Source organism: Pseudomonas sp. ERMR1:02 (assembly GCF_002277815.1).
Lineage (GTDB): Bacteria > Pseudomonadota > Gammaproteobacteria > Pseudomonadales > Pseudomonadaceae > Aquipseudomonas.
Window position 1 is genome coordinate 1 of record NZ_NKJI01000006.1, and the last position, 57,671, is coordinate 57,671.

A 57,671-nucleotide genomic window follows, 5' to 3' on the forward strand; every position below is an offset into this window, starting at 1 on the left:
CAACTGGAACATCACCTTGGCCTGGGGCCGGGATTTTTCCGATGTGTCGCCGCTGCGTGGGTGATTCTGGGGGGCGGTAATCATGACCCCGAGGTTCGAGTCACCGTGATGCCATTGGATTAATAGAGATCCGCGTAGGAGCGAGCTTGCTCGCGATGAACCTGAGTGCGCCGGGGGGTATCAGGCTACCAGCGTTATCGTTGACGACCTCGCGAGCAGGCTCGCTCCTACACAGGAGTTTGCAATGTTTTGGATTGGGGTATTTCAGATCGACCTGTGAGGGTCGGCAGCAGCGCTGCCAACCCTGGACACAGATCCGGTGGGCCCGATCAGTTCATCCGGCCCGGAGGGTTCAGGCGTCGGGCGCCTGATCTTTCGGTACATCAACATCATCTTCTGCCGCGACTTCACTTCTGCATCCGGGTTCAGTGCTGCAGCATCTTCTTCAGCCATCGCTTTCTTGCGCTGAAGCTTTTCCTCTTTCTTCTGCTCCTTGGCCAAGTCACGCTGACGTTTGGCGAAGGAATAATTGGGTTTAGCCATGGGCGATCCTCTGGGGTCGAAGGTGAGGTTGAGCGGCGCGTATTCTGCCCTGTATCGGTGCCTAGTCGTTAGTCGGGTTTTTGCTCGACCCACTTTGGCGGTACGGTCGGTTGCCAGCTATCGAGGGCGTCGAGCAGCGTCTGTGGCGATTCGCTCACCTGCAGCATGTCACGGTGCGCCTCGCGAACGAAGCCTTCACCGACGATGTGATCAAGAAAACCGGTGAGTTTGCTGTAGAAACCGTTCACTTCCAGCAAGCCCAGCGGCTTGCCGTGATAGCCCAGTTGGCCCCAGGTCCAGACTTCGAACAGTTCTTCCAGCGTGCCCAGGCCGCCGGGCAGAGCGATGAACGCATCGCTGAGCTCGGCCATCCGTGCCTTGCGCGCATGCATGCCGTCGACTACTTCCAGGCGGGTCAGGCCGCTGTGGCCGATTTCCTTGTCCTTGAGGCTTTGCGGGATGATGCCGATCACTTCACCGCCGGCTGCAAGCGCGGCGTCGGCCACGATACCCATCAGGCCCACGGCACCGCCGCCATACACCAGCGTCAGCTTGCGCTCGGCCAGAGCTCGACCCAAGGCCACAGCCGCTTCACGATAGGCCGTGTTGGTGCCGGTGCTGGCACCACAAAATACACATACAGATGCTAAAGACATGCCTTACTCCATGGTCGATCAGGACCACAGATTAAAGGCAGGCGCGTAGCACTCCAAGGGCTAAACTTCCCGTTTGGGCGTTTCATAAGTGCCGCTGGCGCCACAGGCATAGGCGGCAAGCAAGCTGCACAACAGGCTATTGAGGGACATGTCAGGCGCTCCAGTCAGTAGTGATGGCCTGATCATAGGGCCGGGCCAGACGCCTGGCTGGTAGATTGTTTCGATCGGTGTCATAGCCTGAAAGTTGTATACAATTTTTGATTCAAGTCATATGAACTTGCGAAGTTTTCAGGCAGTCTTCTGTCCATTCGCATTTTTCGTTAACCCTGCCTTGGAGATTCACCATGTTTGCCAAACTTGTTGCGGTATCCCTGTTGACACTGGCCAGCAGCCAATTGATGGCTGCGGAGTGCAAAGTCACCGTTGACTCCACCGATCAAATGTCCTTCAACACCAAGGCCATCGAAATCGACAAGAGCTGCAAGACATTCACTGTCGAACTGACCCACTCCGGCAGCTTGCCGAAAAACGTCATGGGCCATAACTGGGTGCTGAGCAAAGAAGCCGACATGCAGCCGATTGCCACCGATGGCCTGAGTGCTGGCATTGACAAGAACTACCTGAAAGAAGGCGACGCCCGCATTATCGCCCACACCAAGATCATCGGCGCCAACGAAACCGACTCGGTGACTTTCGATGTGTCGAAGCTTGATGCTGCCGAAAAATACGGTTTCTTCTGCTCGTTCCCGGGCCACATCTCGATGATGAAAGGCACCGTTACTCTGAAGTAATCAGATTTCGCATATAGAAAAAGCGTCCGCTCTGGACGCTTTTTTGTGCCTGGCGAAAGACCGAGTCATCGTTCTTCGCGGGCAAGCCTCGCTCCTACAGTTCCATGTCGATCACGGGATCAATGAACGGCACGAACCCTGTAGGAGCGAGGCTTGCCCGCGAAGGCGTCCGCAAGAACGCCACTTGGGTCACGGTGCGAAAGGCATCACCCGCTTGTGATGGGTCTTGTTGTACGTATCGCAAATGATTTTGAACGCTTCCTCACGCACCGGGTTGCCGTGCAGGAAGGCGTCGATCTCGGCGTAGGTCACGCCGTGGGATGCTTCGTCCGGTTTGCCGGGCGACAGGTCTTCGAGGTCGGCGGTCGGGACTTTTTCCACCAGTGATTCCGGCGCGCCGAAGCTGCGGGCAATCGCTCGAACCTGGTTTTTCACCAGGCCGCTGAGCGGTGCCAGGTCGCAGGCACCATCACCGAACTTGGTGAAGAAACCCATCACCGCCTCCGCCGCGTGGTCGGTGCCGATCACCAGGCCGTGGGCCGCGCCGGCGATGGTGTACTGGGCGACCATGCGCATCCGTGCCTTGGTGTTACCGAGCACGAAATCCACCGAGACCGCATGTTTGCCTTCGAACGCCGCGACTTCGTTGGCCAGGGCTTTGACCGCCGGACCGATATTCACGGTATGGCGCTCGTCCGGGGCGATGAAATCCACTGAGGCCTGGGCGTCGTGTTCATCGAACTGGGTCTCGTACGGCAAGCGCACGGCGATGAACTTGTAGTTGCCGTCCCCGGTGCGCTGGCGCAGCTCACGCATTGCACGCTGGGTCAGCAGGCCGGCGGTCAGGGAGTCGACACCGCCGCTGATGCCAAGCACCAAAGTCTTGAGCCCGGAATTTACCAGGCAGTCCTGAATGAAGGTAATGCGCCGCGCAACTTCCGCCTCAAGGGCGGCCTCGTCGGCGAACGGCGGTTGAACCTTGAGCTGCTCAGCAATCTCACGCTGTACGGCTTGCATGAATTCACTCCTTGCTTGATGTGCTGGAAAGGGTGGCAGGTACTTGGAAAACGTGGCGCAAATAGGCGACGAAATTCGGATCTTTGCAGTGAGTCTTGCCAGGCTCGTCGGAGACCTTCGCCACCGGCGCGCCGTTGCAGGCGGTCATTTTAAGCACGATGCTCATGGGTTCGACACCTGCAATATCACACGTCAGGTTGGTACCGATGCCGAAGCTGACATTGATCCGGCCACGCAGCGCCCGGAATATTTCCAGGGACTTGGGCAGCGTCAGGCTGTCGGAGAACACCAGTGTCTTGCTCATCGGGTCGATGCCGAGTTTGTGATAGTGCGCGATGGCTTTTTCCGCCCACACCACCGGATCACCGGAATCGTGGCGCAAACCGTCGAAGAGCTTGGCGAAAAACAGGTCGAAATCGCCGAGGAAAGCATCGGTGGTAATGCAGTCGGTCAGGGCGATCCCCAGAAGACCGCGGTACTCGCGGACCCAACAGTCGAGGGCGGCAATCTGGCTGTCGATCAGTCGTGGGCCGAGTTGCTGGTGGGCCATGATCCATTCGTGGCCATGGTGCCCAGCGGCTTCATGTCCAGTTCGCGGACAGATGCACGTTGCTGGTGCCGACGAAGCGCCCAGGAAAATCGTGCTTGAGCACGTTCACCACTTCTTCCTGAACGCGGTAAGAAAAGCGACGGCGGGTGCCGAAATCGGCTACCTGTAATTCAGACAATTCGTCGCTGCTTGCGTTGGCGGTCAGCCAGTCGAACTTGCGATAGAGCTGCTCCCGGCCTGTTCCAGAACAGTTTCCCGGTAGCGATAGCGGTTACGCACTTCGCTGACGATCGCCAGTATCGGCACTTCGAACAGGATCACGTGCAGCCACGGCCCCGCAGTCGGATAAACAGTTCACCGTTTTCAATGCCGGTGTGGATGTAGCGCAGGTTGAAGCGAAACAGTCCGAGAAAACGCAGAAAATCCGGCTTCAAGAAGGTGATGCGCTCCAGAAAACTCAACTGATCGGCGCTTAGGTTCAACTCCGCCAGGCGCTCGATCTGAAAGCGGATTTCCGCCAGGTACGGACGCAAATCCTCACTGTTACGGCAGCGAAACTCCCATTCGACTTCCACGTTCGGGTAGTTGTGCAGCACCGCCTGCATCATCGTCAGTTTGTAGAAGTCGGTGTCGAGCAGGTTCTGCACGATGCGATCGGCAAACACACTCTCGCTCATAACGGGAATCTCCAGGCGGGTCGCGGCCCAGTGGCAGCGACGTTGCATCTGTTTCAATGATGGGGGCTAGTGGCGCATATCAGCGGCAGGTATTGCCAGCGTTTCTGCATCGCGGAAGTCCCTGTGGGAGTGGGCTTGCCCGCGATGGGGATCTACAAGTTGAAATTGATGTTGGATGTGCCGGCCTCTTCGCGGGCAAGCCCGCTCCCACAGGTTTTGAGTCAGATTTTAAGTCTGCGGTGTGTCCGGGCTGTCGACCTGCTCCAGCATCCACTTCACAAAGTCCGCACTTTCGGTACTTCCGCCGAATGTTCCGGGTACGCCAGGTAATAGGCATCGGTGCTGGGCATCGCGTGGCGCCAAGGAATGACCAGCTTGCCGTCCGCCAATTCCTCTTCCACCAGAAACCGTGGCAGCAACGCCACGCCGCAGCCGACCTGTGCGGCGCGGATGCACATATAGAAAGTTTCGAAGCGCGGGCCGTGGTAGCTGTGTTCGGTGTGGTAGCCCTGGCTGTCGAACCAGTCGTGCCAGGCCTGGGGGCGCGAGGCGTTTTGCAGCAGGACCAGGTCAGTGAGTTGCGTCGGATCGGTGAACGGTTCGGCGGGCAGGCTGCCCGGGGCGCAAACCGGTACCAACTCTTCACCGAATAGCTTCAGGCATTCCGTACCGGGACGTGACCCTTGGCCGAAGTAGAACGCCAGGTCGCTGCGACCCTGCAACAGATCATCGGCTTCTTGCTCGCTGCACAGGTCCAGATGGATCGATGGATGGCGCAGGCGCCAGCCTTTGAGCCGTGGCACCAGCCAGCGCGCACCGAAGGTCGGGGGCGTGGAGACGCGCAGGACTTCTGTTTCGCCGCCGTAGGAGCGCAGGTAATGAGTCGACATCTCGACCTGTGTGAGGATTTTTCGTACCTCGACCAGGTACAAATCGCCTGCCGGAGTCATTTGCAGGCGTCGGCGCACCCGGCGGAATAGTAAGTGCTGCAACAGCTCTTCCAGCTGCGCGACTTGCTTGCTGACGGCGCTCTGGGTCAGATTCAACTCTTCGGCGGCCCGGGTGAAGCTCAGATGCCGGGTCACGGCTTCGAAACACTGCAAGGCAGCGATCGATGGCAAATAGCGTTTGTTCAGCATGGGCGGTCCTTTGTTCTTGTCTCTTTATTGCCAGCAATGCACAGCATGAATAAACGGAATGATATCTCTCTTAAAGGTCGTTTGTTGAGTAACCTGCGGGGAGCTAAAACTACAGGTCTGATCAGCCGTGATCGCGCGGCTGCACACGTACCGTTTTTTGCTTGAGGAGTAACCCATGGTTGCCGCATTGCTTGATCGTCTTGGTGTGAACCCGGCCCTGTACCAGAACGGCAAAGTGCCGGTGCATTCGCCCATCGATGGCAGTCGCATCGCCGCCGTGAACTGGGAAGGTGCCGCTGAAGTCGAGCAGCACATCAGTCGCGCAGATCATGCGTTCGAACTGTGGCGCAAGGTTCCGGCACCGCGCCGTGGCGAGTTGGTGCGCCAACTGGGCGACATCCTGCGTGAATACAAGGCCGATCTCGGCGAGCTGGTGTCCTGGGAAGCCGGCAAGATCACTCAGGAAGGCCTGGGTGAAGTACAGGAAATGATCGACATCTGCGATTTCGCCGTCGGCCTGTCCCGTCAGTTGTATGGTTTGACCATCGCCTCCGAGCGTCCTGGCCACCACATGCGTGAAACCTGGCATCCGCTGGGCGTCGTCGGCGTCATCAGCGCATTCAACTTCCCGGTGGCGGTGTGGGCCTGGAACGCCGCGCTGGCGCTGGTCTGCGGCAACCCGGTGATCTGGAAACCGTCGGAAAAAACCCCGCTGACCGCACTGGCCTGCCAAGCGCTGTTCGATCGCGTGCTGAAGAATTTCAGCGACGCACCTGCGCACCTGAGCCAGGTCATCATCGGCGGTCGCGATGCCGGCGAAGCCTTGGTCGATGACCCGCGTGTCGCGCTGGTCAGCGCCACCGGCAGCACCCGCATGGGCCGCGAAGTGGCACCGAAAATCGCCGCGCGCTTCGCTCGCAGCATTCTGGAACTGGGCGGCAACAACGCGATGATCCTCGGCCCAAGCGCCGATCTGGACATGGCCGTTCGCGCGATCCTGTTCAGCGCCGTCGGTACCGCCGGTCAGCGTTGCACGACATTGCGCCGCTTGATTGCCCACGAATCGGTGAAAGAAGAAATCGTCACCCGCCTGAAAGCCGCCTACTCCAAAGTGCGTATCGGTAATCCGCTGGAAGGCAATCTCGTCGGCCCGCTGATCGACAAGCAAAGCTTCGAGAACATGCAGGACGCGCTGGAGCAGGCTCTGAGCGAAGGCGGCCGGGTGTTCGGCGGAAAGCGTCAGCTGGAAGACAAATTTCCGAATGCCTATTACGTTTCGCCGGCCATCGTCGAAATGCCGGAGCAGAGCGATGTGGTCTGCCACGAAACTTTCGCGCCGATCCTCTACGTGGTCGGTTACACCGATTTCAACGAAGCCCTTCGCCTGAACAACGCCGTGCCGCAAGGCCTGTCGTCCTGCATCTTCACCACCGATGTGCGTGAAGCCGAGCAGTTCATGTCGGCGGTAGGCAGTGATTGCGGCATCGCCAACGTCAACATCGGCCCGAGTGGTGCCGAAATTGGTGGTGCGTTTGGTGGCGAGAAAGAAACCGGTGGCGGTCGTGAGTCCGGCTCTGATGCATGGCGTGGGTACATGCGCCGTCAGACCAACACCGTGAACTACTCGCTGGAATTGCCGTTGGCGCAGGGCATTACGTTCGACTGATCGGTGATCCCCCTGTAGGAGCGAGCTCGCTCGCGAAAAACGTCTGGACAACGGGTTTATGCAGCAAACACGCGTTATCGTTGACGTCCATCGCGAGCAAGCTCGCTCCTACAATTGAACTGTGTGTTGGTTAGGTTTCTGTTGGAGTCTGGCAATGCCGTTACGCGAAGAATGTCTGTGGGAAAAGCTGACGCCGCAAAGGCCTGACAATGCGGCGCTCAAAGGTGAAGTGAAGGTAGATGTCTGCGTCATCGGCGCCGGTTTCACCGGGCTGTCGCGGCGGTACATCTGCTGGAACAGGGCAAGACGGTTTGTGTGCTGGAAGCCCATCGCGCCGGCCATGGTGGATCGGGTCGCAACGTCGGGCTGGTCAACGCCGGGATGTGGATTCCACCGGACGAGATCGAAGCCGGGTTTGGCGAAGCGGTCGGCAGTCAGCTCAACCGCATGTTGGGGCGGCACCTTCCCTGGTATTCAGCCTTGTCGACAAATACAACATCGATTGCCAGTTACGCCGTGAAGGCACGCTGCACATGGCTCACAACGCCCGTGGCGAAGCTGATCTGCGCAGTCGTGAAGAACAATGGAAGCGTCGTGGTGCGCCGGTTGAACTGTTGACCGGGCAAGCTTGCGAGCAGGCGACGGGTACCAAAAAAATTGCCGCCGCGCTGCTCGATCGACGCGCCGGCACTCTCAATCCGATGGCCTACACCACGGGCTGGCCAAAGCGGCCATCGGCCTCGGCGGTCAGCTGTTCGATCATTCGCCGGTGACCCGCCTCGAACGTCAGGGTCAACGTTGGTCGGTGCAGACAGCACAGGGTTCGGTACTGGCCGAGCAAGTGGTGATCGCCTCCAACGCTTATACCGAAGGCGATTGGACCGAGCTGCGGCGTAATTTTTCCCCGGTTATTACTACCAAGTGGCGTCGGTCCCGCTGACCGAAGAAGCCGCACAGCAAATCCTTCCCGGTGGCCAGGGTTCCTGGGATACCCGTCAGGTACTTAGCAGTATTCGTCGGGACAAAGATGGCCGCTTGTTGCTCGGCAGTCTGGGAAACGGCAATCAGAAACCAGCGTGGTTCCTGAAGGCCTGGGCCGATCGCGTGCAGCAGCATTACTTCCCTTACCTGAAACCGGTGGAGTGGGAATGCACCTGGACGGGGCGCATTGCCTTCACTCCGGATCACTTGATGCGCCTGTTCGAACCTGCGCCCGGAATAGTGGCAGTCACGGATACAACGGTCGGGGCGTGACCACGGGGACAGTGGTCGGCAAGGCCTTTGCCGATTATTTGTGTAACGGAAATCCTCAAGCGCTACCTATTCCCTTCGCTCCAATGCAGCCACTGGCCGGGGTGGGATTGCGCAGTTGTCTATACGAGCCGGATTCTCGCTGTATCACGCAGGCCAGTGCTTGCGGATCGTCATTTGATTGTAGAAATTTGTTGCTGGAAGCGGCGCTTTTCGGCGTTGCGGCTAGCCTGTAGTGGTGCGTGTTGTAGCAGTTGCGCACCAGCAGTGTGCAGTTCGGTGACGTGCGTTGTTACAGCTCGGTTGCACGCCGTTTAGTGTTGCGGTTGCAATGATGGCGCAGGAGGGTTGCGCCTCGAAAAAGTTTAGGGTTTCACCTTCCGCGGTTTAGACGGTTGCACGTCCAATGAAAATGGGCTCGAAACAGTCGAAATAACAATAAAGCAGCGACTTTTTTCAGAATAAAAAACCGATGGCACGGCCCTTGCTCTGAGCATTCAGTGAAGTCGCAGTGCCAATTAAAAAAAAACCTTGGAGCACCACCTCATGTCCCAGACGTTTTACAAAAAAGGCTTTTTGGCCCTCGCAGTGGCAACTGCGTTGGGTGTTTCTGCGTTTGCTCAAGCTGATGTCAAAATCGGCGTAGCGGGTCCAATGACGGGCGCCAACGCAGCATTTGGCGAGCAGTACATGAAGGGTGCACAGGCAGCGGCCGATGCGGTCAACGCAGCGGGTGGCGTGAACGGGGAAAAAATCGTACTGGTCAAGGGCGATGACGCCTGCGAACCGAAACAGGCTGTGACGGTCGCCAAGGACCTGACCAACCAGAAAGTAGCCGGCGTGGTCGGTCACTTCTGCTCTTCGTCGACCATCCCGGCCTCCGAGATCTACGACGAAGCGGGCATCATCACGATCACCCCGGGTTCCACCAACCCCAAGGTGACCGAACGCGGCCTAAGCGCCATGTTCCGTATGTGCGGTCGTGACGACCAGCAAGGCATCGTGGCCGGCGACTACATCGTCGACGTGCTCAAGGGCAAGAAGGTGGCCGTGCTGCACGACAAGGACACCTACGGCCAGGGCCTGGCAGATGCCACCAAGGCTCAACTGGTCAAGCGCGGCGTAACGCCGGTGCTGTATGAAGGCCTGACCCGCGGCGAGAAAGACTTCAGCGCCGTGGTGACCAAGATCCGTGCGGCCGGTGCCGACGTGGTCTACTTCGGTGGCTTGCACCCTGAAGCCGGTCCGCTGGTTCGTCAACTTCGAGAGCAAGGTCTCAAAGAAGCCAAGTTCATGTCTGACGACGGTATCGTGACCGACGAACTGGTGACCACCGCTGGCGGCCCGCAATTCGTCGACGGCGTGCTGATGACCTTCGGTGCCGACCCACGCTTGCTGCCAGACAGCAAGACTGTAGTGGACGAGTTCCGCAAAAAAGGCACCGAGCCTGAAGGTTACACCCTGTACGCCTACGCTTCGGTCCAGACCCTGGCGGCTGCCTTCAATGGCGCCAAGTCCAACAAGGGTGAAGACGCTGCAAAATGGCTGAAAGCCAACCCGGTCAAAACCGTCATGGGCGAGAAGACCTGGGACAGCAAGGGCGACCTCAAAGTCTCCGACTACGTGGTCTATCAGTGGGACAAGGACGGCAAATACCACCAACTGGAAAAACAGAAGTGATATGAACGGCTGATTTGCCCGGCGTCTTGCGCGCCGGACAATCCTGAAACATGTCCGTGCAGTACCTGTCTTTTCTCGTAGAGCTGCACACAACCGTTTTGCGTCGGCGGCTGAACCCCGGTCCGTCGCATGCGGTTTCTGTGCAGTCTCTCAAATGCGTGAGATTGCGTTATGGATGGTATTTTCCTGCAGCAACTGGTCAACGGCCTGACCCTCGGGTCGGTCTATGGCCTGATCGCCATCGGCTACACAATGGTCTATGGCATCATCGGCATGATCAACTTCGCCCACGGCGAGGTTTACATGATTTCCGCTTACCTCGCGGCGATCAGTCTGGCTCTGCTGGCATACTTCGGTATTGAATCCTTCCCTCTGCTGATGCTCGGTACACTGGTCTTCACCATCATCGTCACGGCGGTGTATGGTTGGGTCATCGAGCGCGTCGCCTACAAACCGCTGCGCAACTCCACCCGACTGGCACCGCTGATCAGCGCCATCGGTATCTCGCTGATCCTGCAAAACTATGCGCAGATCGCCCAGGGCGCCCGCCAACAGGGTGTACCGACACTGCTCACTGGTGCATGGCGCGTTGACGTAGGCACTGGCTTCGTTCAGCTCACCTACACCAAGATCTTTATTCTGGTCGCAGCGTTTGTCGGCATGGCCCTGCTGACCTACGTCATCAAGTACACCAAGCTCGGCCGCATGTGCCGCGCGACCCAACAAGATCGCAAGATGGCCTCGATCTTGGGGATCAACACTGACCGGGTGATTTCCTATGTGTTTATCATCGGTGCAGCGATGGCGGCCCTGGCCGGCGTACTGATCACCATGAACTATGGCACGTTTGACTTCTACGCAGGCTTCGTCATCGGCATCAAGGCGTTCACTGCCGCGGTGCTTGGCGGGATCGGCTCGCTGCCTGGCGCCATGCTCGGCGGGATCATCCTCGGCATCTCCGAGTCGCTGTTCTCTGGTCTGGTGAACTCGGACTACAAAGACGTTTTCAGCTTCTCGCTGCTGGTTCTCGTTCTGGTCTTTCGGCCTCAAGGCCTGCTCGGCCGTCCTCTTGTGTCGAAGGTGTAAGCGATGTCTTCAACCACTAAAGAAACCATTGATATCAAAAAAAGCCTGGTTGACGCGATTCTTGCCGGCCTCATTGCCCTGATCGTGTTCGGCCCGATTGTCGGTATCGTACTCGATGGCTACGGCTTCAACCTGGAGCCGACCCGAGTTGCGTGGATCGTTGCCATCGTCATGGCCGGTCGCTTTGCCCTGAGCATGTTCCTGCAAACACCCAAGGGCCTGAGAATCCTCGAAGGCTTTGAAACCACCGGCTCAGGGGTTCATGTACTGGCCCCCGATTACAAATCCCGGTTGCGCTGGATCATCCCGCTGATGATCGTCATTGCTGTGGTGTTTCCGTTTTTCTCCAACTCCTACCTGCTGGGCGTGGTCATCCTCGGGCTGATCTACGTGCTGCTGGGCCTCGGGCTGAATATCGTGGTCGGCCTGGCCGGCCTGCTCGACCTGGGTTATGTGGCGTTCTACGCCATCGGCGCCTACGGCCTTGCGCTCGGTTATCAGTACCTGGGGCTGGGTTTCTGGACGGTGCTGCCACTGGCGGCGATCACGGCCGGCCTGGCCGGATGCATCCTCGGTTTCCCGGTGCTGCGCCTGCACGGTGACTACCTGGCGATCGTGACCCTGGGCTTCGGTGAAATCATCCGCTTGATCCTCAACAACTGGCTGTCCCTGACCGGCGGCCCGAACGGCATGCCGGCACCGTTGCCGACCTTCTTTGGCCTGGAATTCGGTAAAAGGGCGAAGGATGGTGGCGTGCCTTTCCATGAGTTCTTCGGCATCGCCTACAACCCGGATATGAAGTATTACTTCATTTATGCGGTGTTGTTCCTGGTGGTTCTGGCTGTGCTGTACATCAAGCACCGCCTGACTCGCATGCCCGTCGGCCGGGCTTGGGAAGCCTTGCGCGAAGACGAAATCGCCTGCCGCTCCATGGGTCTGAACCATGTATTGGTCAAGCTCTCGGCGTTCACTATCGGTGCGTCAACGGCCGGCCTGGCCGGTGTGTTCTTCGCCACCTACCAGGGCTTCGTCAACCCGACTTCTTTCACCTTCTTCGAATCGGCACTGATCCTCGCCATCGTGGTACTCGGCGGCATGGGTTCGACCATCGGCGTGGTGATTGCAGCCTTTGTGCTGACCGTGGCCCCGGAGATGCTGCGTGGCTTCGCCGAATACCGCGTGTTGCTGTTCGGCATTCTGATGGTGTTGATGATGATCTGGCGACCGCGCGGCCTGATTCGGATCAGCCGTACCGGTGTGACCCCGCGTAAAGGAGTAGCGCCATGAGCGAAGTCGTACTCTCGGTAGAGAAGCTGATGATGCACTTCGGCGGCATCAAGGCGCTGAACGATGTCAGCCTGAAGGTCAAACGCAACTCGATCTTCGCCCTGATCGGCCCCAACGGCGCCGGCAAGACCACCGTGTTCAACTGCTTGACCGGGTTCTACAAGGCCTCCGGCGGCAAGATCGAACTCAACGTGCGTGGTGAGAAGACCAACGTCATCAAATTGCTGGGCGAATCGTTCAAACCGACCGATTTCGTCTCGCCGAAATCCTTCGCCAGTCGGCTGTTCTACAAGGCATTCGGCGGCACCCATCTGGTGAACCGCGCCGGGCTGGCGCGGACCTTCCAGAACATTCGCCTGTTCAAGGAAATGTCGGTGCTGGAGAACCTGTTGGTGGCCCAGCACATGTGGGTCAACCGCAACATGCTGGCCGGCATCCTCAACACCAAGGGCTACCGCAAGGCCGAAAGCGATGCGCTGGACCACGCGTTCTACTGGCTGGAAGTGGTGGACCTGGTGGACTGCGCCAACCGTCTGGCCGGTGAGCTTTCCTACGGCCAGCAACGCCGTCTGGAAATCGCCCGTGCCATGTGCACCCGTCCACAGATCATCTGCCTGGACGAACCGGCCGCCGGCCTCAACCCTCAGGAAACCGAAGCGCTGAGCGCGATGATCCGGTTGCTGCGCGACGAGCACGATCTGACTGTGGTGCTGATCGAACACGACATGGGCATGGTAATGAGTATTTCCGATCACATCGTGGTGCTGGACCACGGCATCGTCATCGCCGAGGGCGGCCCCGACGATATCCGGCATGATCCGAAAGTGATTGCAGCCTACCTGGGCGCCGATGAAGAGGAGCTCGTATGACTAACGGTGCCATCCTCGAACTCAAGGAGCTGGACGTGTTTTACGGGCCGATCCAGGCCCTGAAGAAAGTCTCGCTGCACATCAACGAAGGTGAAACTGTCAGCCTTATCGGTTCCAACGGCGCCGGCAAGTCGACGTTGCTGATGTCGATCTTCGGTCAGCCACGGGCGGCAAACGGTCAGATCATCTATCAGGGTGTGGACATCACCCACAAGTCGTCGCACTACATCGCGTCCAACGGCATCGCGCAGTCACCGGAAGGCCGGCGGGTATTCCCTGACATGACCGTCGAGGAAAACCTGCTGATGGGCACCATTCCGATCGGTGACAAATACGCCAAGGAAGACATGCAACGCATGTTCGAGCTGTTCCCGCGGCTCGAAGAGCGGCGCACCCAGCGCGCCATGACCATGTCCGGTGGCGAGCAGCAAATGCTAGCCATCGCACGTGCATTGATGAGCCGGCCGAAGCTGCTGCTGCTCGACGAGCCGAGCCTTGGCCTGGCCCCGATCGTGGTGAAACAGATCTTCGCCACCCTGCGGGAACTGGCCAAAACCGGCATGACCATTTTCCTGGTAGAGCAGAACGCCAACCACGCCCTCAGGTTGTCGGACCGGGCGTACGTGATGGTTAACGGTGAGATCCGCATGAGCGGCACTGGTAAGGAGCTGCTGGTCAACGAGGATGTGCGTAACGCTTATCTTGGCGGGCACTGAGTTTTTGTTGTTATGCACAAGCCCCGGCGCGAAAGCTCCGGGGCTTTTTTTCATCTATCAAACGCCACTGCCCCTGTAGGAGCCGGCTTGCTGGCGAAGACGGTGTCACATTCCACATCATCGGCACAGTTTCACCGCTTTCGCCAGCAAGCCGGCTCCTACAAGAGGGCAGTGGTGTGAGGTAAACGGAAATTGTGGACAACAATATTCGCAAGCTTCCAAAGCGCGACATAAAGCCGCTGCAAATAGTTGTTTTGTCACGGGTTTGACTTGTCCCCGTTTGCTGTGGAGCTGGCTGTGAATAACGTGGGAGTATCTGGCTGAAAGCCTTTAAAACCGTGGCTTGCAGCGCGGTGATTGTTTTTTGATCAGGCGTTTTTACCGGGCTTCAGGTTGGCTTTGTCAACTTTTTTATTGATGACGAAAGCGCGGCGAATTGGTGTGAACAAGCCTGTGGATAAGTCTGTGATTAAACTCTGGAAAGACTCCGCTGAAGGCCGTGGTTACTGGCTTGCGGCCATCGTCTGTTTGACCGGCGGGTCGAGAAAATGGCCATGGGCTACACCGCAGACCGATGAGGGTCAAGCGAAAAAGTTTTCAAACTCCTCGCAAAGCCTTGTGGATAGCGGCTTGCAGCTTTCCACTTGCCCCCGGAATGTGTGGATGGGGCTGTGGATAAGGTGCGGGTACATGGCTGCAAGCCACGGTGCATAAGGGGGAGCGTGATTTGATTGTTTTTTGTACAGCTAGTGCGATGGTTGCCGCTGTGTGCAAGGCCGGGCATGCTGCCTGCAGATTTTCTATTCCAATGGCTGAACATCAGCCGAAGCAAGGAGAACACGATGTCCAACACCCTGTTTATTACCGGCGCGACTTCCGGTTTTGGTGAAGCCTGTGCCCGTCGTTTTGCCGAAGCCGGCTGGAAACTGGTGCTGACCGGTCGTCGTGAAGAACGCCTCAATGCGCTGTGCGCCGAGCTGTCGAAGCATACTGAAGTGCATGGTCTGGTGCTCGATGTACGTGATCGCAAGGCCATGGAAGAAGCCATTGCCAACCTGCCGCCGTCCTTCGCCAAACTGCGCGGGCTGATCAACAACGCAGGCCTGGCACTGGGCGTTGATCCGGCCCCAAAATGCGACCTGGACGATTGGGACACCATGGTCGATACCAACATCAAGGGCCTCATGTACAGCACCCGTTTGCTATTGCCGCGTCTGATCGCCCACGGTCGCGGGGCCGGTATCGTCAACCTGGGTTCCATTGCCGGCAATTACCCGTACCCGGGCAGCCACGTGTATGGCGCCAGCAAGGCATTCGTCAAACAGTTCTCCCTGAACCTGCGCTGCGATCTGCAAGGGACTGGCGTACGGGTCAGCAACATCGAGCCGGGCCTGTGCGAGAGCGAGTTCTCGCTGGTGCGTTTCGCCGGTGATCAGGAGCGTTACAACGCCACCTACGCCGGTGCAGACCCGATCCAGCCGCAAGACATTGCCGACACCATTTTCTGGGTCCTCAATGCCCCGGCGCACATCAATATCAACAGCGTGGAGTTGATGCCGGTGAGCCAGACCTGGGCTGGTTTTTCGATTGATCGCAGTGGTGGCAAAGCGTAAGACCGCATCACGGCTATTCGCGGGCAAGTCGGAACGCCGCCCGCTCGCTCCTACTGGATTTCCGCCGTCTGTAGGAGCGAGGCTTGCCCGCGAAGGCGATTTATCAGTCAGCTAAGATATTCGGCCAACCCGCGATAACAGGTCGCCAGGTGATAAGGCGTGGTCGACGGCATGTCCTGACGGCTTACTTCACCCTGTTCATCCCGACACTCATACCAGCCTCCCGCGTGCAGCGAGCGCTGCTGCAGCGCCTGCAATTGGCGCATTACCGCGGCCTCGCTATCCGGACGCAGGGTCAACGCGCGCAGATACTCGGCTTGAGCCCAGATACGCTGGGTAGCGTCACGAGACCCGCCATTCGGCCCCAGGTCAAGCATGGCCCTCACGGTACCGGTCTGTTGGTCGACGCCCAGTTGTTCGGTGAAAGCGAACGCCCGCTCCAGCGAAGCATGCAGTTTTGAACCGCGCAGCAAATCGGAAGACTCAAGCAGGAAATACCACTCGAACTGATGCCCCGGTTCAAACCAGTTATCCATAGCGCCCAACGGTTTCTCCATCAGCACGCCGTGTTGCGGATCGATAAAACGCTTCTGCATGGCTGTGCATAACTCGACAAGCCCCCGTTGCACAGCGAGGTCTTCGCGTACCGACAGGGTGGCGAGGAAGGCTTCGGCCAGATGCATCAAAGGGTTCTGCAGCGGGCCGGTTTCCAGGGTTTTCCAGTCACGATCAAGGCTGGCTTCGTAGAGGCCATCGCCGGTAGCGAAACGTCGGGCGATCACTTCCAGGGCTGCGTTGAGTACGACTCCACCAACGGCTCGCGGACTTTTCCCCAGTAGTGGGCGCAGGCGAACAGGATGAATGCGTGGGTGTAGAGGTCTTTGCGCTGATCCAGCGGCGCTCCGTGCGGGTCGATACTGTAAAACCAGCCGCCGTGTTCGGCGTCGTGGAAATGCCGTTGCAAGGAACGGAACAGCGCCGCAGCACGCTCTTCGGCGGCTGGCACTTGGCCGATCAGGCTGGCAAACAGATAAAGCTGCCGCGCGCAGGCCATGGCCCGGTAGCGCTGGGGAGGCAGCGGCTGGTGCTCGGCATCCAGCGCCTCAAACGGCAACGCCATGTCGGCATTCCAGCCGGGACCTTGCCACAGTGGCACGATCACGTTCAGGAAGTGCTGTTGCACCGAAGTGAACAGATCGGTCAATTCAGGCTGAGAGGCGGAGCGGGAAACATGCGGCATTGGCTGGCGTCGTCACGGCAGGTTAATTGCGCGACATGTTAGCAGGCCTTAGAGATGTGGTGTCTGTCAGGCCGTCTTCGCGAGCAAGCCCGCTCCCACAGGTTATGTGTCGTCCACAATTGCGATGCAGCACAAATCCTGTAGGAGCGAGGCTTGCCCGCGAAGAGGCCATCACTGGCGCCAAGGAATCAACCCGCCAACAACCAGACCCCAGTCGCCGCCGAAGCCGCACCCGCCAGTCGAACCAGCGGAGCAGCCGCTTGCGGCAGCACTCGCACCATCGCATAACCAGCCGCATGCAACGCCGCCGTCGCCGCGACAAACCCCGCCGCATACGCCCAAGGACTCGACATGTCCGGCAATTCCAGCCCATGCGCCACGCCATGGAACAGCGCAAACAACGCCGTCGCAGCCACCGCCAGGCTCAACGGCGGACGCACCGCCAAAGCCACCGCCAGACCCAGCGCCAGCACAGACGTGGCAATCGCGCTTTCCAGCGCAGGCAGGTTCAAGCCTTCAAAACCCAGCAACCCGCCGAGTAGCATGGTGGCGACAAAGGTGCACGGCAGCGCCCAACGTGCCGCGCCTTTTTGCTGCGCCGCCCACAGGCCGACCGCAAGCATCGCCAGCAAATGGTCAAGGCCGTCGATTGGGTGGCTGATGCCGGCGATCAAACCATTGTCGCCATGTCCCGGGTGGGCGAAGGCGATGGCTGGGGTCAGCAACAGGGCCATGGCGCCCAGAATGCGTTTCAGTGTCATGGGTAAGCTTCCTTGTTGATCAGTCGTGTTCAGGCTGCAGTCAGCAGGCCCTGGCGTTCGATGAAGGCGATGATCTCTTCCAGACCCTGGCCGGTTTTCTGGTTGCTGAAGACGAACGGCTTGCCGTTACGCATGCGCGTTGTGTCGCTGTCCATCAAGGTCAGCGATGCCCCACCAGCGGCGCCAGGTCAATTTTGTTGATCACCAGCAGATCGGATTTGCAGATGCCCGGTCCGCCCTTGCGTGGCAGCTTGTCGCCGGCGGAAACGTCGATCACGTAAATGGTCAGGTCGGACAGTTCAGGGCTGAAGGTCGCCGACAGGTTGTCACCACCCGATTCCACCAGAATCAGATCCAGACCGGGAAAACGGCGGTTCAACTGATCCACGGCTTCGAGATTGATCGAGGCGTCTTCGCGGATCGCCGTGTGCGGGCAGCCGCCGGTTTCCACGCCAATGATGCGTTCCGGCGCCAGAGCCTGGTTACGCACCAGAAAGTCGGCGTCTTCACGGGTGTAGATGTCATTGGTCACGACGGCCAGGTTGTAACGGTCGCGCAGGGCCAGGCACAGGGCCAGGGTCAGGGCGGTTTTACCGGAACCGACCGGGCCGCCGATGCCGACGCGCAGAGGTTGTGTGTTCATGTGCTTCTCCTAAACAAGGGGGCCAAATTAGGGGCCCTAGGAACGGAACAGTCGGCTGTATTGGCGCTCGTGGGCCATACACGCCAGGGACAGGCCGAAAGCGGCGCTGCCATAATGTTCAGGGTTGATGTCGGTGGCGTTCTGCTGGGCTTGTTGCAACAGCGGCAGCAGTTCACTGGTCAGGCGTTGGGCTGCTTGCTGGCCCAGCGGCAGGGTTTTCATCAACACCGCCAACTGGTTTTCCAGCCAGCTCCAGAACCACGCGGCCAATGCATCCTGCGGGCTGATCTGCCAGGCGCGAGCGGCCAGCGCCCAACCCAAAGCCAGGTGCGGTTCGCAGCGTTGTTCGAGGAAGCCACGGGCCGTTGCATCCAGCTCGGGCAAACCGTTGAGCAATTGTTGCAAGGAGTAGCCCATCTGCCGGCTCTCCTGATACAGCTCGCGGGTTTCCCGGCTGGCGCGGTGTTCTTCGCAGCGTTGCAGCAGTTCGCACCAGTTCTCTTCCCAAGCGGCCACGCAATGGGCGAGCAGCAGCGGGGCTTCGAAGCGGGCGAGATTAAGCAGCAGTTGATCACTGATCCAGCGTCGCGCGCTGGCGAGATCGTTCACTCGGCCGTTCTCTACCGCCATTTCCAGGCCCTGGGAATAGCTGTAGCCGCCAATCGGCAATTGCGGACTGGCCAGGCGCAGCAGCGCCCAGGCGGGGTTCATGAGCGCAGACCGAACTGGTGCAGTTTGGGCGGGTAGTTGAAGTCTTCATCGCCATGGCGCGAATGATGATGGCCGCCACCATATGCGCCGTGCTCAGGCTGGAACGGCGCTTCGATGTTCTCGGTGGTGGCGCCCAGTTGTTCGAGCATCGCCTTGAGCACGTAATCGTCAAGCAGGCGCAACCAGCCGTCGCCAACCTGCAGGGCGACGTGGCGGTTGCCCAGGTGATAAGCGGCGCGGGTCAATTCGAAAGCGTTGGCGCAGGTGACGTGCAACAGTTGCTCGGCGCGCGCGCAAACGCGGACGATGCGCCCGTCTTCGGCTTGCAGGCATTCGCCGTCATACAAAGGCGATTGACCGCGCTCCAGAAACAACCCGACGTCTTCACCTTCAGCACTGAAACAGCGCAAACGGCTTTTGCTCCGAGCTTCGAAGGTCAGGTGCAACTCGGCGGCCCAGGCAGGTTGAAGATCGATTCTGCGATGAATAACCAGCATCGGAAAGCTTCCAGCAATGGACAATGCTCCAGGCTAGAGCAAGGGGCTTGCCAAGCGGGGGGTGTGTAGGAAATGGCTGTAAGGAGAGTAGGGCGAAGCTATCGGAGGCGGGGGGCTGGATTAAGTTGGTGCGTGGCATTTGAACGTGCACCAAGTTGAGGCAATCTACGATTCAAGCCCTGATCGTTTCCATGCGCAGCAAAGGAATGCCTCAACGGACGCTCCGCGTTCGGCCTTTTGGGACGCAGAGCGTCCCGAGCTGCATTCCCACGCAGAGCGTGGGAACGATCAGATCAGTGACAAGGGATTATTCGGTGCTACCCAGGCCCTGCCAATGCTTCAACCCGATAAAGATAAACCGCAGCTGCTGGGTGATTTTGGCCTGAGGCGTCAGGTGTTCAGGCAGGGCCTCGACCGGTGGGTCGATGATTTCCGGCAAGGTGGCGAACACGCTTTTTACGATCAGATCCGCCATGACGCTCAGGCCGGCGATGTCCAGGTGTTGCAACTTCGGCATCAACGACAGGTCGGCAGCGAGGTCCGAACTGATATCTTCACGCAAGCGGCCAATGGCCAGGCGCACCGGGAGCGAGCCTCCGTACTGCTCGCGGGCAAGAAACAGAAACTGCGAACGGTTGGCACTGACCACATCAAGAAAGATCCGCACGGACGCATCAATGATGCCGCCCATGACGAATTCGTTGTGCCGCACCAAACGGATGGTTTCACGGAAGGTCTGGCCGACCTCGCTGACCAGAACCAGTCCCAGTTCATCCATATCGGCGAAATGCCGGTAAAAGCCGGTAGGGACGATCCCGGCGGTTTTCGCCACTTCGCGCAAACTCAGGCTGCCGAATCCTCGGCCACCTTCCATCAAGTGGCGGGCAGCGTCCATCAGGGCGTTGCGGGTTTGTTGTTTCTGTTCGGCGCGGGGCAGCATCGCAAGGGCGTTTTCTGGAGAAGGAGAGCGGCGCACTCTAGCAAATCGGCTTTGCCTGCGTCGAACGTCGAACGTTGATAAAGGAGATCAAGCGGGGAGGCGGTGCGTCTATAGAGTGAGGAGCCAGAAAGTCAAAAGCCCAATCCGGTGATTGGGCTATTTTCAGGGCCGCCATGGGCTTAGCTCGTAGCGCTGTTGCGTTCGATTACACGGTCACCACCGCCTTCGGCCAGCGTTTGACCTTGTGGGGTGCGGTCCGAGCCGTCAGCGGCCAGGGTTTGACCTTGTGGAGTGCGGTCCGAGCCGTCAGCGGCCAGGGTTTGACCTTGTGGGGTGCGCTCCGAGCCGTCAGCGGCGAGGGTTTGACCTTGTGGAGTACGGTCAGAGCCATCTTGAGTGATCAGGCCTTTTTCTTTCAGGCGATCGTTACCACCTTCGGCGAGGGTCTGGCCTTGTGGGGTGCGGTCGGAACCATCAGCGGCGACGGTTTGGCTGAACACTGAGTGGTTGTCTTTCACTTGTGGGGTAGCCTGGTCGGCAGCTGGCAGTGCGAATGCAGTGCTGGCCAGCATTGAGAGGGTAAGGCTAAGCAGCAATTGGCGTTTCATGATCGGATGCTCCGTAGGAGGGCGATAAAGTGGGTACGAGTGCAATGCTACTCTCGATAAGTCGATATAAAAGTTCATAAACGCAATGATAATAATCAACGAAATTGATTGTTCTCTGGAGCCCTTCTAAACCGGGCCTTTCCGGCGGATGCATTTGCACCGAGGTGGGTATTTTCGACTCACTTGCGCCACGCAAAAGTGCGGGTCCGGTAACGCTAAATAGGAGAGGAGAGCACTGGTCGACCGGTCAATTGCGCCAAAATCGTTTTTTGATTAAACCTGCGGACGGTTTTCCAGTCGTAGATTCCATAGCGGGCCGGTTCTGGCTCTGCGTTTTTTATGTGCGTCGCAGTCGGGGCGCTCAGTCGTATCAGGAGCCCTGTGCAATGACGCGCACTCGTAAAATTCTCGCCTGGACCATCACCAGCCTCGTTGTCCTGCTGGCCGTGCTGGTGGCGATCATCGTGTTCTTCGATTGGAACCGGATCAAACCACCCCTCAACGCCAAGGTGTCCGAGGAGCTGCACCGACCATTCGCCATCAACGGCAACCTGGCGGTGGTCTGGCGGCGCGAGCTCGAAGAGGGCGGTTGGCGCGCCTGGGTGCCGTGGCCGCATGTGGTGGCCGAGGATCTGAGCCTGGGCAATCCGGACTGGTCGAAGGCACCGCAGATGGTCACCCTCAAACGCGTGGAACTGCGCATCTCGCCTTTGGCCTTGTTGGCGCAACGCGTGGTAATCCCGCGTATCGACCTCACCGAGCCCAATGCCGAGCTGCAACGCCTGGCCGACGGTCGCGCCAACTGGACGTTCAAGTTCGATCCGAAAGACCCGAACGCCAAATCTTCACCGTGGGTGGTGGATATCGGCGCGATCGGCTTCGACAAGGGCCACGTCACCCTCGACGATCAGAGCCTGAAGACGCAGCTCGACGTGCTGATCGATCCGCTGGGCAAACCGATTCCGTTCAGCGAGATCGTCGGTGACAAAGCCGCAAAAACCGCGCAAGAGCAGGGGGCGGCACCGCAGGACTACGCGTTTGCCTTGAAGGTCAAAGGCCAGTACCACGGACAAAAACTGGCGGGCCAGGGCAAGATTGGCGGCCTGTTGTCCTTGCAGGACGCTGCCCGGCCATTTCCGTTGCAGGCTCAAGTGAAGATCGCCGACGCCAGCGTCGAGTTGGCCGGCACCCTGACCGATCCGATGAACCTCGGCGCACTGGACCTGCGCCTGAAACTTGCCGGTACCAGCCTGGGCAATCTCTATCCGTTGACCGGCGTGACGCTGCCAGATACGCCGCCATATGCGACTGACGGTCAGTTGATCGCCAAGCTGCATGAGCCGGGGGCGCAGTGTTTCGCTATGAAGGATTCAACGGCACCATCGGCGCCAGCGATATCCATGGCAACTTGAGTTATGTCGCCAGCCAGCCACGGCCGAAACTCAGCGGTTCGCTACTTTCCAATCAACTGTTGTTTGCCGACCTGGCGCCATTGATCGGCGCCGACTCCAATGCCAAGCAAAAGGCCCGTGGCGGTGAAAGCAAGCAGCCGGCGGACAAAGTGCTGCCGGTCGAAGAGTTCAAGACCGAGCGCTGGCGGGATATGGACGCCGATGTCGAGTTCACCGGAAAACGCATCGTCCACAGCGAAAAAATGCCGTTCAGCGATCTCTACACGCACCTGCTGCTCACCGATGGCGTGCTCAGCCTGGAACCGCTGCGGTTTGGCGTGGCGGGCGGCAAGCTGGATGCGCAGATTCGCCTGAACGGTCAGACCGAGCCCCTGGAGGGCAAGGCTAAACTCACTGCACGCGGCTTTAAGCTCAAGCAGTTGTTCCCGACCTTCGAGCCGATGAAAACCAGTTTTGGTGAACTCAATGGCGATGCTGACATTACCGGACGCGGCAACTCGGTGGCCAAGTTGCTGGGTAGCGCCAACGGCAATCTGAAAATGCTGATCAACGACGGGGCAATCAGTCGCGAGTTGATGGAACTGGCCGGGTTGAACGTCGGCAACTATGTAGTGGGCAGGATCTTTGGCGACAAGGAAGTGAAGATCAACTGTGCGGCCGCCGACTTCAACATCAGAAGCGGTCTGGCGACCACGCGGCTGTTTGTCTTCGATACCGAGAATGCGATCATTTATATCGATGGCACGGCGAACATGGCGACCGAACAACTGGACCTGACCATTACCCCGGAATCCAAAGGCTGGCGTTTGATTTCGTTGCGTTCACCGCTGTATGTGCGGGGCAAGTTCATCAAACCCGATGCTGGAGTGAAAACCGTGCCATTGCTGTTGCGCGGGGCCGGGATGGTTGCGCTGGGTGTGATCGCCGCGCCAGCGGCGGGGTTGCTGGCGTTGGTGGCACCGAGCGGCGGCGAACCGAATCAGTGTGCGCCGTTGCTGGAGCAGATGAAGGCGGGCAAGGCGCCGAAGACGGTGAAGAACTGAGGCGTGTTTGAAAGGATGGTTGATCGCTCTCGCAGCTTAGATCCGAGAGCAATCAAATTATTGTGTCAGCCCAAACGGTTGGGTGTTGGGACATGCAGCAAATCGGTGTTGATGTGATTGCCGATTTTTTTTATCACACTAGCTCTGATCTTGTCGTACTGGCGCGCATCCAGCGAACTATTCAACAACCACATATTGGATTTTCCATCCTTGAGGGAGTTTAGGAGGGGTTGATCCAGGATGTCCATGCTGATTCCACCGCATGTTTTGAATTTAACCTGCAGGGTGATGATGCTTGCATTGTTGCGAACAACGGTCAGCCGGGTTGAAGTGGCCACCGGTTTTTGCGTTGAGAGGACGCAATTGATTTCGTTGACTGGGATAAACGTGTTCGCTTGAAGTTTATCGAGAATTTTTTGGATAATCGGTGACTGGGTTGGCGGCTTCTTCAGTTGCAAAAAAGCGTTAAGTAGAAATTGTTTTTCCTCTTTGGTCAGAGAAGTTCCCATGCCTAGTTCGACGATTTCCAAGAGGCTTTTGTTGGAAAACTCGAATTGCTTAATCGTTCGGGCATTTTCAATCCAACCCAATTTTCCGACAGTGTTTGCATATTCGGAGAACAGTTGTTCTCGGTTGTTTGAGTGTTTTGAAGTCGATGCGAGATCACCGAGAAGACTGGAATTCAAAATGTCCTGTTTATAGTCTTCGCCGTGCGCACCAAAAAAAACGGTGATGGTGCCGTTAATCAGGTAAGTGTCATAAGTGGATGCTTCCATGGTTTGGGTACTCGAAGTGTCGTACGAAAATTGTTTAAATCGGCAGAGGTGTACCGATTTAAACAGTCATTGATTTTAGAAGTCAGGAAGGTCGTCAATGAATTTTTTGCCGGCCTCGCTGTATCTACTCAACAACCTGGCACGTAGCCCCGAGAAAACGTTGTTGTCCAGATAGCAGCGCACAGCTCCGGTTTTTATGGAAGTGGATTGTCGTGTGGACTTCCAGAATAGGATTCCGCGGCTGCTTTCGCGCGCATCGAGAGAGATGCAGTTAAGTATCATGTTCGCTTGCCCGTTGCCATCGACCCAGACGGGGGCGATGTCGAACTTGGCTTGCGTGCCAAGCTTGGAGCCACTGTTAAAGATGTCGATCGCCCGAGGGCTGCTTTGCACGGCTTCTACAGCTTGTTTGCCGACATTTGCCAGAATGCTAGCGCCTGCGGCACCTATGAGTCCCCTGGAAACTTCCAAGGCTACCTGGTCCATCGTCAGCCCGGTTCTCCTGATGGTGACCTCTTGGATGTTCTTGTTTTGAATAGTCCAGCCTAGATTTGACAGGCCATCCACATAATCTTTGTACCATTCAAAGAGCTGTTTCTCTTCGGGGTATTTTATAGTGGCCGCTCGCTGCATTACCAACTTGCAAAGGTTGACGTCGTCAATGGTTTGTTGCGAAACGCCCGGTAGATACGCATTAATCGTGTCGGGCATGACACTGGCGGTTGATTTACTGACGTCGTGCGGCGGCGTGTCTTCCGAGAAGCCACCAAATGCCCGCGGCATCATGATTGGTGGTAACGATGGCAGGGAGTCAATGAAATCGAGACGTTGTTCAAGATGCATAAAAGTATTCCTTTACTTGGTTATGTGAACAACCAGATGGTTGTAATGGCTAGATTAAGTTTATGCTGAGAAAAGTCCATTTGAGGTTTGTAACTTTGAATGGTAAAGCGGTAGATAGCTAAAGTGTCGTCGCGATCAATATAATTTTATCTTCGATGTTTTCTTGATCCGATCACACGTTGGGCACGGTGTTTCTCGGGTTTGCGTTGCTAGGCGAAAGCCTGACGGCGGTCAAGTCGCTGTCGGTAGGGTTGATCGTTGCGGGGGTAGTGGGGCTGAAGTAGCGAATGTCATAGACTGGTCGTCGACTTGTCACGTTCGCTGCAGATGCTTGGCGGATGTCATGCCTCGCGCCTTGCGTCAACGCTCACTCACAACCCTCGATCACAAGCCTCGATCACAAGGAAGTCCGCCCATGTCGCAAGGTTCGGCCACGCGTTATCCGCTGGTGCTGGTCCCGGGAATGCTCGGGTTTGTCCGGCTGCTGCTTTATCCGTACTGGTACGGATCATTTCGGCGCTACGCCGGGGTGGTGCGGTGGTGTTTGCAGTGCAGGTCTCGCCAATCAATTCCAATGAAGTACGCGGTGAACAGTTGCTGGCGCGGATCGAGGAGATTCTGCGTGAGACGGGGGCCGAGAAGGTCAACCTGATCGGCCACAGCCAAGGCTCGCTGACTGCCCGGTACGCTGCCGCCAAGCGCCCTGATCGGGTGGCGTCGGTGACGTCGGTGGCGGGCCCAATCATGGCTCCGAACTGGCGGACTACCTGCACAAACATTATCCCCATGACAGCGCCAAGGGTCGATTGCTGTGCTTTTTGCTACGTCTGGTCGGTTCGCTGATGAGTCTGCTGGAAACCGGTTATCGCGGTCCGAAGCTGCCAATGGATATCCACGGCGCTCACCACTCACTCACCACAGAAGGCGTGACGCTGTTCAATCAGCGTTATCCACAGGGGCTGCCGGAGATCTGGGGCGGGCATGGGCCGCAAGAGGTGAACGGCGTGCGTTACTACTCCTGGTCGGGCACTTTGCAACCGGGCAAGACCGATCGCGGGCGCAACCTGTTCGATGGCACCAACCGCAGTTGCCGGCTGTTCGCCAGGACCTTCGTTCGCGAAGCCGGACATTGCGACGGGATGGTCGGACGCTACAGCTCGCATCTGGGGACGGTGATTGGCGATGAGTATCCGCTGGACCACTTCGACATCGTCAATCAGTCGTTGGGTCTGGTGGGGAAGGGGGCGGAGCCGGTGCGGTTGTTTGTCGAGCATGCTGCACGGCTAAAAGCCGCCGGAGTTTAATGGTCAGACCGTATCATCGTTCTTCGCGAGCAAGCCCGCTCCCACAATTGAAATGCATTCCAAATGTGGGAGCGGGCTTGCTCGCGAAGAGGCCAGATCAGGCGACGCTGACCTTACGGCCCAACACAGTGGTCCAGCGCTCGGAAAGTATCACGCCACCTAGCGTCAACATCCCACCCACCAGGTGATACATCGCCAATTGCTCATGCAGCACCGCCGCCGCAATCAGTGCGGTCATCACCGGCAGCAAATTGAAAAACAGCGTGGTCCGGCTGGGTCCCAAACGGACCACGGCCTGCATCCACGCCAGTGGCGCCAGCATCGAAGCCAGCAGGCAGGCGTACAACACCAGCGGAATGTTCTGCAGGGTCAGGCCGATTTTCGGTGAAGCGAGGAACAACGGAAAAAGCACAACCACCGCCACCAGCACCTGCAAATACAACAACACCAGCGGCGGCAGTTTCAGCTGCCATTTCTTCAGCAGTGTGCTGTAAATCGCATAGGCCAGCGTGGCGACCAGCATCATCGCATCACCCAGGTTCACCCCGTGCTCCAAAAGCACGGCGAGGCTGCCTGACGAGACGACCACCAATACCCCGGCGAACGACAGCACTGCACCGGCCAGTGCGCCGACGGTCAGGCGCTGGCCGAGGCTGATGATCGCCATGGCCAGGGACATCAATGGCATCAGCGACAGGATGATTCCCATGTTAGTGGCCGAGGTCAGGGCCGCGGCGAAATACGCCAGGCTTTGATAGACCGCCATGCCGAGCACACCCAGGATGAAAATCTTGCCCAGATTCGGGCGAATCGCCGGCCAGTGGGCGATCACCGGTTTAAGCATGAAGGGTGTGAACAGCAGTCCGGCGAGCAGCCAGCGGTAGAAACCGATCTCGGCGGGGAAGATCGCCCCGGCTGACATTTTTGTGATCACGGTGTTGCCGGCCCAGATAAAAATGGCCAGCAGGGGATAAGCGTATTGCATCGGGGAAAACCAGAACGTTAATGAGCGGTGATTATCCCCTGTCTGGATACAAGCCTATACTTCGATCCAGACAACCCACCCCTGATTCCGGACAGCATGACCAGTAAACCCATCAATCTGCTGGATTTCAGCGAATTGCCTGCCCGGTGTACTTTCGCTACGCCGATTTTGATGCGCACCGCTTTGCCTCGGCTCATCGGCATCCGTGGGGCACGCTGGAATATTCGGCCCATGGCGTGCTGCACATGGAGATCGGCGGCAGCCGCTTCATGTCACCGCCGCAATACGCGGTCTGGGTGCCGCCCGAGACCGAGCACAGTTTCTACAGCAACCAGCCGATCAATTACCGCGCGGTCTGTCTCGCGCCGCCCCTTTGCCGCGACTTGCCACAGCAAGCCTGCACACTGGCCATCAGCGACATCCTCAAGGCCATACTCAAGGATTTCGCCACCCGTGACGTAAAAATTCCCGAGCAGGACGCGGACCAGCGCCTGGCCCAGGTGTTGGTGGATCAGTTGCAACAGGCGCCGGTGCATGAGTGCTACCTGCCCTACGCCAGCAGCGCCGGGTTGCTTGGCATTCTCGAAGCCCTGCAGAACGTACCTGGGGACAACCGGCCGTTGGCGGACTGGGCGGCGCTCATTCATGTGAGCGAGCGCACCCTGGCGCGGCAGTTTGTCCGCGAGTTGGGCATGAGCTTCGGCGAGTGGCGCCAGCGACTGCGGTTTCTCGCCGCCATCGAAGCGCTGGACAGTAATCGCAGCATTCAGGAAGTCGCCTTCGACATGGGCTACAGCACCGGCTCGGCATTTATTGCGATGTTCCAGCGCCAGGCCGGGTGTACGCCGGAGCAGTATCGACGTAGCCATCTGGAGAGCAGGAAGGCGTAACAGGTGTTGTCTACACTCCACTGCGAGGCCGTTCCTCTCGGTACGGCGAGAAGGAGAAAACTCCATGAAGATGTTGCGTGTCCCTTTGTTGATGATCGGTTTGCTGCTCTGCTCCCAGAGCTTCGCCGCCACTGAACAACAGAACAAGATGACCACCTGCAACGCCGACGCAACTGCAAAAAGCCTCAAGGGCGACGAGCGCAAAGCCTTCATGAGCACCTGCCTCAAGGCGGCACCGGCAGCAAACGATGCCGGCAAAGCCTTGACCCCGCAGCAGGAAAAAATGAAAACCTGTAATGCCGATGCTGCGACCAAAGCCTTGAAAGGCGATGCGCGCAAGGCGTTCATGAGTGATTGTCTGAAGAAAAAATAATCACTGGGCCGGGATGTGTGGAGGTTGTAATGGCCTCTTCGCGGGCAAGCCCGCTCCCACAGGGTCTCTGTGCTGAACAGAGAATGTGCCGTTATCCGAGATCACTGTGGGAGCGGGCTTGCCCGCGAAGGGGGCGGTAAGAACACTGCAAAAAATCGAGCAGCCCCCGACCAAGGTCGCCCCACACAATCCCTAGTGCTGACACCGGATCGCTGGCAGACTGCCAATCCTTTTTACGCCGTTTGTTTTTGAGGCTGTATGCCAACGTTTTCTCAGCGTCATGTATTGCTGTTCATCAGCTGGGTCATCATCTTTGGCGGACTGCTGCTGGTCATCCCGCTGCGATTGTTGCCTAGCCTGCTGGCCGGGTTACTGGTGTTCGAACTGGTCAACATGCTCACCCCGCAATTGCAGCGGTTGATCGAGGGTCGGCGTGCGCGCTGGGTAGCGGTGGCGTTGCTGGGGACATTAGTGGTCAGTGTGTTGACGCTGATCTTCGCCGGCGCCATCAGTTTTCTACTGCACGAGGCAGAAAACCCCGGTGCTTCACTCGACAAATTCATGCACGTGGTCGACCGCGCTCGCGGCCAGTTGCCGCCATTCCTTGACGCTTACTTGCCGGCCAGCGCTGCGGAGTTTCGCGTGGCGATTGGCGAGTGGATGAGCAAGCACCTCAGCGATTTGCAGCTAGTGGGCAAGGACGCGGCGCACATGTTCGTGACCTTGCTGATCGGCATGGTGCTCGGCGCGATCATCGCTTTGCAGCGTGTGCCGGACCTGACCAAGCGCAAGCCTCTGGCCGCGGCGCTGTTCGACCGGTTGCATCTGCTGGTTCAGGCGTTTCGAAACATCGTGTTCGCGCAGATCAAGATTTCCCTGCTCAACACGTTATTCACGGGAATTTTTCTGGTAGTGATCCTGCCGCTGTTCGGCATCAAACTGCCACTGACCAAAACCCTGATCGTGCTGACGTTCCTGCTCGGCCTTTTACCGGTTATCGGTAACTTGATGTCGAACACACTGATCACCATCGTCGGTCTGTCGCTGTCGATCTGGGTCGCCGTGGCGGCGCTGGGTTATCTGATCTTTATCCACAAGCTGGAATACTTCCTCAACGCGCGCATCGTCGGCGGGCAGATCAGTGCCAAGTCGTGGGAGTTGCTGTTGGCGATGCTGGTGTTCGAAGCCGCGTTCGGCCTGCCGGGGGTGGTGGCGGGGCCGATTTATTACGCGTATTTGAAGAGTGAGTTGAGGCAAATCGGGATGGTTTGATCCGAGGGATATGTTGCCTGGTAGGGCCCCTTCGCGAGCAAGCCCGCTCCCACAGGAACCTACACAATACTGTAGGAGCGAGGCTTGCCCGCGAAGGGCGCACCTCGGTTTTGGATCAGTCCATCGAACCGTAGCGCTTGGCGGCTTCGATCGCCAAACCACTACCGATACTGCCAAAGATATTCCCTTCCACATGCCGCGCATTCGGCAGCATGGCCGAGATACTGTTGCGCAGCGCCGGAATCCCGCTCGAACCACCCGTGAAGAACACTGTATCCACCTGGTCGACCCGCACATCGGCGTCTGCCAGCAACTGGCTGACGCTGTTGCGCACCCGCTCCAGCAAATTCTCGATAGCCGATTCGAATAGCGCGCGGCTCAGTTCCACGCTCAAGCCGGGTTCGATGCGATCCAGTGGCACATGGCGAACGTCAGAGTAGGTCAGTTCGATCTTGGTTTCCTCAACGAGCATCGCCAGCCAATGCCCGGCGCGCTGTTCGATCAGCTTAAACAGGCGATCGATGCCGCCAGTGTCTTCGATGTCGTAGCGCATGCTGCCCAGCGCCAGTTGGGACTTCTGCGAATACACCGAGTTGATGGTGTGCCAGGTCGCCAGGTTCATGTGGTGGCTGGTGGGCATGTAGGCGCCGCTCTTCATCCGGCTGCCGTAGCCAAACAGCGGCATCAGGCCTTGCAGGCTCAGTTGCTTGTCGAAATCGGTCCCGCCGATATGTACGCCGCCAGTGGCCAGAATGTCTTCGTGACGGTCATCCACACCCCGACGTTCAGGGGACAGGCGCACCAGTGAGAAGTCCGACGTACCGCCGCCGATATCCACAATCAGGACAAGCTCTTCTTTCTCGATGGTCGATTCATAGTCGAAAGCTGCAGCAATCGGTTCGAACTGAAACGAGACTTCCTTGAAACCGATTTTGCGCGCCACATCCACCAGGGTATCTTCGGCTTCTTTGTCGGCCATCGGATCATCGTCGACAAAGAACACCGGGCGGCCCAGCACCACTTCTTCGAACTCCCGACCGGCGGCGGCTTCGGCGCGGCTCTTGAGCTGGCCGATGAAGAGCCCGAGCAGGTCCTTGAACGGCATCGCCGTGCCGAGAACGCTGGTGTCGTGCTTGATCAGCTTGGAGCCCAGCAGGCTCTTGAGCGAGCGCATCAGGCGGCCTTCGTAGCCTTCCAAATACTCATGCAGCGCCAGTCGGCCGTACACCGGGCGGCGTTCTTCGAAGTTGAAGAAGACCACCGAGGGCAGGGTGATCTTGTCGTCCTCCAGCGCAATCAGCGTTTCCATGCCGGGGCGCAGCCAGCCGACGGTGGAGTTGGACGTGCCAAAGTCGATACCACAGGCACGGGCTGGAGATGCGTTTTTCATGACTTTCGAGTTCCGGTTAAAAAACGGCCGCGCAGTGTATGCCAGTGCGGCACAGAATCGTAGGCCGACTATCCGCTAAATCTTGCCGATCAACGCTTGAAAGAAGTGTCATCACCCCCAAACTACCCTGCATCAACCGGACAGGCGCGTGGCGAGTACAAGTCGCCCCGCCCGCTGCCGATAAACTTCTGATGCGCTGCCCGGTCACAACCTTGAGATCGGTCAACCCCTGCGCTGTAAACGAGCGCATGCTGTGGCAGGTGGCGCGACTTCGATAACGGATGGTGATTCCCGCGATGGACTTCAAAGACTATTACAAAATACTCGGTGTGGAGCCGACGGCCGACGACAAGGCGATCAAGGCTGCCTATCGCAAGCTGGCGCGCAAATACCACCCCGACGTCAGCAAGGAAAAGGACGCCGAATCCAAGTTCAAGGACGCGTCTGAAGCCTATGAAGCGCTGAAAAGCGCCGACAAGCGCGCTGAATACGACGATTTGCGCCGTTATGGTCAGCATGGCCAACCGTTCCAGGGACCACCGGGCTGGCAGAGCCGTGGCGGGTTTGGTGGCGGTGGCCAGGACACTGGCGATTTCTCGGACTTTTTCAGTTCGATCTTCGGCAACCGGGGCCCTGGTTTTGGTGGTGGTGAACAGTCGCGTCGCAGCACCGGGCGTCGAGGGCAAGACGTGGAAATGGAGCTAGGCGTTTTTCTCGAAGAAACCCTATCGAACGAATCGAAGAAGGTCACCTTCCAGGTGCCGCAGTACAACGCGGCAGGCCAGCACGTCAGCAATACCAGCAAAAGCCTGAACGTGAAGATCCCCGCCGGCGTGACCGACGGCGAGCGTATCCGCCTCAAGGGCCAGGGTGCACCGGGAGTCGGTGGCGGCGCCAATGGCGATCTTTACCTGACGATTCGTTTTGCGCCGCATCCCAAATTCGACGTCGAAGGCGAGAACCTGATCATCACGCTGCCACTGGCGCCGTGGGAGCTGGCGCTGGGCGCTGAAGTCGCGGTGCCGACCCTGACCGGCAAGATCAATCTCAAGGTCCCGGCTGGCAGCCAGAACGGCCAGCGCATGCGCGCCAAGGGCCACGGCTTGTCGAACAAGGCCGGCGAGCGCGGTTACCTGTTTGTGCAACTGAAGGCTGTCATGCCGAAAAAATCCGACGATGAAATCAAGGCCCTGTGGCAGGAACTGGCGAAAAAAGCCGCCTTCGACCCGAGAGAGAATTTCTGATTTGGAACCAAGGAGTCACTGACTATGAGCAGTCCCCTGATCGTTCAACTGGACATGGCAGAATTCTGTGAGGCGACCGACCTGTCGGACGTCTACGTGATCGAAATCGTCGAGCACGGCATCCTCGAACCTCAGGGCACCGTGCCCAAGGACTGGCGTTTCAACGATTTCGAGTTGGCGCTGGCCAAACGCGCGGCCAAGTTGCGCCACGATCTGGAACTGGACTGGGAAGGCGTCGCTCTGGCGCTGGACCTGCTTGAAGAGGTCCAGCAGTTGCGGGCGGAGAACCGGATGCTCAAGCAGCGATTGGGGCGGTTAGTAGTGGAGTAGGCGATTTGTGTTTTGCCCCGCCGACCTGCTGATAGTCGGTACGCACTTACCCTGTAGGAGCGAGCCTGCTCGCGAAAAACGTCTGGGCAACGCGATCATTCAGGCAGCACGCGTCATCGTTGACGTCCATCGCGAGCAGGCTCGCTCCTACAGGGGGGCGGCACGATGCGCATTTATCAGGGTGGTAAATAAATATATTTACTCCCCTGTTATTCGAACGATCAGCGTCTTCCTGTCTCTTTAATGAGCAGTTATTCAGGCTTTTGTTTTACTGGCGTGTGAATAGTCTATTGGCTTCACTATTCATATTAAGGTTTGAGCCATGTCTGACTTGCAAGGAAGCAATTCGATAAATAAACACTCGGCAATCAGGGCCAACGAGAGTGTTCACGCACAACGAATGACCGAGGTCATTCCCGCTGCAATAAAAAATGCATCACCAGCATTGCTGGAATCAATGTTGCCGCTGACGGCAACGATGCCGGATTGGTACTTGAGCACGCGGGCAATGGATCGTCTGCATCTGAAAGATCTGCTCAATGAACGCTGGCGCTTGCAAGGCGAACTGGATGAACTGCTAGGGGATCTACAAAGCGATATCGATGCCTTCGGCAAACGCTTGCTGACGCTAATGCTGCAAACAAATTTCAATACTTACGAAGATCCCGAAACACTGTCGCTGCACCTGTATGTCCCGGACACCATTATTTTCGGCATAGATAAGGCGCCAGTCGTATACGGCGCAATTCGTTACTCGCCGCGGCGCTGCACAACTTTGAAGAATCAGAAACCAAGGACGGTGCCTTCAGAGGCGAGTCGGGAGTTTTTCGCCAGGATCCCAAAGGTCAACCACGACAAATCAAGATAATCACACCCGCAAAATTCGCGGCTGTGTGCCGCAGGCTGGACATCGGTGGCCAATATCAAACCCACATCAAAGCCAGGCTTTTGCCGACGAATCCCGAGGCGAAACTCAGGCTGCAAACGCGTTCAATTGCCAGTGAAAAAGCAGCCTTCAAGTCATCGGCCTTTATCGCTCGTCTGAAGGGCGACATCAGTGCGTATGCCTACCATCGCCTGTCGGAAGTGATCGAAGAAAAAAAAGATGTCAGCTTCCATGGCCTGCCCCTGCGCAGCCATCGGTTGTCGTTAATGGGCTTTCGCCTGACATCGATCGTGCTGTTCAGTGCCGTGGGCGAGGCGTCGGTGGTCAAGAAGGCCGTCGATGCCCTGACTCCTGATAGCGTGAAATTCTGGTTGGACTGGTCTCGGCGTATTCCGCTGTTACCCGGCAGCGAGTATGAGAAATACAAACTGATCCAGTCCTTTTTCGCCAATGGCCCTACCGGTGTCGGCGACGAAATGCTGCGCAACGAAGACATTTATCAACAGAGCCGCTTGACCGGCCCCCTGATCGCCTATGTTCCGGATGACCCCGACCATCCGCTAAAAGAATATGCCTCGCTGGCCGAGTTCATGAAGGCATTGATCAGCCAATTGCTTGACTCTGATTACCAGGCGTTTTTCAGCCGGTTCGTGGCACAAAAAGACAAGGGTCATTTTTTCCGCCGGGTCAACGAACGTCTCAAAACCATGACCTGGCAACAGCGAGAGCCCCTCGACATGGGGCCATGGTGGCGCGAAACCGCGATCGAAAATCCCAACGCAGAACCCATCACCAATCTGATCACTAATAACCTGTGGATCACACTGTTCGAGGAGCGGCGGGACAAGGTCATTGGCGATGCGCGATTCATTGCCGTGCCGACCGGTGATGAAGACGCAGCCAGTCGCTGGAAGCGTTTGACCAGCTATCTGGATATCGGCTGGAACGTATTCAGCTTTGCCGCGATGCTGGTGCCCGGCTTGAACGAGGCTGTGCTGGGCATCATGGTCGCGCAGATGCTGGCGCAGGTGGCTGAGGGCGTTGAGGACTGGAGCAAAGGGGACAGAGAGGAAGCTTCGGCCGTTCTCAACGGCGTGTTGATCAACGCCGCGCAATTGGCGCTGATGGGCGCGACGCATGTCTTGCCGAAAACGCCGATCGCGCCGGTTGCGGTTTCTCCCTTCGTCGAGAACCTCAAGGCCGTGCGGATCAATGGCAAAGAGCGCCTCTGGAACCCTGACCTGTCACCTTATGAGCACGCTGTGAACTTGCCGTCAGCCTTGTCCCCCGACGAGTTGGGCCTTTACTCACATGAAGGCAAGGATGTATTGCGACTCGATGACAAGCATTACGTGGTGACGAAGGATCCAGAGACCGGACTGCATCGCCTCAAGCACCCTGAACGGCCAGACGCCTATCAGCCCCTGCTGGAGCATAACGGTGCAGGAAGCTGGAAGACTGAACTCGATCGTCCTCTGGAATGGAACAGGAACCTCTTGTTAAGGCGAGCAAGCGGCGTGACGAATGAGTTGTCCGATGAATCCCTCGAGCAGATCCTGACCATCAGTGGCGTCAAGGAAGACGCGTTGCGCAGGATGCATGTCGAGCACGAGGCACCTGCGGCGATGTTGGTCGACTCTCTTAAGCGCTTCAGGATTTACGCCGACGCCGGTGAGCTCGGAGAGCAAATACTGGCCGACCGGATTCCCGAAAGTCTGGAAAATTCGATACCCGCCTTCCTGATCGAGCTACCGCGCTGGCCTGAGTCTCGAGCAATTGCGCTGTTCGACGGGCCAGGGCTGAAGGGTACTTCTTACGATTTTGGTAACGTCCTGGTCAAGCCTGAACGACAGATCAAGCTGACGCGCGCTGAGCTGCGGGCTGGTCGATTGCCGCAACGGGTGATCGAAAACCTCAGCGAACCGGAAATTCATGAATTGCTTGGTCAGGGTATTTCGAGTGACAGGCAAGTACGGATAGACGAGTTGCGCAAACGCCTGGCCGAACAGGCCGAGAGCAATCGCCAGAGCACATTTGAGACCCTCTACAAACAACACGATGTGAGCGACGATTCCCAGGTGCAGTTACTGCGCAATGCCTATCCACAAATGCCAGTGGTGGTAGCCGAAGAACTGTTGCGTGATGCCAGCCCCGAGGAGCTGCGACACCTTTCGGAAAGACGCCGAGTCCCACTGAGCCTGCGCGAGCGGGCACGAACCGCACAAGCCCAGGTTCGGTCGAGCCGCGCCTTCGAAGGGCTTTATATGGAGTTACTGGAAGGCGGTGATACACGCAAGTTGGAGTTGGCGTCGCTGGCTGCGATGCCGGGTTGGTCGACCGAGGTGCGCATCGAGATTCGCGCCTTTTCATTCACCGGTGAATTGCAGGTCAGTGTTGGCCCCGAAGAAGCTCCAATACGCAAAGTCCTGTTTTTCGATGAGCAAGGTCTTTATCACGCACGGGACGAACAAGGGTTGCAATTGCACGGTGGCGACAACTTTTACGCATCCGTTTTACATGCGTTGCCGGACAGTGAGCGCACAGCCCTCGGGTTTGAAATTCATCAAGGTGACAAGCTCAAGCAGGCACTTCAGCGCTCGCCGCTGAGCCATGAACGTTTCGCCCCGGTGCTGGAACAGCATCCGGTTCGAAAGCCGGCCTACGACCCGCAAACCATGCGCCTGCGTGGCGGCATGCCGGGGTATGCGCGGCAAATGGGCGTCGAGACAATGCGCCAGCGCCTTGGCTGGTTGTATCCGGGATTCTCCGAAACGCAAGTGAGTGAGTTGCTGAGTAGTTTCGGAGTTACAGCGCCCGACCGTCTCAAGGCTCTGGAAACTGAATTCGACCAATTGGTACTGTCGCTCAATCGCTGGGTGAACGCACCGGCGACCATGCCGAGTACCGGTGTGGCGGCCTCGTTGGAAACCAGATCCAGGCAACGACTCAGTGCGACCCTCAGGCAATGCTGGCAACGGACCGGTCCGGCAGGTATCGAAGCCCCCGGTATCGTCCGTCCGCAGGCGCTCATTCTGGATGGGCAATCCATGAACCGGCACATTGCGAGCATGCCAAGGCTGACTGCCAATTTCGACCACGTCACCCGCCTGAGTGTGCGCCAGGCCGATATGCTTGCGAGTCAGGCGCACTTTCTTGAGCCTTTCCGTCAACTGCGCTCCCTTGATGTCACCGGTAATCTGCTGAACCGCTTGCCGCCGGCCATTGGCGAAATGCATTTCCTTGAAGATCTGGGTTTGAGCGACAACCGAATCGAGCTGACCCACCAGGCGGTGGATCGTCTGAAAGGCTTGATCCGTCTACAGGTCTTGGGTTTGCGGGGTAATCCGTTGCGACTGCTGCCTGACATCAGCCGGATGCCGGACCTGCATATGCTGAATCTTGAAAACACAGGTATCGATAGCTGGCCAACAGGGCTGTTCGCCCAGCCTCGCCCGCGCAATATCTATCTGGATCTTCGCAACAACCGGATCAGCCGGATACCGGACGTTGCTCCGGGTTCGTTTCGTGCCGAGTTGCTGTCTCGCACCTTGTTGAGTCGCGGGCCCGAATGGATATCCCCGGAGCATCTGGACACGCTGAGGCTGTACTCCGAGTCCGTCGGACTGGACCCCGAGCGGCCCTATCCACCCAGGGGAACCCTGGACAGCATCGAGTGGGCAGCGGGTATGCCCGATCAATGGCAGATCAGGCAAGCAATCTGGGATGCGGTCGAAGATGAGTTCAATTCCGAGCATTTTTTCAATGAGCTCAGGCGGTTGACTCGATCAGCCGACTTCATGGCCGGTGGCCTTTATCGGCAAGAGCTGACGGCCAAGGTCTGGCGCATGTTGGAGGCCATGGAAGAGGACAGTGAATTGCGCACGACCATTTTTGCCGAAGCCGTGGCGCGTACGCAGTGTGTGGATGGGGCTACGCAGCTGTTCAACGTATTGGGCATGAAAGTGCTTGTTCACGAAGCGTATGCGTTGGCGAATCCTGGCTTGATTGAAGCCGAGCTCGTCAGCCTGGCCAAGGGTAAGTCACGACTGGACGAAATCGAGAGGATTGCCGAGCACCATATCGCGGAGCGCATCGCGCAGGGTGAGCAGATTCAACGGGTGGGTGCCAACGGCAACGTGAGAGGGACCATTGATGTCGTCGAAGTTCATCTGGCGTATACGACCGAACTGGCGAAGCCGGAGTCTCTGAACGGCCTCGACTTGCCCTGGCAGTCCAGGACGATGCAATTTCGCAATATTGCGGGCGTCAGTCTCCAGGAGATCGAAAATGCCCGGCTCAGGGTTTTGGAACTGGAGGAAGGGGATCTGCTGCGTGATTCGATCGCCGAACAGCCCTTCTGGAAATCCTATATGCAAAGGGCTAACCGCGCGCGCTTCAGGCAGCTTGACCGGAAAATGGACGCACTCTATGAGTTCAAGATCGCGCTGGATGAAAGGGCTGACGGTGCTGCCCTGTTGCCAGAGGAAAAAGACCGGTTGAAAACACAAATCAGAACGCTGGCTTTTGAGCTGAAAAAACCTGAAAGCGATTTTGCGCCGGGTCGGGTCATGACCGACGACGAGTTCGCAGAGCAATACAATGTGCTAAGAATCGAGAAGGAAAACCTGCTCAAGGAACTCACCCAACAGGCCATGGATCGGGCGAAGGTGCAAAGGGTCGAAATCCCTTTCACCGTTGAATCGAACGGTTGATCGGATGCCAGGAAGGCGATGGCTCGAGGGCCATCGCTTTTTTGTGGTGCTGCGTAACGTTACCGCCAAGCCGCGACCGTGGACGAATCAACCCTTCACACGTTCTCCACGCGATAACTATGTACCGCAGATGACGCCACTGGAAATGTTGTGCTGACACTTCATTTTCCAGGAGAGTCATTATGTCCGATACCTTTACGTCTGGCCGCGAAATGGCCCGGCATCCCTCAAGTTCAATGAGCAATCCGGCCGCCGATACCAAACCCTCAACCACTCAAAGTCTTCACGGCGAGCTACTTGAGCAGACCATACCCGGCTGGCTGACTGGTGCCACTACGGAGCGTCGCAACGCGCTGAAGGAAGCCAATGTGTCCTTGCCGGTCTGGTATCGGCAAGCCTCCGGGCAGCAGCGCAAGGCCTTGAACGAAAGCGTCACCGCAAGCTTCAATGCACAGACCCGGCTGGATAAGGTCATGTCCGGTCTACAGGACATCGACACCTTCGCCGCGCCGTTGCTGATCAAGGCATTGAAGGATCAGTTCAACGTAGAGCTGGATATCAACAAGACATTCCTGCGGCTAATCAAACCGCTGGAAATCGGTATTCTCGGCATCGATGTCAGCAGCTTCGAAGCTCTGAAGCTGCCATTGCTGCAGGCTGCGCTGCATAACTTCGAGGCCGCTGAATGTGAAAGCGGGGCCTTCCATGCGTCCTCAGGTTTTCAGGTCGAAAGCTCGACGCCCGGTACGCTGGAATCCGCTAAAACTCAGCTGACGGTCGAGCAGTTCACCAGCCTGTGTCGAACGCTGGATATCGGCGCCAAGTATCAGCAATACCTCACGGACTACCTGAAGCCAAAGGATGCGGTGGCGGATCATGTGTTTCGTGAAAAGTTCTGCACGGCGCAGAAGACAGCCTTGCGAGCGGCGGCTGAAGGCGCGTTGCTGCAAAAGGATATCGAGCCGCGGGATTACACCTCGATACTGTCGATTATCGAAGGAGACATTCAGCCTCGCCAGGGCAACAAGCAGATATGGTTTCGCGATCTGGAACTCATGAAGCACCGCATGACCGGCTGCGTGTTGTTCTCGATTTGCGAGAAGTATCGCTACTCAGATGAATTGATTCTCTACATTCCCAATGACCCGCATCATCCGTTGAAGCGCTATACCTGGGCGCAAGTCAAGGCGATGTTCAAGCAGTGTTTCACCGAACGGGGTGGCGCGCCCGCCGATGGTGGCGGCCCGACGGCCTATCAACGGTTTTTCAGTCAGTTCGTGGCCTATGCCGATCGCCCGAATTATTTCAGTCAATTCACCGTCGATACACCGGACAAGACGTTCAGCCAAACGATCGCGCCTTATGCCCCTTTGCTCAATAAGTTGATCAACGGCGTCAGTCCATTCAGTGTTTTTTCCGTCAGAGAGTTGCCCCCACTCCTCAGGTTGCGCAGGTGCCCAACCATGATCCTTATCTTGATCCGAGCGGTATTACCCGGCAGGGCCATGGCCTTTGGGCCGACAACGTCGACCTGTGGAATTATCTGTTCGAACAGCATCGCGACAGGCTTATGGCCGATGCTCGAAGCCACGCCGTGCCCACGGCGGACGTCGACGCCAGGGTACGCTCGGAAAAAATGGCCGAGTTGCTGAACATTGGCGTGCTGGTGTTGACCACGGTCTCGATGTTCGTGCCAGTGATGGGCGAGGTGATGATGGCGGTAATGGCCGGGCAGATGCTCGAGGAAAGCTTTGATGGGGTGATCGAGTGGAGTGAGGGCGACCGCAAGGCAGCCAAAGAGCACTTGACGGACATCGCGGAGAATCTGGCTTTGCTCGCTTTAATGGCCGGTGCAGGCAAGGGCCTGGCCAAACTGACAGCGGTGAAAGTCGAACCGTTGATCGAAAACCTGCGTCCGGTCACATTACCCAACGGCCAGAAAAAGTTATGGAAGCCAGATATTGCTCCATACAAGGCCACTGTCACATTGCCGCCTGAGGCCAGGTCCGACGAGCTTGGCCTGTATGATTACAATGGCCAGACGGTACTGCCCCTGGACGGTGCCGATTATGTAGTCAAGCAGGACGCGGCCAGCGAGCAATACCGTATCCAGCATCCGACCCGTCCCGAGGCCTATGCACCGGAGCTGGTGAATAACGGCGAAGGCGCATGGCACCATGAACTGGAACGCCCGCTCACCTGGAAAGGCCTGACGTTGATGCGCCGATTGGGGCGACTGGTCGATGGTTTCAGCGATGCGCAGCTTGAGCAAGTCCGCACCGTCAGTGGTGTTGACGACGATGTACTGCGACGGTTGCATGTCGAGGGCGAAAAGGTCCCTGCGGTACTGCTCGATACCCTCAAGAAATTCAGCGCTTATGGCGATGCAGCTAAGGTAGAACGCGGCATTCGTGAGGGCTCACTCTCCAGCGAACTGTGCGGTTATGCCGCTTCCCTGGCGGTTGAATTGCCGGGCTGGCCGGCGAGCAAGGCGATTGAGGCTTTCACGGCGGACGGTTTGAGCGGGCCTTCGGTGAAATATGGCAACTCCGATGCATTGCCGAAAAACATCCTCAAAATTACTCGTTCGGACCTGATGAGCGGTCGTTTGCCTGAAAATATCATCGCGTCCTCCAACGAGGAGGAAGTCAAATCGCTCTTGCCCCATTACACACCCAAGACCACGGAGGAGCGCATTACCGCCCTGCAAAAAAAACTGGAAGAGCACGCCGTCAGTGCCAGGGCGCGATTGACGCGCAGCCTCTATACCGAGCAACAACCCACAGCCAACGCGGCGGTTGTTGTTGTGCAGCGGGATTTCACTGGCTTGCCCACGGCGATGGTCGAGGAACTGCTGGCCGACGCCACGCTCGCCGAGCTCGAAACCCTGACCACAGCCAAGCGCGTTCCATTACGTCTGGCCGAGGGCGCGCGGCGTTTACAGCAGCAGATGCGTCTGACCCACGCTTATGAGGGGCTATACCTCGAGGCGCTGGCCGACAGGGACACCGAAATCCTGGCGCTCAATTCACTGAAAGCCTTGCCGGGCTGGTTGGACGATCTGCGCCTGGAAGTGCGCGTGGGGGATATCGAGGGAGAACTGCGTGCCAGCGTCGGTCCCGAGGATGCCACTGAGCGCAAAGTGCTGCTGCGCAAGCACGACGGGCGTTACGAGACGCGAAGCGACCGCGATGAACAACTGCACGGTACCGATGATCTCTATTCTTCTATCCAGCACGCATTGCCAGACCGGCAGCGCCAAGCCATCGGGTTGCCCCATGTTTCGCAGGGCGAGCAGTTGAGGGCAAAGATCATCGAACATCAGTTGCCCCGCGATCAGCTTCGTCCATTGTTGAAGATGCAACCGCGCCAACAACCTCTCTTTAAATCGCCGACGCGCCTGTCCGGTGAACGCATCGGCTACCCGTTGAGCGATCACCCACGAACCACCCAGTGGCAGCGCATTGTCCAGGAGCGGGTCAATACGCTTTATCCCTTGATGACGTTGGAGGAAATCGATGCCTTTATCGCAAGTATGGGCGACAGGCTAGAAACAATCTTGAAGAGCCGGGAAAGCGAGTTCAAGAAACTCAATCAAACCTTGCGACGCTGGCAACGGGCGCAACTGGACGGGGTGTCGGACGAAGAGCGCGGGACGGAGGAGTTTGTCGAGCAGCGGAGCGCACGACTGGCAATCATCAAAGCCCTCCAGCAAGCGTGGCAGCGCACGGGAGAACCAGACCTTGATATCACTGACCGGCCCCAGGGCCAATACCTTGATTTGTCCGACATGGATCTTCTGGGGCAACTCAATGAGTTGCCGCCGCTCACGGCCAATTTCGATCATGTCACTCACCTGAATTTATCGGGTGCCGGCATTGAAGGTAACGTGAACGGGTTTTTGCGTTACTTCCGGCGCCTGCACGGGCTGAACCTGAGTAATAACAAGCTGGTCCAGCTGCCTGAAACCCTGGGCCAGATGAAACGTCTGACGGAGCTTGATCTGTCCGACAACCTGATCGAACTGGACGCGCCGGCTGTTGCCCGATTGCGCGGGCTCGAACGCCTGCAGTTCCTGGGGCTGGAGGGCAATCCATTGGGGCTGTCTCCGGATATCGGGCAGATGCCGGACCTGAATATCGTGATGCTGGCTCACACCGGTCTGACCACTTGGCCTGTGGGTGTGTTCGAACAGTATCGAGGCCGAACGTTTAACCTGGATTTGGGTGCCAATGTGCTGGAGGAAATACCACAAGTGACGCCCGGATCGGCTGAGGCCGAGGTGGTGGCGCGTACGATCATCAGTCATGAGCCTCGCTATATTTCCGACCAGAATCTGCAAATTGTCAGGGGCTATCGAGAGTCGGTGGGGCTGGAGCCGGATCGACCTTATCCTCCGAGGGGAATCCTCGACAGCATTGATTGGAAAGCGGGCCTTTCTGACGAGCTATGGCAGGCTAAACAGGATGTTTGGGACAGCCTCGAACATGAGCACGGCTCTGAGCCGTTCTTCAGGGAACTGAGAAAACTGGCGCAATCGGCAGATGCGCTTGCCACGGAGGAGTCGGCGAGGGCCGACCTGTGCCGAAAGGTCTGGGAAATGATCGAGGCCGCCGCCGAGCACAGCGCGTTGCGGGAAAAACTGTTCCGCATGGCCGCTGCCCCCACCACCTGCGTAGATGCCGGAGCGCAGGTGTTTAACGCCATGGGCACAGAGGTTCTGCTGGCGCAGGCCTATGAGCTGGCTTCGTACGATCTGGTCGAGACCGCGTTGCTGGAATTGGCACGTGGCAAATCGCGTCTGGATGAGCTGGGCAGAATCGCCCGGGAGAGGGTCGGTGCGCTGCTAGAGGAGGGGCACTTGTTTCCCGAATACGACGAGGAAGGACTGGTCATACCTCGTTTTGATGCGCAGGGACGTCCGGTCACGGACATCGACGAGGTGGAGATCCATATGATCTACGCCACTCAATTGGCGGATCGCCTGGATTTACCTTGGCAATCCCGGCAAATGAGGTTTCAAGTGCCCGATGTGTCAACCAAGATGATTGACGACGCTTATAAGCGGGTACTGGAAAAAGAGCAGGGGCCACTGTTGCAGGCCCGGCTGATAGAGCAACCCTTCTGGGTTGATTACCTCAAACGATATCACTCTGAGCCGTTCAAGACTTTGTACGCCAAGGCCGAGCTCCTGCTGGATTTGCAGGACGCGCAACAAGCCTGGGTCGACAGCGATTCGTCGGTGCACAAGATTCATTGGCGTTCGGAGGTGGTCCGGTTGGCGAAACTGCTGGGCAAGCCGGACAGTGAGGTAATGCCCGGCATGGTGATGAGCGATGCGCAGTATTACGCCGAGATGGACACTTTCGAAACGCAAGAAAAGGCGCTGATCGGCAAACTGACCGGCGAAGCGATGCAGCGCGCCAAGCTGCAACGTGATGAAACATCTTTCCGGGTTCAGGGTAATACAGCCCCTCGAACCTAATCGGGTTCCAAATCTCCACCGCTGCGCTGACCGTGCTGCGGTGGGGTCGAACCTGTCCCTCGGACCGGCCTCTCGGACCTGCCCCTCAGAACAAGAAATAACGCTGCGCCATCGGCAGGGTTTCTGCCGGCTCGCACCACAGCAACACCCCGTCAGCCTTGACCTGATAGGTTTGCGGGTCGACATCGATATTCGGCAGGTAGTCGTTGTGGATCAAGTCGGTTTTCTGCACTTCGCGACAGCCTTTGACCACGGCGATTTTCTTCTTCAGGCCCAAGGTTTCCGGCAGGCCTGCTTCCTGCGCGGCCTGGCTGATGAAGGTCAGGCTGGTGGCGTGCAGCGAGCCGCCATAACTGGCGAACATCGGACGGTAATGCACCGGTTGCGGCGTCGGAATAGATGCGTTGGCATCGCCCATCAGGCTGGCCGCGATGGCGCCGCCCTTGAGGATCAGCGTCGGCTTGACCCCGAAAAATGCCGGGCGCCAGAGCACCAGGTCCGCCCATTTACCCACTTCGACCGAACCGACCTCATGGCTGATGCCATGGGTGATCGCCGGGTTGATGGTGTACTTGGCGATGTAACGTTTGGCGCGGAAGTTGTCGTTGCCTGCGCCGTCACCGGGTAGCGGGCCGCGCTGCTTTTTCATCTTGTCGGCGGTCTGCCAGGTGCGCGTGATGACTTCGCCGACCCGGCCCATGGCCTGACTGTCAGAGCTGATCATCGAGAACGCGCCGAGGTCGTGGAGGATGTCTTCGGCGGCAATCGTCTCGCGGCGGATGCGGCTTTCGGCGAAGGCCACGTCTTCGGCAATGCTCGGGTCCAGGTGGTGGCAGACCATCAGCATGTCGAGGTGTTCATCGATGGTATTGCGGGTGAATGGCCGGGTCGGATTCGTCGAACTCGGCAGCACGTTGGCAAAACCGCAGGCCTTGATGATGTCCGGGGCGTGCCCGCCACCCGCGCCTTCGGTGTGGTAGGTGTGGATGGTGCGGCCCTTGAACGCGGCGAGGGTGGTCTCGACGAAACCGGACTCGTTGAGGGTGTCGGTGTGAATCGCCACTTGCACGTCGTACTGATCGGCGACGCTCAGGCAATTGTCGATGCTCGCCGGTGTGGTGCCCCAGTCTTCGTGGAGCTTGAGGCCGATGGCGCCGGCCTTCACCTGTTCGATCAACGGTTCCGGCAGGCTGGCGTTGCCCTTGCCAGTCAGGCCGATGTTCATTGGGAACGCATCGGCGGCCTGGAGCATGCGCGCCAGATGCCATGGCCCGGAAGTGCACGTGGTGGCGTTGGTCCGGTGGCCGGGCCGGTGCCGCCGCCGATCATGGTGGTGACGCCGCTCATCAGGGCTTCTTCGATCTGCTGCGGGCAGATGAAGTGGATGTGCGTGTCGATGCCGCCGGCGGTGAGGATCATGCCTTCACCGGCAATGACTTCGGTGCTGGCGCCGATGGCGATGTTGACGTTGGGCTGAACGTCCGGGTTACCTGCCTTGCCGATGGCTTTGATGCGACCGTCCTTGAGGCCGACGTCGGCCTTGACGATGCCCCAATGATCGATGATCAACGCGTTGGTGATCAGGGTATCGACGACTTCGGCGGCGAGCAGTTGACTCTGGCCCTGGCCGTCGCGGATGACCTTGCCACCGCCGAACTTCACTTCTTCGCCGTAGGTGGTGAAGTCCTTCTCGACTTCGATCCACAATTCGGTGTCGGCCAGGCGGACCTTGTCACCGACGGTAGGGCCGTACATGTCGGCGTAGGCCTGACGGGAAATTTTCATCGTAATTCCTTGCACAAATTGATCGTTCCCACGCTCTGCGTGGGAATGCCGCCATGGACGCTCTGCGTCCGCCGTTATGTGACGCGGAGCGTCACGGGATGCATTCCCACGCAGAGCGTGGGAACGATCAGTCAGTCGAGGTCGCCCATGATCCTGCCGGCAAAGCCGAACACCCGACGATGCCCGGCCAAATCCACCAGCTCCACCTCGCGCCTCTGCCCCGGTTCGAAACGCACCGCGGTGCCGGCGGGGATGTTCAGGCGCATGCCGCGGCTGGCGGCGCGGTCGAACGTCAGGGCGTCGTTGGTTTCGAAAAAGTGATAGTGCGAACCGACCTGGATCGGTCGGTCGCCGCTGTTGGCCACCGTCAGGCTGACGGTGCGGCGGCCAACGTTGAGTTCGATGTCGCCGGGCTGGATCTGGTATTCACCGGGAATCATCAATGGGCTCCTTGGAGAATCTTGTAATAGAGAGCGGTCGGTTTGTAACGGCCCCGGGGGTCGCAGGCGTAGTCGGGGATTTCTCCGGCGCGGATGTAGCCCAATGCCTTGTAGAAATCTTCAGCCGCGGATCCGGCCTCGGTGTCGAGAAAAAGCATGCCGCGCTTGTGTTGCAGGGCGGCCTGTTCCAGAGCCGTCATTAGCTGTTGGCCCAGACCGCGACGCCTTGCCTCTTCGCGCACCAGCAATTTCTGCACCTCGGCGCGGTTCAATCCATTGGCTTTCTGGCACAGGCCGAGCTGCACGCTGGCCTGTACTTGTTCATCCTTGACCACTACCCAAAGCAACACATTGCCCTTGTTCAGGTTCTCCTGAACTTCATCGAAATACGCGCGGGCCTGCGTGGCATCGAGATCGGCCATGAAGCCGACACTGGCGCCATAGCCGACTGCATCGAGCAGCAGGTCAATCAAGCCCTGACGATAGTGCGCAAAGCTTTCAACGTTGACGCGTCGCAGTTGGGCGGGTTCATCGAGTATCACTCCTTGCTGGCAGTTGGAGGTTCGGCGCCAGGATTGAGGGTTAGTTGCATAAAGGTCAGGTCCAGCCAGCGACCGAACTTGGTGCCCACCTGGGGCATCTGTCCGGTGGTCACGAAACCGGCGCGCTCGTGCAGACGGATGGATGCGACGTTGCCGCTTTCGATGGCGGCGACCATCACGTGTTTATCGCAGCCCCTGGCGCGTTCGATCAGGGCATCCATCAGTTTCGGGCCGAGGCCGTTGCCCCGCTGATCGCTGCGCACGTATACCGAGTGCTCGACGGTGTGGCGGAAACCGTCGAACGGCCGCCAGTCACCGAATGAAGCGTAGCCCAGCACGCTGTTGTCGGCGTCGACGATCACCAGAATCGGATACGCCTGGGCCTGCCGGGCGCTGAACCAGACCTGACGGTTGCCGAGGTCGACGGCCTGTTCATTCCAGATCGCCGTAGTGTTGAGCACCGCGTCGTTATAAATGTCACGGATCGCCGGCAGGTCGGCATGCACGGCATCGCGGATGTGATAGGTCATGGCGTGGCCTCAGGCGATGGGTTGATGGACGGTAACCAGTTTGGTGCCGTCGGGGAAAGTCGCTTCGACCTGGATCTCGGGAATCATTTCCGGGATGCCTTCCATCACTTGTTCACGACTCAGAAGAGTGGTGCCGTAGTGCATCAATTGCGCAACGGTCTGGCCATCACGGGCGCCTTCGAGCAGCGCTGCAGAGATGTAGGCCATGGCCTCCGGGTAATTGAGTTTCACGCCGCGGGCCAGACGCCGCTCGGCCACGAGGCCGGCGGTGAAAATCAGCAGCTTGTCTTTTTCACGTGGGTCAGGTCCATCGTTGGAATCCATCAGGGCAGATAAAAAGGTATTCGGATCTGTAAACACCGATCCCTGTAGGAGCGAGGCTTGCCCGCGAAGCTTTTGGCGGCCTCAAGGTCCCCTTCGCGGGCAAGCCTCGCTCCTACACAGGGGATCGGTGTTCAGGTGCTCCAGATTCTGGGTGGGACTGCTTCGCGGCCGAGCAACGCTGGCCTGAGCAATCGCCATAATTCAATCAACCATCCCCGCGCCAATAGCGCTTCACTGGCCAGACACCGGGCAACCAGCAGCCCCGGCAATTGCGTCAGATCCCCGCGCACGTCATTGGGCAGCGAACGGCACTTCTCCAGCAGTTCGCTTTCAATCTCGCCAGTCACCAGCAGGGTGGCAAACACCGGTTGCCCGTCCAGGCCAATCGGCGAATCGAGCAAACCATCGCCCCCGACAATGCGCTGGCGTTCATGCCAGAGCAACTGACCGTCGCGGCGAATATCCAATTGCGCCTGAAAATGCCCGAGGTCGAAGCGCTCGCCACTGGCCGGCCGGCCCAGCGCCAACACATCCCAGTAGAACAACCGGCCATCGCCCTCAAGGTCGATGCAGGTGCTGAGTTCAGCCTGCGCCGCGCTGAAAATGATCGTCTCCTGAGGCAACCATTCCAGTGTCGCACCGGCCGCCACCTTGAATTTCAGCTGCTGATAAGCGGGCCGGCGGCGCGGTACCACTTGGCTGCGCCTGGACTGGTGATCTGCGCCCAGGCATCGCTGCCGACGCTGGCCGAAATGTCCAGGCGATCACCCCCGGCGATCCCGCCCGGCGGGTGGACAATGATGTGCTGGCAAACCTCGGGACCTTCGGCATACAAGTGTTTCTGCACGCGCAAAGGGCCAAGATGCCGGCGCTGTACCGGGCCGTGCTGTCACCAAACCGGGCGTAGCCCAGTTCCAGCTCGGCGTGCCAGCTGGGGGTGAATAGCGTTGTGGGGGCAGGTGAATTCATGGTTTCTAATTATCGTTAGGTTGCTACAGATTAAATCGTACTCTTATATCGTAACCAGGCCACGCACACCTTCGGCTTCCATATTTCACCACGACCTTGCTGCACGATCTCGCCCCGGGACATCACCAGGTATTGGTCAGCCAGTTCGGCGGCGAAGTCGTAGAACTGCTCAACCAACAGAATCGCCATGTCTCCGCGTGCCGCCAGCTTCTTGATCACTGCGCCGATTTCCTTGATCACCGATGGCTGGATGCCTTCGGTGGGCTCATCGAGGATCAGCAGGCGCGGACGGCTGGCCAGTGCTCTGCCGATGGCAAGCTGCTGTTGCTGTCCGCCGGACAAGTCACCGCCGCGCCGTTGCTTCATTTGCAGCAACACCGGGAACAGTTCGTAGATGAAGGCCGGGACTTCCTTTGCCTCGGAGCCTGGGAAACGCGACAGGCCCATCAGCAGGTTTCTTCCACGGTCAGCCGGCCAAAAATTTCGCGCCCCTGTGGCACATAAGCGATCCCGGCGTGCACCCGTTGATGGGGTTTGAACGTGGTGATCGGTTTGCCTTCCCAGTTCACCGTGCCTTCTTTGGCCGGCAACAAACCCATCAGGCACTTGAGCAGGGTGGTCTTGCCCACGCCGTTACGCCCGAGCAGGCAAGTGACTTCGCCGACCTTCACGTCAAACGTCAGGCCGCGCAGGATGTGGCTTCCGCCGTAGTACTGATGCAGCTTGTCGACTTGCAGCATTCCAAATTCTCCCCCAGCGATCGTTCCCACGCTCTGCGTGGGAATGCATCCCGTGACGCTCTGCGTCACACGTGCGCAGGACTTGAGCCCTGCATTGTCAGCGGAACGCGGAGCGTCCCCGGCGGCATTCCCACGCAGAGCGTGGGAATGATCAGCGACCGAGATACACCTCGATTACCCGCTCGTTATCCTGCACCTGCTCCAGCGATCCCTCCGCCAGCACACTGCCCTGGTGCAACACAGTCACGTGGTCGGCAATCGAGCCGACGAAGCCCATGTCGTGTTCCACCACCATCAGCGAATGCTTGCCGGCCAGGCTCTTGAACAGCTCGGCGGTGAATTCGGTTTCGGCGTCGGTCATGCCCGCCACCGGTTCGTCGAGCAGCAGCAATTGCGGGTCCTGCATCAGCAACATGCCGATTTCCAGAAACTGCTTCTGGCCATGGGAAAGCAAGCCCGCCGGACGATTGACCGAGGCGGTCAGGCGGATGGTGTGCAGTACTTCGGCGATGCGGTCCTTTTGTTCACCGTTGAGTCGCGCCCGCAGGCTGGCCCACACCGATTTGTCGGTTTTCTGCGCCAGCTCCAGGTTCTCGAACACGCTCAGGGCTTCGAACACCGTCGGCTTCTGGAACTTGCGGCCGATACCGGCCTGGGCGATCTGCACTTCACTCATCTGCGTCAGGTCCAGGGTTTCACCGAACCAGGCCTTGCCGTGACTCGGGCGGGTCTTGCCGGTGATCACGTCCATCAGCGTGGTCTTGCCCGCACCGTTGGGGCCGATGATGCAGCGCAACTCGCCGACGCCGATGTACAGGTTCAGAGCATTCAAAGCCTTGAAACCGTCGAAGCTGACGCTGATGTCTTCCAGGGTCAAAATGGTGCCGTGGCGGGTATCCAGGCCGGGACCAACGCGCTGGCCGAGGCCGATGGCGTCGCGGCTGGTGCCGGCGTCCTTGTTCGGCTGCGGTGGATAAAATGCCGGTTCGAGCATGAATTCAGCCGTCGCAGTCACTCTCATTGGTTACCCCTTTTCTTCAGCAGGCCGATCACGCCTTTGGGCAGGTACAGGGTCACGACGATGAACAGCGCTCCGAGGAAGAACAGCCAGTACTCGGGGAAGGCCACGGTGAACCAGCTTTTCATGCCGTTGACCACGCCAGCGCCGAGCAGCGGGCCGATCAGCGTGCCGCGACCGCCCAGGGCGACCCACACAGCGGCTTCGATGGAATTGGTCGGCGACATTTCACTCGGGTTGATGATGCCGACTTGCGGCACGTACAACGCACCGGCCAGCCCGCACAACACCGCGCTCAACACCCAGACAAACAGCTTGAAACCCCGTGGGTCATAGCCGCAGAACATCAGGCGATTCTCCGCATCCCGCAGGGCGGTCAACACCCGGCCGAACTTGCTCTGTGCCAAACGCCAACCGATGAACAGGCTCGCCACCAGCAACAACACCGTGGCGAAAAACAGCACCGCACGGGTGCCCGGTTCTGTAATGCCGAAACCGAGGATGCTGCGGAAATTGGTGAAGCCGTTGTTGCCGCCAAACCCGGTCTCGTTGCGGAAAAACAGCAGCATCCCGGCGAAGGTCAGGGCCTGGGTCATGATCGAGAAATACACGCCCTTGATCCGCGAGCGGAAGGCGAAGAAGCCAAACACCAGTGCCAGCAAACCCGGCGCCAGCACCACCAGGCACATGGCCCAGAGGAAGCTGCTGGTGCCGGTCCAATACCAAGGCAATTCGGTCCACGACAGGAAGGTCACGAACGCCGGCAAGCCATCGCCCGAGGCCTGGCGCATCAGGTACATGCCCATCGCATAACCGCCGAGGGCGAAGAACAGTCCGTGACCGAGCGACAGGAGACCTGCGTAACCCCAGACCAGATCCAGTGCCAGGGCGACGATGGCGTAGCAAAGAATCTTGCCGACCAGCGTCAGCGTGTAAGCCGAGACGTGCAACGTGCTGTCCGCCGGCAACAGCGACAGCAGCGGCAATGCCAGCAGCAGAACGAGGATCACCGCACCGAAAGCAATCGTAACTTTGGGGCCGGCTTTTTGTGTCGCGGTAACGAGCAGGGGCTGGTTCATCAGTCGATCACCCGTCCTTTGAGTGCGAAGAGACCTTGCGGACGTTTCTGGATGAACAGAATGATCAGCGCGAGGATGAGGATCTTGCCGAGTACGGCACCGATCTGCGGTTCGAGAATCTTGTTGGCGATGCCCAGGCCGAACGCTGCGAACACGCTACCGGCCAGTTGCCCGACACCGCCGAGTACCACCACCAGGAACGAGTCGATGATGTAGCTCTGGCCGAGGTCCGGGCCGACGTTGCCGATCTGGCTCAGCGCCACGCCACCGAGGCCGGCAATGCCTGAGCCGAGACCGAAGGCGAGCATGTCGACGCGTCCGGTTGGCACGCCACAACAGGCGGCCATGTTGCGGTTTTGAGTGACCGCGCGAACGTTCAAGCCCAGGCGAGTCTTGTTCAGCAGCAGCCAGGTCAGCACCACCACGAACAACGCGAAGGCAATGATGACGATGCGGCTGTACGGCAGCACCAGATTCGGCAGCACCTGAATCCCGCCCGACAACCACGCGGGGTTGGCCACTTCAACGTTCTGCGCACCGAACACCAGACGTACCAACTGGATTAGCATCAGGCTGATGCCCCAGGTGGCGAGCAGGGTTTCCAAAGGACGACCGTAGAGGTGACGAATAACCGTGCGTTCCAGCGCCATGCCGATCCCGGCGGTGACGAAAAACGCCACCGGCAACGCGATCAGCGGATAGAACTCGATGGCCTGCGGCGCGAAGCGCTGGAACATCAACTGCACTACATAGGTCGAGTAGGCGCCGAGCATCAGCATCTCGCCGTGGGCCATGTTGATCACGCCGAGCAGGCCGAAGGTGATCGCCAGGCCCAGCGCCGCGAGCAGCAGGATGGAGCCGAGGGACATGCCGCTGAATGCCTGGCCGAGCAGTTCGCCGACCAGCAGTTTGCGTTTGACTTGAGCGAGACTGGTTTCGGCGGCGGTACGCACATTCGCGTCGGTTTCCACGCCCGGCTCCAGCAGGCTTTCGAGGCGTGTACGGGCCAGCGGATCGCCGGTTTCACCGAGCAGGCGCACGGCGGCGAGGCGTACGGCCGGATCGGCGTCCACCAGTTGCAGATTGGCCAGGGCCAGGCTCAGGGCGGCGTGGACACCTTCATCTTTTTCGCCAGCCAGTTGCCGGTCAAGGAATGCAAGCTGCGAGGGTTTTGCGCTTTTCTGCAGTTGCTGTGCGGCGAGCAGACGAATTTTTTCGTCGGCGGCGAGCAGTTGATGACTGGCCAGCGCGGTGTCGATCAGACCTCGCAGGCGGTTGTTCAGGCGCAAGGTTTTCGGCTGACCATCGACCGTCAATTCACCTTGTTGCAGGGCGTTGACCAGTTCGATGCGCGCCGGATCGGGCTGCGCGGCCCAGGCCTCCAGCAGTTTGGCTTGCTGCACGGGATTGGCGGCGACGAAGTCTTCGGCGTCGCTGGCAAAGGAAGCCATTGGCAACAGAAGTGCGATGGCAAGAAACATACGATAAAGGGACATGGCTACGTCCTGAAGTGCGATGAGGAACCTTGTAGGAGCGAGGCTTGCCCGCGAAGAGGACCGCAAGGCCGCCAAAAGCTTCGCGGGCAAGCCTCGCTCCTACAGGTTTATGTGTCCCTTAGTTACTCTTCACCGCGTACTCAGGCTTTTTGTCGTTGCCCGGGATGAACGGGCTCCACGGCTGGGCGCGGATCGGTCCTTCGGTCTGCCACACGACGTTGAACTGACCATCGCCCTGGATCTCGCCGATCATCACTGGTTTGTGCAGGTGGTGGTTGGTCTTATCCATGGTCAGGGTGTAGCCGGATGGCGCGGCAAACGTCTGGCCGGCGAGGGCCTCGCGGACTTTGTCGACGTCGGTGGACTTGGCTTTTTCAGCGGCCTGCGCCCACATGTGGATGCCGACGTAGGTGGCCTCCATCGGGTCGTTGGTCTCGGCTTTGTCGGCCCCCGGCAGGTTGTGTTTCTTCGCGTAGGCTTTCCAGTCATCCACGAACTTCTTGTTCACCGGGTTCTCCACCGACTCGAAGTAGTTCCACGCCGCGAGGTTGCCCACCAGCGGTTTGGTGTCGATGCCGCGCAGTTCTTCTTCGCCGACCGAGAACGCCACCACCGGAACGTCAGTGGCTTTCAGTCCCTGGTTGGCCAGTTCTTTATAGAACGGCACGTTGGAGTCGCCGTTGACCGTGGAGATCACTGCGGTCTTGCCACCGGCCGAGAATTTTTTGATGTTGGCCACGATGGTCTGGTAATCGCTGTGGCCGAACGGGGTGTAGACCTCTTCGATGTCCTTGTCGGCCACGCCTTTGGAATGCAGGAACGAGCGCAGAATCTTGTTGGTGGTGCGTGGATAGACGTAGTCGGTGCCTAGCAGGAAGTAGCGCTTGGCGCTGCCGCCTTCTTCGCTCATCAGGTATTCAACGGCCGGGATCGCTTGCTGGTTCGGCGCGGCGCCAGTGTAGAACACGTTAGGCGACATTTCTTCGCCTTCGTACTGCACAGGGTAGAACAGCAGGCCGTTGAGTTCTTCGAACACCGGCAACACCGATTTGCGCGACACGGAAGTCCAGCAACCGAACACCACTGCGACCTTGTCCTGGGTCAGCAGCTGCCGGCCTTTTTCCGCGAACAATGGCCAGTTCGACGCCGGGTCCACCACCACCGGCTCCAGCATCTTGCCGTTCACGCCACCCTTGGCGTTGATCTCATCGATGGTCATCAACGCCATGTCCTTGAGCGACGTTTCGGAGATCGCCATGGTGCCGGACAACGAATGCAGAATCCCGACCTTGATGGTCTCGGCGGCCTGGACAGTCCAGGTCATGCCCATCGCGGCAATGCTTGCCGAGAGTGTGAAAGCCTTGATCAAACTGCGACGCTTCATTGTGCGATCTCCATGAACTTATGAATTTTCTTGGTGGCAGATGCGGACTACTGAAGGGTCTTTAGCAAGGGCTGTGCCCGGTCGGGAAAAGGTAGGGAAATGTCGGTTTAGAGCGGTTGCAGGGGTTGGCGGCGCACCATCAAGGACCGCGGCTGGCGCGTTGGTGCGCAGTGCTGCGCCAGATTGGGGCGTAGTATTGCAATCCACGTCCCTGTAGGAGCGAAGCTTGCTCGCGAAGGCGGCCGCACATCCAGAATCAATTTGTCTGAAGGACCGCTTTCGCGGGCAAGCCTCGCTCCTACAGGGAAGCAAAGGCTCAGCGGCGGCGCATCAGGCCGATGAAGAACAGGCCGCCGATGGCAGCGGTGGCGACGCCGATGGGTAAGTCTTCCGGGGCGATCATCGTCCGGGCAGCCACATCCACCCACACCAGAAACACGCTGCCGAGCAACACGCACACGGGGAGCAACCGACGGTGTTCGGCACCCACCAGACGCCGCGCAATGTGCGGCACCATCAGCCCGACAAAACCAATCGAGCCGCTGATCGACACCAGCACCCCAGTCATCAGCGAGGCAATCACAAACACCCACAGCCGCACCGTCCGGGCGTTCAACCCCAGCGTCACAGCCGTCTGCTCACCCGCCATCAAGGCATTCAACGACCGCGCCATGCCCAGCAGCAAAACCAAGCCAAGCAGGACGCTGGCAGCAGGCACCGCGAGCAATTCCCAGCGCGCCAGCCCAAGCCCGCCGAGCATCCAGAACATCACCGCGGAACTGGCGCGGTGATCGCCGAGAAACAGCAGCAGGTTGGCGATTGCCATCATCACGAATGACACAGCCACGCCGCACAGCAGCAGGCGATCACTGTCCAGGCGACCGTGGCGGTTGGCAATCATCAACACCACCAGCATGCTCAACAACGCTCCGATAAATGCGGCAATCGGCAAGGTCAGCAGGCCGACGATTTCACCGACATGCAGCACCACGATCACCGCGCCGAGGGTGGCGCCGGAGGTCACGCCGAGCAGATGCGGATCGGCCAGCGGGTTGCGCGTCACCGCTTGCAACACCGCGCCGATCAGCGCCAGCCCGGCACCCACCAGCGCACCGAGCAACATCCGCGGCACGCGGATCAGCCAGACGATGTGTTCCTGTCCGGCGCTCCAGTCGGGCACGGCGAAACCGAATAGCTTGTGCAGCAAAATCCCCCACACCACGTCCACCGGAACCCGCGCCGGACCAAAACCCAGCGACAGCACACACGACACTAGCAACAGCGCGGCAAGGGCAATCAGCATGAACGCGTAGCGACGGTTTTTCATTCGCCGTGAAAGCCCTTGGCCAGGGTTGCCACTGCCAGCACGTTGTCGATGCCTGGCGTGGCCTGCACGTACGGGATGACGATGAAGCGTTGGTGTTTGATCGCATCGACCGATTGCAGCGCTTTGTTATTCAGCAGGTACTGCACTTTTTGTTCGGCGGTGACTTCACCGTAATCGACGATCACGATCACTTGCGGATTGCGTTCGACCACGCTTTCCCAGTTGACCCGGGTCCAGCTCGCGTCGACGTCGTCAAGAACGTTGCGTCCGCCAGCGGCATCGATCAGGGCTTGCGGCATGCCCAAGCGGCCTGAGGTCATGGCCCGGTCTTCGCCGCTGTCGTACAGAAATACCCGTGGCTTGTCGGCCGGCAGGTCTTTGCGAATCCCGGCGACTTGCGCCTGCATCTCACGGATCACAGAGTTGGCGCGATCCTGAACGTCGAAGATTTTCCCGAGATTGCGCAGGTCGTTGTAAGTGTCCTCCAGTGTGGCCGGTGGACGCTTCATCACGAAAGCGCAGGACTCGGTCAACTCATAGACATTGATGCCCAGTGGCTGCAGGGTCTGCGGCGTGAGGTCACCGCCCACGCGCATGCCGTAATCCCAACCGGCGAAGAAGAAATCGACGTTGGCGTCGAGCAGGGTTTCCACCGATGGATACTTGGCCGCCAGTTCCGGCAATCCATCGAGGATGCTGTGCATTTGTGGCGTCACCGACTTCCAGCCAGACACGCCGCTGTAACCGGCCATCTGCGATTTGAGGCCGAGGGCGAGCATCATCTGGGTCATGTTGATGTCGTGGCTGACCGCGTGCTTCGGCGCCTGCTGGAAGGTCACTTCGCGGTTGCAGCTCTGAATCGTCAACGGGTAGTGCGTGGCCTCGGCAAACGCCTGGGCGCTGGTCAACAACAGGATGAAAGAAAGGCAGGAGAGCGGCGGGAAACGCAAAATCATGGTTGGGTAATCCAGGTAATTCGTGGGTAACCGTGCAAGGGGTGTTCATCAATCAGTGCTTCGACGCCGAATACGTTGCGCAGCAATGCGCTGGTCAGGACCTCTTTTGGCTTGCCGCTGGCGACGATGCGGCCGTGGTTGATCACATACAGCCGATCACAGAATGCGGCGGCCAGATTGAGGTCATGGATGCTTGCCAGGGTGCCGATCTTCAGGCGCCTGACCAGCCGCAATAACTCAAGCTGATAGCGCGGGTCGAGGTGGTTGGTCGGCTCGTCCAGGATCAGCAATTGTGGTTGCTGCGCCAGGGCGCGGGCGAGGATCACGCGCTGCTTTTCACCGCCAGAGAGAGTAGAGAAGGCGTGATCTTCGAAGCCTTTGAGACCGACCGATTCCAGGGCTTGGGTCGCGAGGTTTCGATCCTCGACAGTGTCACCGTCGAACAGCCCCTTGTGCGGCGTGCGGCCCATCGCGACCACCTCGTCGACGGTCAGGCCAAAGGCGTCGGGGAATTCCTGCAACACCACGGCGATGCGCTGCGCGCACCAGCGTGAGGATTGTTTCCATACGTTGTGGTGATCAAGTTTGACCTCGCCACTTTCCGGTTTGCTGAAGCGCCAGGCGCAGCGCAACAGGCTGGTCTTGCCGCTGCCGTTGGGGCCGATCAAACCGACGAATTCACCAGCAGCCACGTGCAACGAAGCATCTCGCAGCTGGAACTGGTGATGACAGTGGCCGTGGCCCAGGGGAGACCAGGTGAGATTTGTGAGGTTCAGCGAGGTCATGCAGTTGCTCTTGGGGTGTTGCTGATGGCCTCTTCGCGGGCAAGCCTCGCTCTGTAGGAGCGAGGCTTGCCCGCGAAGGCGTCATTGGCAGCGCGGAGTTGGCAGGTGATGCGCGGGCAGTTTACAGACCCTTGAGTCCCGCGCATCTCGCCTGATTCATGATGAAGTTGAGGCGCTTTCAGTCTGTCGGGTAAAGCGCGACAGCAGCAGCTTGTCGAGCACCCAGACCACCACCAGGGAGGCACCCACCAACGGAAATGCCACCGCCAGGGCGAACATGATCACCATTGCGGTTTTCCATTTCGGCAGGTCGTGACGCAGCGGCGGCACACCGAGCTTGCCCTGCGGGCGACGCTTCCACCAGATCACCACGCCGCTGACGGCACTGAGCAGGATCATCAGGCAAATCA

At 58.7% G+C, this 57,671-nt stretch carries 41 protein-coding genes and 15 pseudogenes (1 of these 56 running past the window's edge); 24 read left to right on the forward strand and 32 right to left on the reverse strand.

Annotated elements, in window-relative coordinates:
• A pseudogene (locus CES87_RS12845) lies at positions 1 to 123 on the forward strand (transglutaminase family protein); the annotation flags it as partial.
• A gap of 229 nt (positions 124 to 352) precedes the next feature.
• Here CES87_RS12845 and CES87_RS12850 read toward each other — a convergent pair.
• Together CES87_RS12850 and CES87_RS12855 are read right to left on the reverse strand one after the other, a co-directional pair.
• Positions 353 to 543 (reverse strand): annotated as a pseudogene (locus CES87_RS12850) (hypothetical protein).
• Between the two features lie 68 nt (positions 544 to 611).
• Entirely contained in the window at positions 612 to 1,199 is a 588-nt protein-coding gene (locus tag CES87_RS12855) for a TIGR00730 family Rossman fold protein (RefSeq protein ID WP_128606405.1), read from the reverse strand.
• Between the two features lie 344 nt (positions 1,200 to 1,543).
• Here CES87_RS12855 and azu point away from each other — a divergent pair, with 344 nt between their 5' ends.
• A complete protein-coding gene (gene azu, locus CES87_RS12860) occupies positions 1,544 to 1,990 on the forward strand; it encodes an azurin (RefSeq protein ID WP_128606406.1) in 447 nt (148 codons plus the stop codon).
• Between the two features lie 189 nt (positions 1,991 to 2,179).
• Here the strand turns inward: azu and nadE are convergent, their stop codons facing one another.
• From nadE to CES87_RS12875, 4 genes and pseudogenes are all read right to left on the reverse strand, one after another.
• The gene (nadE, locus tag CES87_RS12865; protein WP_128606407.1) at positions 2,180 to 3,007 is read right to left on the reverse strand and encodes an ammonia-dependent NAD(+) synthetase; all 828 of its coding nucleotides are present in this window, start codon (positions 3,005 to 3,007) and stop codon (positions 2,180 to 2,182) included.
• 4 nt (positions 3,008 to 3,011) lie between these two features.
• Positions 3,012 to 3,669 (reverse strand): annotated as a pseudogene (pncB, locus tag CES87_RS33065) (nicotinate phosphoribosyltransferase).
• A 205-nt stretch (positions 3,670 to 3,874) separates the two neighbouring features.
• Positions 3,875 to 4,234 (reverse strand): hypothetical protein, encoded by a 360-nt coding sequence (locus CES87_RS33075; protein ID WP_371858206.1) that lies wholly within the window; start codon positions 4,232 to 4,234, stop codon positions 3,875 to 3,877.
• 228 nt (positions 4,235 to 4,462) lie between these two features.
• Positions 4,463 to 5,373 (reverse strand): annotated as a pseudogene (locus tag CES87_RS12875) (LysR family transcriptional regulator).
• 175 nt (positions 5,374 to 5,548) lie between these two features.
• On the opposite strand from CES87_RS12875, the gene CES87_RS12880 reads away from it, so the two are divergent.
• From CES87_RS12880 to CES87_RS12920, 10 genes and pseudogenes are all read left to right on the forward strand, one after another.
• Positions 5,549 to 7,039: an aldehyde dehydrogenase family protein gene (locus CES87_RS12880; RefSeq protein ID WP_128606408.1), complete on the forward strand. Its 1,491-nt coding sequence runs from the start codon at positions 5,549 to 5,551 to the stop codon at positions 7,037 to 7,039.
• Positions 7,040 to 7,354: 315 nt separating this feature from the next.
• A pseudogene (locus tag CES87_RS34270) lies at positions 7,355 to 7,605 on the forward strand (FAD-dependent oxidoreductase); the annotation flags it as partial.
• Between the two features lie 62 nt (positions 7,606 to 7,667).
• Positions 7,668 to 7,979: an FAD-dependent oxidoreductase gene (locus CES87_RS34275; RefSeq protein ID WP_371858207.1), complete on the forward strand. Its 312-nt coding sequence runs from the start codon at positions 7,668 to 7,670 to the stop codon at positions 7,977 to 7,979.
• Positions 7,961 to 8,293, forward strand: coding sequence for a hypothetical protein (locus tag CES87_RS34280; RefSeq protein WP_371858208.1), 333 nt, complete (start codon positions 7,961 to 7,963; stop codon positions 8,291 to 8,293). The genes CES87_RS34275 and CES87_RS34280 overlap by 19 nt, the downstream gene beginning before the upstream one ends.
• Before the next feature lie 543 nt (positions 8,294 to 8,836).
• Entirely contained in the window at positions 8,837 to 9,970 is a 1,134-nt protein-coding gene (locus CES87_RS12890) for an ABC transporter substrate-binding protein (protein ID WP_128606409.1), read from the forward strand.
• Between the two features lie 171 nt (positions 9,971 to 10,141).
• Positions 10,142 to 11,056: a branched-chain amino acid ABC transporter permease LivH gene (locus CES87_RS12895; RefSeq protein ID WP_128606410.1), complete on the forward strand. Its 915-nt coding sequence runs from the start codon at positions 10,142 to 10,144 to the stop codon at positions 11,054 to 11,056.
• Between the two features lie 3 nt (positions 11,057 to 11,059).
• Positions 11,060 to 12,343: a high-affinity branched-chain amino acid ABC transporter permease LivM gene (gene livM, locus CES87_RS12900; protein ID WP_128606411.1), complete on the forward strand. Its 1,284-nt coding sequence runs from the start codon at positions 11,060 to 11,062 to the stop codon at positions 12,341 to 12,343.
• Positions 12,340 to 13,212 (forward strand): ABC transporter ATP-binding protein, encoded by an 873-nt coding sequence (locus CES87_RS12905; protein WP_128606412.1) that lies wholly within the window; start codon positions 12,340 to 12,342, stop codon positions 13,210 to 13,212. Before livM ends, CES87_RS12905 begins: the two co-directional genes overlap by 4 nt.
• Entirely contained in the window at positions 13,209 to 13,928 is a 720-nt protein-coding gene (locus tag CES87_RS12910; protein ID WP_128606413.1) for an ABC transporter ATP-binding protein, read from the forward strand. The genes CES87_RS12905 and CES87_RS12910 overlap by 4 nt, the downstream gene beginning before the upstream one ends.
• Before the next feature lie 842 nt (positions 13,929 to 14,770).
• Positions 14,771 to 15,541, forward strand: coding sequence for an SDR family oxidoreductase (locus tag CES87_RS12920; RefSeq protein WP_128606414.1), 771 nt, complete (start codon positions 14,771 to 14,773; stop codon positions 15,539 to 15,541).
• Between the two features lie 107 nt (positions 15,542 to 15,648).
• On the opposite strand, the pseudogene CES87_RS12925 reads toward CES87_RS12920, so the two are convergent.
• The 7 genes and pseudogenes from CES87_RS12925 to CES87_RS12955 all read right to left on the reverse strand — a co-directional run bounded on the left by CES87_RS12925 (position 15,649) and on the right by CES87_RS12955 (position 20,941).
• Positions 15,649 to 16,781: pseudogene (locus tag CES87_RS12925) on the reverse strand (AGE family epimerase/isomerase).
• A 188-nt stretch (positions 16,782 to 16,969) separates the two neighbouring features.
• Complete coding sequence (locus tag CES87_RS12930; RefSeq protein WP_128606415.1) at positions 16,970 to 17,542, reverse strand: HupE/UreJ family protein; 573 nt, start codon at positions 17,540 to 17,542, stop codon at positions 16,970 to 16,972.
• A gap of 29 nt (positions 17,543 to 17,571) precedes the next feature.
• Positions 17,572 to 18,185 (reverse strand): annotated as a pseudogene (gene ureG, locus CES87_RS12935) (urease accessory protein UreG).
• Positions 18,186 to 18,221: 36 nt separating this feature from the next.
• Positions 18,222 to 18,896, reverse strand: coding sequence for an urease accessory protein UreF (locus tag CES87_RS12940; protein WP_128606416.1), 675 nt, complete (start codon positions 18,894 to 18,896; stop codon positions 18,222 to 18,224).
• Entirely contained in the window at positions 18,893 to 19,393 is a 501-nt protein-coding gene (gene ureE / locus CES87_RS12945; protein WP_128606417.1) for an urease accessory protein UreE, read from the reverse strand. Before ureE ends, CES87_RS12940 begins: the two co-directional genes overlap by 4 nt.
• A gap of 307 nt (positions 19,394 to 19,700) precedes the next feature.
• On the reverse strand, positions 19,701 to 20,333 hold the full coding sequence (locus CES87_RS12950) for a TetR family transcriptional regulator (RefSeq protein ID WP_128606418.1): 633 nt from the start codon (positions 20,331 to 20,333) through the stop codon (positions 19,701 to 19,703).
• A gap of 179 nt (positions 20,334 to 20,512) precedes the next feature.
• Positions 20,513 to 20,941, reverse strand: coding sequence for a hypothetical protein (locus CES87_RS12955; RefSeq protein WP_128606419.1), 429 nt, complete (start codon positions 20,939 to 20,941; stop codon positions 20,513 to 20,515).
• Between the two features lie 386 nt (positions 20,942 to 21,327).
• Here CES87_RS12955 and CES87_RS12960 point away from each other — a divergent pair.
• Positions 21,328 to 23,396 (forward strand): annotated as a pseudogene (locus tag CES87_RS12960) (AsmA family protein).
• A 65-nt stretch (positions 23,397 to 23,461) separates the two neighbouring features.
• Here CES87_RS12960 and CES87_RS12965 read toward each other — a convergent pair.
• A complete protein-coding gene (locus CES87_RS12965) occupies positions 23,462 to 24,172 on the reverse strand; it encodes a hypothetical protein (RefSeq protein WP_128606420.1) in 711 nt (236 codons plus the stop codon).
• 75 nt (positions 24,173 to 24,247) lie between these two features.
• Positions 24,248 to 25,015 (reverse strand): hypothetical protein, encoded by a 768-nt coding sequence (locus CES87_RS12970; RefSeq protein WP_128606421.1) that lies wholly within the window; start codon positions 25,013 to 25,015, stop codon positions 24,248 to 24,250.
• A 176-nt stretch (positions 25,016 to 25,191) separates the two neighbouring features.
• Between CES87_RS12970 and CES87_RS12975 the strand changes: the two are divergent.
• Both CES87_RS12975 and CES87_RS12980 read left to right on the forward strand, forming a co-directional pair.
• A pseudogene (locus CES87_RS12975) lies at positions 25,192 to 25,299 on the forward strand (QacE family quaternary ammonium compound efflux SMR transporter); the annotation flags it as partial.
• Positions 25,300 to 25,430: 131 nt separating this feature from the next.
• Positions 25,431 to 26,319, forward strand: a pseudogene (locus tag CES87_RS12980) (esterase/lipase family protein).
• 97 nt (positions 26,320 to 26,416) lie between these two features.
• Here the strand turns inward: CES87_RS12980 and CES87_RS12985 are convergent.
• Positions 26,417 to 27,304: a DMT family transporter gene (locus tag CES87_RS12985; RefSeq protein ID WP_128606422.1), complete on the reverse strand. Its 888-nt coding sequence runs from the start codon at positions 27,302 to 27,304 to the stop codon at positions 26,417 to 26,419.
• A 96-nt stretch (positions 27,305 to 27,400) separates the two neighbouring features.
• On the opposite strand from CES87_RS12985, the pseudogene CES87_RS12990 reads away from it, so the two are divergent.
• The 3 genes and pseudogenes from CES87_RS12990 to CES87_RS13000 all read left to right on the forward strand — a co-directional run bounded on the left by CES87_RS12990 (position 27,401) and on the right by CES87_RS13000 (position 29,839).
• A pseudogene (locus CES87_RS12990) lies at positions 27,401 to 28,194 on the forward strand (helix-turn-helix transcriptional regulator).
• 64 nt (positions 28,195 to 28,258) lie between these two features.
• Positions 28,259 to 28,567: a PsiF family protein gene (locus CES87_RS12995; protein WP_096513655.1), complete on the forward strand. Its 309-nt coding sequence runs from the start codon at positions 28,259 to 28,261 to the stop codon at positions 28,565 to 28,567.
• Between the two features lie 258 nt (positions 28,568 to 28,825).
• A complete protein-coding gene (locus tag CES87_RS13000; RefSeq protein WP_128606423.1) occupies positions 28,826 to 29,839 on the forward strand; it encodes an AI-2E family transporter in 1,014 nt (337 codons plus the stop codon).
• Between the two features lie 115 nt (positions 29,840 to 29,954).
• On the opposite strand, the gene CES87_RS13005 is transcribed toward CES87_RS13000, so the two are convergent.
• Positions 29,955 to 31,229, reverse strand: coding sequence for an Hsp70 family protein (locus tag CES87_RS13005; RefSeq protein WP_128606424.1), 1,275 nt, complete (start codon positions 31,227 to 31,229; stop codon positions 29,955 to 29,957).
• A gap of 296 nt (positions 31,230 to 31,525) precedes the next feature.
• On the opposite strand from CES87_RS13005, the gene CES87_RS13010 reads away from it, so the two are divergent.
• From CES87_RS13010 to CES87_RS33090, 6 genes are all read left to right on the forward strand, one after another.
• Positions 31,526 to 32,473 (forward strand): DnaJ C-terminal domain-containing protein, encoded by a 948-nt coding sequence (locus tag CES87_RS13010; protein WP_128606425.1) that lies wholly within the window; start codon positions 31,526 to 31,528, stop codon positions 32,471 to 32,473.
• A 24-nt stretch (positions 32,474 to 32,497) separates the two neighbouring features.
• The gene (locus tag CES87_RS13015) at positions 32,498 to 32,803 is read left to right on the forward strand and encodes a chaperone modulator CbpM (protein WP_128606426.1); all 306 of its coding nucleotides are present in this window, start codon (positions 32,498 to 32,500) and stop codon (positions 32,801 to 32,803) included.
• 322 nt (positions 32,804 to 33,125) lie between these two features.
• A complete protein-coding gene (locus CES87_RS33080) occupies positions 33,126 to 33,671 on the forward strand; it encodes a hypothetical protein (RefSeq protein WP_256590887.1) in 546 nt (181 codons plus the stop codon).
• Positions 33,569 to 38,401, forward strand: a complete 4,833-nt coding sequence (locus CES87_RS13020) for an NEL-type E3 ubiquitin ligase domain-containing protein (protein WP_322784181.1) — start codon at positions 33,569 to 33,571, stop codon at positions 38,399 to 38,401. The genes CES87_RS33080 and CES87_RS13020 overlap by 103 nt, the downstream gene beginning before the upstream one ends.
• Before the next feature lie 182 nt (positions 38,402 to 38,583).
• On the forward strand, positions 38,584 to 40,053 hold the full coding sequence (locus CES87_RS33085; RefSeq protein WP_256590889.1) for a dermonecrotic toxin domain-containing protein: 1,470 nt from the start codon (positions 38,584 to 38,586) through the stop codon (positions 40,051 to 40,053).
• Positions 40,054 to 42,191: 2,138 nt separating this feature from the next.
• Positions 42,192 to 43,886 (forward strand): NEL-type E3 ubiquitin ligase domain-containing protein, encoded by a 1,695-nt coding sequence (locus CES87_RS33090; protein ID WP_256590922.1) that lies wholly within the window; start codon positions 42,192 to 42,194, stop codon positions 43,884 to 43,886.
• An 85-nt stretch (positions 43,887 to 43,971) separates the two neighbouring features.
• Here CES87_RS33090 and ureC read toward each other — a convergent pair.
• The 15 genes and pseudogenes from ureC to CES87_RS13100 form a co-directional block, all read right to left on the reverse strand.
• A pseudogene (gene ureC / locus CES87_RS13030) lies at positions 43,972 to 45,671 on the reverse strand (urease subunit alpha).
• A 131-nt stretch (positions 45,672 to 45,802) separates the two neighbouring features.
• Positions 45,803 to 46,111, reverse strand: coding sequence for an urease subunit beta (locus CES87_RS13035; RefSeq protein WP_128606428.1), 309 nt, complete (start codon positions 46,109 to 46,111; stop codon positions 45,803 to 45,805).
• The gene (locus CES87_RS13040; protein ID WP_128606660.1) at positions 46,111 to 46,650 is read right to left on the reverse strand and encodes a GNAT family N-acetyltransferase; all 540 of its coding nucleotides are present in this window, start codon (positions 46,648 to 46,650) and stop codon (positions 46,111 to 46,113) included. Before CES87_RS13040 ends, CES87_RS13035 begins: the two co-directional genes overlap by 1 nt.
• Positions 46,650 to 47,183, reverse strand: coding sequence for a GNAT family N-acetyltransferase (locus CES87_RS13045; protein WP_128606429.1), 534 nt, complete (start codon positions 47,181 to 47,183; stop codon positions 46,650 to 46,652). Before CES87_RS13045 ends, CES87_RS13040 begins: the two co-directional genes overlap by 1 nt.
• A gap of 9 nt (positions 47,184 to 47,192) precedes the next feature.
• On the reverse strand, positions 47,193 to 47,507 hold the full coding sequence (ureA, locus tag CES87_RS13050; protein WP_128606430.1) for an urease subunit gamma: 315 nt from the start codon (positions 47,505 to 47,507) through the stop codon (positions 47,193 to 47,195).
• 131 nt (positions 47,508 to 47,638) lie between these two features.
• Positions 47,639 to 48,476, reverse strand: a pseudogene (locus CES87_RS13055) (urease accessory protein UreD).
• Between the two features lie 43 nt (positions 48,477 to 48,519).
• Positions 48,520 to 49,216 (reverse strand): annotated as a pseudogene (gene urtE / locus CES87_RS13060) (urea ABC transporter ATP-binding subunit UrtE).
• Positions 49,217 to 49,367: 151 nt separating this feature from the next.
• Positions 49,368 to 50,237, reverse strand: coding sequence for an urea ABC transporter ATP-binding protein UrtD (urtD, locus tag CES87_RS13065; protein ID WP_128606431.1), 870 nt, complete (start codon positions 50,235 to 50,237; stop codon positions 49,368 to 49,370).
• On the reverse strand, positions 50,234 to 51,313 hold the full coding sequence (urtC, locus tag CES87_RS13070) for an urea ABC transporter permease subunit UrtC (protein WP_128606432.1): 1,080 nt from the start codon (positions 51,311 to 51,313) through the stop codon (positions 50,234 to 50,236). The genes urtD and urtC overlap by 4 nt, the downstream gene beginning before the upstream one ends.
• Entirely contained in the window at positions 51,313 to 52,830 is a 1,518-nt protein-coding gene (gene urtB, locus CES87_RS13075) for an urea ABC transporter permease subunit UrtB (protein WP_371858211.1), read from the reverse strand. Before urtB ends, urtC begins: the two co-directional genes overlap by 1 nt.
• Before the next feature lie 97 nt (positions 52,831 to 52,927).
• Positions 52,928 to 54,193: an urea ABC transporter substrate-binding protein gene (gene urtA / locus CES87_RS13080; protein WP_128606434.1), complete on the reverse strand. Its 1,266-nt coding sequence runs from the start codon at positions 54,191 to 54,193 to the stop codon at positions 52,928 to 52,930.
• A gap of 316 nt (positions 54,194 to 54,509) precedes the next feature.
• Positions 54,510 to 55,520 carry an iron ABC transporter permease gene (locus CES87_RS13085; protein ID WP_128606435.1) on the reverse strand — a complete coding sequence of 337 codons (1,011 nt, stop codon included), beginning with the start codon at positions 55,518 to 55,520 and terminating at the stop codon, positions 54,510 to 54,512.
• Complete coding sequence (locus CES87_RS13090) at positions 55,517 to 56,476, reverse strand: ABC transporter substrate-binding protein (RefSeq protein ID WP_128606436.1); 960 nt, start codon at positions 56,474 to 56,476, stop codon at positions 55,517 to 55,519. The genes CES87_RS13085 and CES87_RS13090 overlap by 4 nt, the downstream gene beginning before the upstream one ends.
• 248 nt (positions 56,477 to 56,724) lie before the next feature.
• Positions 56,725 to 57,261, reverse strand: a pseudogene (locus tag CES87_RS13095) (ABC transporter ATP-binding protein); the annotation flags it as partial.
• A gap of 156 nt (positions 57,262 to 57,417) precedes the next feature.
• A protein-coding gene (locus CES87_RS13100) for a PepSY domain-containing protein (protein WP_128606438.1) crosses the window boundary here: on the reverse strand, positions 57,418 to 57,671 show its 3' end. Its footprint extends 1,126 nt past the window's final position; 254 of the gene's 1,380 nt are visible here — the last part of the coding sequence; the start codon falls outside the window, past its right edge; the stop codon is at positions 57,418 to 57,420.

Excerpts from the sequence above, each read along its gene's own strand:
- CES87_RS12855 (WP_128606405.1), bottom strand. The coding sequence starts at position 1,199 with ATGTCTTTAGCATCTGTATGTGTATTTTGTGGTGCCAGCACCGGCACC.
- azu (WP_128606406.1), top strand. The coding sequence starts at position 1,544 with ATGTTTGCCAAACTTGTTGCGGTATCCCTGTTGACACTGGCCAGCAGC.
- nadE (WP_128606407.1), bottom strand. The coding sequence starts at position 3,007 with ATGCAAGCCGTACAGCGTGAGATTGCTGAGCAGCTCAAGGTTCAACCG.
- CES87_RS33075 (WP_371858206.1), bottom strand. The coding sequence starts at position 4,234 with ATGAGCGAGAGTGTGTTTGCCGATCGCATCGTGCAGAACCTGCTCGAC.
- CES87_RS12880 (WP_128606408.1), top strand. The coding sequence starts at position 5,549 with ATGGTTGCCGCATTGCTTGATCGTCTTGGTGTGAACCCGGCCCTGTAC.
- CES87_RS12890 (WP_128606409.1), top strand. The coding sequence starts at position 8,837 with ATGTCCCAGACGTTTTACAAAAAAGGCTTTTTGGCCCTCGCAGTGGCA.
- CES87_RS12895 (WP_128606410.1), top strand. The coding sequence starts at position 10,142 with ATGGATGGTATTTTCCTGCAGCAACTGGTCAACGGCCTGACCCTCGGG.
- livM (WP_128606411.1), top strand. The coding sequence starts at position 11,060 with ATGTCTTCAACCACTAAAGAAACCATTGATATCAAAAAAAGCCTGGTT.
- CES87_RS12905 (WP_128606412.1), top strand. The coding sequence starts at position 12,340 with ATGAGCGAAGTCGTACTCTCGGTAGAGAAGCTGATGATGCACTTCGGC.
- CES87_RS12910 (WP_128606413.1), top strand. The coding sequence starts at position 13,209 with ATGACTAACGGTGCCATCCTCGAACTCAAGGAGCTGGACGTGTTTTAC.
- CES87_RS12920 (WP_128606414.1), top strand. The coding sequence starts at position 14,771 with ATGTCCAACACCCTGTTTATTACCGGCGCGACTTCCGGTTTTGGTGAA.
- CES87_RS12930 (WP_128606415.1), bottom strand. The coding sequence starts at position 17,542 with ATGACACTGAAACGCATTCTGGGCGCCATGGCCCTGTTGCTGACCCCA.
- CES87_RS12940 (WP_128606416.1), bottom strand. The coding sequence starts at position 18,896 with ATGAACCCCGCCTGGGCGCTGCTGCGCCTGGCCAGTCCGCAATTGCCG.
- ureE (WP_128606417.1), bottom strand. The coding sequence starts at position 19,393 with ATGCTGGTTATTCATCGCAGAATCGATCTTCAACCTGCCTGGGCCGCC.
- CES87_RS12950 (WP_128606418.1), bottom strand. The coding sequence starts at position 20,333 with ATGCTGCCCCGCGCCGAACAGAAACAACAAACCCGCAACGCCCTGATG.
- CES87_RS12955 (WP_128606419.1), bottom strand. The coding sequence starts at position 20,941 with ATGAAACGCCAATTGCTGCTTAGCCTTACCCTCTCAATGCTGGCCAGC.
- CES87_RS12965 (WP_128606420.1), bottom strand. The coding sequence starts at position 24,172 with ATGGAAGCATCCACTTATGACACTTACCTGATTAACGGCACCATCACC.
- CES87_RS12970 (WP_128606421.1), bottom strand. The coding sequence starts at position 25,015 with ATGCATCTTGAACAACGTCTCGATTTCATTGACTCCCTGCCATCGTTA.
- CES87_RS12985 (WP_128606422.1), bottom strand. The coding sequence starts at position 27,304 with ATGCAATACGCTTATCCCCTGCTGGCCATTTTTATCTGGGCCGGCAAC.
- CES87_RS12995 (WP_096513655.1), top strand. The coding sequence starts at position 28,259 with ATGAAGATGTTGCGTGTCCCTTTGTTGATGATCGGTTTGCTGCTCTGC.
- CES87_RS13000 (WP_128606423.1), top strand. The coding sequence starts at position 28,826 with ATGCCAACGTTTTCTCAGCGTCATGTATTGCTGTTCATCAGCTGGGTC.
- CES87_RS13005 (WP_128606424.1), bottom strand. The coding sequence starts at position 31,229 with ATGAAAAACGCATCTCCAGCCCGTGCCTGTGGTATCGACTTTGGCACG.
- CES87_RS13010 (WP_128606425.1), top strand. The coding sequence starts at position 31,526 with ATGGACTTCAAAGACTATTACAAAATACTCGGTGTGGAGCCGACGGCC.
- CES87_RS13015 (WP_128606426.1), top strand. The coding sequence starts at position 32,498 with ATGAGCAGTCCCCTGATCGTTCAACTGGACATGGCAGAATTCTGTGAG.
- CES87_RS33080 (WP_256590887.1), top strand. The coding sequence starts at position 33,126 with ATGTCTGACTTGCAAGGAAGCAATTCGATAAATAAACACTCGGCAATC.
- CES87_RS33085 (WP_256590889.1), top strand. The coding sequence starts at position 38,584 with ATGTCCGATACCTTTACGTCTGGCCGCGAAATGGCCCGGCATCCCTCA.
- CES87_RS33090 (WP_256590922.1), top strand. The coding sequence starts at position 42,192 with ATGGATCTTCTGGGGCAACTCAATGAGTTGCCGCCGCTCACGGCCAAT.
- CES87_RS13035 (WP_128606428.1), bottom strand. The coding sequence starts at position 46,111 with ATGATTCCCGGTGAATACCAGATCCAGCCCGGCGACATCGAACTCAAC.
- CES87_RS13045 (WP_128606429.1), bottom strand. The coding sequence starts at position 47,183 with ATGACCTATCACATCCGCGATGCCGTGCATGCCGACCTGCCGGCGATC.
- ureA (WP_128606430.1), bottom strand. The coding sequence starts at position 47,507 with ATGGATTCCAACGATGGACCTGACCCACGTGAAAAAGACAAGCTGCTG.
- urtD (WP_128606431.1), bottom strand. The coding sequence starts at position 50,237 with ATGAGAGTGACTGCGACGGCTGAATTCATGCTCGAACCGGCATTTTAT.
- urtC (WP_128606432.1), bottom strand. The coding sequence starts at position 51,313 with ATGAACCAGCCCCTGCTCGTTACCGCGACACAAAAAGCCGGCCCCAAA.
- urtA (WP_128606434.1), bottom strand. The coding sequence starts at position 54,193 with ATGAAGCGTCGCAGTTTGATCAAGGCTTTCACACTCTCGGCAAGCATT.
- CES87_RS13085 (WP_128606435.1), bottom strand. The coding sequence starts at position 55,520 with ATGAAAAACCGTCGCTACGCGTTCATGCTGATTGCCCTTGCCGCGCTG.
- CES87_RS13090 (WP_128606436.1), bottom strand. The coding sequence starts at position 56,476 with ATGATTTTGCGTTTCCCGCCGCTCTCCTGCCTTTCTTTCATCCTGTTG.